The following is a 55913-nucleotide window of genomic DNA, read 5'->3' on the forward strand; positions in this document are numbered from 1 at the left end:
TTGACGGAGAAAGGCCAGAAGTTCTCTTGTTCACTGATGACCGCTTCAGCCCTTGATATTAAAGCACTTACGGAAATGGCGGCATGAAAAACACGCATAAAAAACAAGAAATTGATGGATAGTAGTACAGATCACACAGATAAAACCTGTTCAAGATTAAGAATTGGTAAAATAAAAGGGTGTTGGTAAATATATGGATAGAGATGTAAGAACACATGAAATTATTGGAGCGGCAATGGAGGTTCACAGAATCATAGGACCAGGACGCCTGGAGGCCGTTTATCAGGAATGTTTGGAAATTGAGTTCAAATTAAGAAATGCCCCATTTATTTCTCAACCTCGATTGGAAATATTTTATAAAGAACAAAAGTTGAAAAAATATTATGTTACGGATTTCATTGTTTACAATGAAATTATAGTTGAAAATAAAAGCAGAAAAATCTTTGTCAAAGGTCGATGAAGCACAGTTAATAAATAGCCTTATTACTAGTCGCCATAGCACAGGATTGCTTATAAACTTTGGCGAAGAATCCCTTCATTATAGAAGGTTCAAAAATTGAATTTTATCAAAATGGATGACAGAGGTTTGAATACAAAATAAAATAATCTGAGCAATCAGGTTACTTGTTCTTTTTTTTAATCCGTGCAACCTGTGGTTTCTTATTCCTATGATCAATAAACTTATCGAACTATGTCTTAACAACCGTTTCCTCGTCATATGCTTTTACCTGCTGGTGATATTCGGCGGTCTCTTCGGGGTGAGGCATATCAACATGGACGTTATTCCTGATATCGGGGAAAACCAGTGTATTGTCTTCACCGACTGGCCTGGCCGTAGCCCGCAGGACGTGGAGGATCAGGTTACTTATCCTCTGACCGTTAATCTCCTGGGCGTTCCTGGTGTAAAGGTCATACGCTCACAGTCTGCGTTTGGTTTCTCCATGGTCTATATTATCTTCAAGGAAAATATCGATTTTTACTGGGCACGTTCCAGGGTGCTTGAAAGATTAAACTTTGTACAGGCATTGCTTCCAAAAGATGTTCTCCCAAGACTAGGTCCGGATGCTACCGGACTTGGACAGATTTTTTGGTATACCGTTGAGGGGAAAGGATATGATCTCGGACAATTGCGGTCTATCCAGGATTGGTTTGTCAGATACCAGCTCAATGCCGTTGAAGGCGTCTCGGAGGTTGCTGGTGTGGGCGGTTTTGTCAAACAATATCAGGTGGATGTGGACCCCAATAAATTAATGGCGCACAACCTGACTGTTGGAGATGTGTTTGAGGCTGTTCGAAAAAGCAATATCGATGTGGGTGCCAAGGTGGTGGAAAACAATAATATGGAATTTATTATACGCGGCCTTGGGTTTATTAAAAACGTTACCGATATCGAGAATATTACCGTTGGCAGCAATAACGGCGTGCCTGTCTTTGTAAAAAACGTAGCAACGGTTCAGATTGGAGGCGACTTCAGGCGGGGGGCGCTGGACAAGGAAGGCGCAGAGGTTGCAGGCGGGGTTGTTATTATGCGCCAGGGGGAAAATCCGTTAAAGGTTATAAAGCGAATAAAGGAAAAGATAAAGGAAATCGAACCCGGTTTGCCGCCAGGGGTAAAAATAGTACCTTTCTACGACAGAGAAGGGCTTATATATCGCGTCATTGCCACCCTGAAAGAGGCGCTTATAGAAGAAATAATTATTACCTCTGTCGTTGTAGCCCTCTTTTTATTGCACATTCGAAGTATTATTGTCTGCTGTCTTGGATTCCCTATAGCTATAATCATTTCCTTCCTGGGCATGTATTTTATGGGGATTGATTCAAACATTATGACCATTACCGGTATTGCTATTGCCATTGGCGAGGTGAGTGATATGGCAATTATTGTCACCGAAAATATATACAGGAATCTTATAGAATATGAAGGCAAAAAGAGCAGGTTTCAAATAATACTTGACTCTTCCAAAGAAGTGGGGGCACCAATCCTCTTTGCCGGCCTTACTACTATTTTTATGTTTATGCCTGTGTTTGGGCTTACCGGGCAGGAGGGAAAACTTTTTAAACCCCTCGCATGGACGAAGACGTTTGCAATAGGAGCGTCTGTTGTGTTCGCACTTACTCTGGCGCCGACACTTTGCTTTTTTATGTTAAAAGGCAAACTGAGGCCAATGGAGAGAAATTATACCTCAAGGCTGCTCCTGAGCGGGTATACGCCGATACTTCGTTGGGTATTGGAGCATAAGAGACTATTTCTTACGATTCCCATCGTTGTGATTATTTTATCTGTTTTTGTTGCGAAAAGGATCGGAAGGGAATTTATGCCACCATTGGACGAAGGGTCCATCCTTTTTATGCCGGTTATGCTGCCGAGCGTTGCGCTTACCGATGCGTTCAAGGTGATGCAGAAACAGGATGTTATCATCAAGTCATTTCCGGAGGTGGATATAGTCGTGGGAAAGCTGGGCAGGGCGGAAACCCCTACCGATCCGGCGCCTGCCGAGATGTTTGAGACGATTGTCACCTTAAAACCTGAAGAGGAATGGCGAAAGAAAAAGATAGAGTATGGTTTTCTGCAATATGTGCCTTCCTTCCTGCACCCGGTCTTTCACTTGTTTCTGCCCGATGAGCGGAGGATTACGAAACAGGAGCTTATACAGGAAATGGATGAAGCCATGAGGATACCAGGCGTGGCAAACATATGGACACAACCCATAGTAAACCGCGTTGACATGCTTGCAACCGGTATCCGCACCTCGATTGGCGTTAAGATATTTGGGACAGACCTGAACGTGCTGCAGCAACTGGCACTGGATGTTGAAAAGGCTTTAAGGGATGTTCCGGGGGCGGTTGATCTTTATGCGGAGAGGATTACCGGAAAGCCATATCTTGAATTCATAATAAAGCGGGAGGAGATTGCACGTTATGGCATAAATATTAAGGATGTGCAGGATATTATTGAGACCGCTATAGGGGGAGAAAATATTACAACGACAGTGGAAGGCAGGGAACGCTATCCTGTACGGGTCAGATACGTCCGGGAACTCCGCGATAATTTTGATGCACTGAAAAGGATTTATGTTTCAAGCTCCACAGGCAAACTTATCCCCCTTACACAGGTTGCAGATATCCGTTACGTCATGGGACCTGCCATGATCAGCAGTGAAAACGCCCTTTTAAGGGCGTATGTCCTTATGAACGTACGGGACAGAGACCCCATGAGCTTTGTCGAAGAAGCCTCTAAGGTGGTATCTGAGAAAGTCATGTTGCCGCAGGGTTATTTTATTCAATGGAGCGGACAGTTTGAGAATCAGGTACGGGCAAGAAAGAGATTGCAGATACTTGTCCCGTTGTCTCAGTTTGTTGGCTTTATTATCCTCTTCGTGGCATTCAGATCATTTTCGCAAGTGCTGATTATTTTATTAACCAGTGTACCGACTGCCATTGCAGGCGGCATTCTGCTGCAGTATTTATTCGGATATAATTTTAGCGTGGCCGTTTGGGTAGGTTTTATATCTCTGTTTGGCATCGTCCAGGACGATGGTGTACTTATCACTACATATATAAATGATCTGTTTAAGGATAAAAAAATAAAAAGTATTCAGGAGATAAGGGATACCATTGTTTTGGCAGGGACGAGAAGGATACGCCCGGCCGTAATGACCTCTGCGACAACATTTATTGGCCTGATGCCCATTATATGGTCAACCGGTGCAGGCGCTGAAATTGCAAAACCAATGGCGATCCCTTCCATTGGGGGCATGACAATGGCGATGATTGTGTTTTTTCTGGTGCCATGCCTGAATGCATGGATAAAAGAACGTAAGTTTAAAAAGGAATTGAATAAAGACCCCGGTATTGCAGAAACAGGTATGATTATATAATTTATTAAAGAAGACAACTATCATTTTTTGTTTATGAGAATCCATGTGAAGATTATCGAACTACCAGGTATATGAGGAAATGAGTTATGTCACGAGAATTAACTATTGGTAACGGTTCGCTACAAGTGATGTTTGATGCCGCCTATAAGCTGCGTGACATCTATTTTCCCTATATCGGCAAGGAGAATCATACCGCCGGGCATGTGTTTCGCTTCGGTGTCTTCACTGAGGGGTAATTGAGATGGGTACACGAGCCGGGTTGGGAAAGACTGCTCACCTATGAACCTGACACACTGGTTACTTCCGTGAAACTCATCAATCGGCGGCTTGGGCTTATACTTGACTGCCGCGATGCCGTGGGCTTTCATGAAAACATCTACATGAGGGAGACTACCGTTCATAATCTGGTTAATCGTTCACGGCAGTTTTGCCTGTTTTTCCATCAAGATTTTTACCTTAGATAGAGAAGTGAAGATTCTCAATGACATCGTTCTGGGAGAAACACCGGCCGGGTTGACCGACCGTACTGGAAATTACTGGCATTTGTGGATAACCAAGAGCAAACCAGATTTTGCCAACTTGCCACCTATCAGAGTAAGACGCACTATTTTTGCCCGGTCGTGTGCAAAAATAAGTTCGAACAATCGACGCAAAAGTATACTGATTAAGTAAAACGGCGAGTCACGCTGATGTCGGTAAAATGTGGCGAAAACATTTTGGGTTAATCTTGATAGCTGAAATCGTGTAGAGCAGATTATGGTATTGAATAATAACTTGTTTAAAAAGTACTTATAATGGTATTGGCAGGTGAACAAGGAGAAAGTCTCTATCCGCTAACCAAAGATAGAACAAAACCAGCGGTTGCTTTTGGAGTAGTATTCCTGCCATTTTTAAAGGGGGGATGACAATGATAGCACGGATAGTAACGACTGCTATGTGTGTGACAATCTTGACGGGTTGTGCTAGCCAGACACTTCAAATACCAATATCTACCAACGATCCGGCAAATCCGAACGCACTGGAATCTGCATTTGCTCCACGATCGAATTGGCTCCAGGCCGAGGTACCTGTCACAGCGGAACAACCGCCTACCGAACCAACTTTGCCTACGCATCCACCCACAACCGTACCCACAATGTATACCTGCCCGATGCATGCCGAAGTAGTACAATCAAGCCTGGGCAGATGCCCTAAGTGTGGGATGGGACTGGTCCCGGCAGCACTTTCCAAAACCGAATCGGAGGGAAAACAATGACACAGAGATTGATAGCCATATTTATAACTCTCATGTGTATTGGAGTACTTGCTGGCTGTGCTTCGGTTCCTGAAGAGGCTGGATTTTCTGACGTCCAGAATATCATAGAACAGCGCATTGGTCGCCGGGTACACTGGAGTCAGGGCACATCGGAGGATGCTGCGGTGATCGATGCCGTCCGGTTAATGTTACAACAGGAACTGACCTTAGATGAAGCTGTTCAGATTTCATTACTTAACAACCGGTCATTGCAGGCGACATATGAAGATCTGGGTATTGCTCAGGCCGATCTTGTACAGGCTGGTTTGTTGCGGAACCCTACATTTGGAGCTAGCTTCAGGTTCCCCGATAAGACCGTGGGAGGGCATCGCAGTACCAATACAGAATTTTCAGTGGTTCAGGATTTTCTTGATTTACTTGTGCGTCCTTTACGAAAGAAAGTTGCTGCGGCTCAGTTTGAACAAGCGAAGCTGCGTGTTGGTAATGCCGTTTTGAACCTGGCAGCGGCGGTACGGTCAACTTATTACGCCCTTCAGGCAGATGAGCAAATACTAGAGATGCGCCGAACTGTAGTCCAGGCCACGGAAGCAGCTGTTGACATTGCTACCCGTCAACACGATGCCGGCACTTTAAAGACGTTAGATCTTGCAAATCAACATGGGTTCCATGTTCAGGCGAAATTAGACATGACAAGAACAGATATCCAAATCGTTGTTGACCGTGAGCGTCTGAACCGACTGATGGGGCTTTGGGGAGCAGATACTACGTGGAAACTCCCTGGCAGACTTCCTGAGCTATCAGCAGATGAAATCCCTTTAGAACATCTGGAGTCGCTCGCTGTGTCACAACGCCTGGATTTAGCCGCCGCACGACAGGAGACGCTGGTCATCTCACATGCCTTGTTATTGACGCGGAAATATCGGTATTTTTATGTATTTGACGTTGGTGTAAATACTGAACACGACGTCGCTGACAACGTAAATTTTACAGGACCTAATCTTACGATTGAATTACCGATCTTCGACCAACGTCAGGCTGAGATCGCACGGTTGGAGGCACAATTGAGGCAAAGCCAGCAGCGGCTCTCCTCTCTGGCAATCGATATACGTTCGGAGGTCAGGGATATACGCAATCGGCTTTTGACTGCACGCAACATGGTTGAATACTACCAGGAAGTCATTCTTCCCCTTCGGCAGCGGATCGTGGATGAGTCCCAACTGTATTACAACGGCATGCTTATTGGGGTGTATGAGTTACTCCTGGCGAAGCAAAACCAGATCAACACAGGTCGTGAATACATCGAAACTTTGAGGGACTACTGGATTGCCATGTCTGACCTGGAGCGTGCAGTTGGTGGCCGCTTGTTAGTTACTGAGGAAACTATCCATCCGCCCGCACAACCCGTGGAACAACCAGCTACTCAGCCATCAAAACTCCCTAACCATATTCATCATTAAGGAGATTTATCATGATTACCCGACGGAAAATGATTCTTTCCAGCGCAGCGGCATTGCTAACCGGCGGTATTTCTACGCTGTTAGGTCGCAAGCAGTTGGAAGCTGTAAACACAGTGACCACACCACAACCCACCACTATCATGCCACCCATACATGGCTTGTCCTATACACCGGCTACGACACTCAATGGGAGCACCCTCCCCTGGAAGTGGGACAATGGCGTTAAAGTTTTTCACTTGATCGCTGAACCGGTCAAGCGGGAGTTTGCGCCAGGAATGATCGTCAACTGCTGGGGTTATAACGGTCAGACGCCAGGCCCTACCATCGAAGCGGTGGAAGGTGACCGTGTGCGTATCTTAGTCACCAACAAGCTTGCAGAACATACCACGATCCACTGGCACGGCGTACTCCTGCCCAATGGTATGGATGGCGTCGGGGGATTGAACCAGCCGCAAATCAAACCGGGCGAGACCTATGTCTATGAATTTACGCTCCGTCAGCATGGTACACAGATGTATCACCCGCATGCGGACGAGATGGTGCAGATGGCAATGGGGATGGAAGGTTTTTTCATTATACACCCAAAAGAACCAGAACAGCCCAGGATCGACCGGGACTTCTGTATCTTTCTTCAGGAATGGTTTGTCGAACCCGGCACAAGTACTCCGAATCCAAACATCATGACCGACTTTAACCTCTTCACATTCAACAGTCGTGTGTTCCCTGGCACGGCGCCATTGGTAGTCCGTTTGGGAGACAGGGTGAGAATCAGAGTCGCCAATCTGAGCATGGACTCCCACCCGATCCACCTGCACGGCTATAATTTTAAGATTACCGGTACGGATGGAGGGCGCATTCCAGCCTCGGGTCAATGGCCTGAAACCACGGTTAACGTTCCACCAGGTACTACGCGTGACATACAATTTGTGGCAAATGCTCCTGGGGACTGGGCTTTGCATTGCCACAAGAACCACCACGTTATGAACGCCATGAAGCATGACGTACCAAACATGATCGGTGTAAATCAGAGTGGAGTGGAACGGAAAATACAAAACCTGCTGCCGGATTATATGGCCATGGGTGAGAGCGGCATGTCCGGGATGGCAGTGATGAACATGCCCTTGCCAAAAAATACACTACCCATGATGACAGGAAAAGGGCCGTTTGGACCAGTCGAAATGGGCGGTATGTTTACCGTGTTAAAGGTTCGCGATGACATTACCAGCTACGATGACCCTGGCTGGTATCAACAACAGGAAGGTACTGTAGCCTGGCGGGTAATTGAATAATTACTTACAAATAAGTCCTACTCCAGTAGGTGTGGGTTAGGTTGAATGAAATGAAACCCATAAATAGCAGTATTCACATAGTTTAAATGGTGTAAAATACACTATGTTTGTTTTGAAAACAAAGGCATGTAATTTTGTTGGTAGTTAAGTTTCTTCTTGATATTAATCAACGATTTCCCTAGCATAAGATTCATATATATTAAATATTTAAAATAGAATGAAATATTGAGACGTTAAACGATACAGAAGGTATGAACCTGGAAAATCGTGGCATGGTGTCAGGAAACATTCTATTTTTGGGGTGTATTCCCGATTTTTTGTGATTTCTGCCATGTTTCAATAAAACGTTGCAGTAGTGTCAACCCTGACAGGGTTTCAAACCCTGTCAGGGTTGTTTTGCCCCGACTCCATGAACGCTTACAAACAATCGGGAATGCACCCTATTTTGTAATAGTTCACCGCAGAGGACGCGGAGAAAACAAATACAATGTGTACCTGCATAATTTTCTGTTTTTATCTCCTTAAAACCTCTGCGATCGCAGCGTTCTCTGCGGTAGACTGAACTGTTATCTGTTTTTTTAAATGCTGAATTTTTAACGGAAAGGGGGGGAAGTCTGGAGTAAATACGAAGATTCATTTTTTATTTGTTGCGTTTTATATAAAAACAAAGGAGTAGATAGCAATGAAAAACAAAAAGTTGTCAATACCGGTTTTTTTTAGTGCGGTGATATTTTCCGCAGTTTTATGGGGCAATAATTATGCGTATTCGGAAGAAGAAACATTTAAACATAGTGTAAAACCACTGGCACAGGAACGTCAGATACCGGAGACCATTGAACTACCGATGTGTCCCTCTTGTAAAAAAGGGCATTTATGGCCAATGAAAGGGAAAACAGTTGCTCCGATGGGCATGGTGTGCCCTGATTGCAAAAAAGAAGTATCGGAATTTGACGTTCATCATTGTGATGAATGTGACAAAGATGCGTTGGTTTGTGTAATGTGCAAGGCGGAATCCGCAAAGTTGAAAGCAGAAACGAAAGAGGCAAAATGTCCTAAATGTAAAATAGTAAAGTCCAGACATGTCAAAGCCAAAGCATTTTCCAAGTGGGAGATGAAATGCCCTGATTGCAAGAAAAAGACACAGGAATGGACTCTCCAGCATTGTGATGAATGTGATATAGACTTTTTGACCTGCCCTCTTTGTAAAAATGAACAAAAGAAGACAGAAAAATAGAGTAAGGACAATGACATTGGGTGTTATAAGGGGTTTTTTTTGAGGAAGTCAAAAAACATTTTTACCCAAAATACACGAGAAGATGAAAAATTTACAAATGTGTTATTGTATTGTCCTTTTAATTTTTTGTAACACTTTAGTTTTTTGTAAAAACTCAATAAAATTAAGGATTTCTGGTTTTATAGAGCAAGGGGGCATTTTAGTGTTAAAACACACCCCTAAGTCTCCTCTTTTTAGAAGGGACTTTTTATCTCCACTCTAAAAAGAGGGGGCTGGGATGTGTTATAAGAAAGTAAACTTTTTAAAAGGTGAAGGATGATGAAAGACCCGGTTTGTGGTATGTCAGCAAAAAAAGAGATCGCATATGAATATAAAGATCAGAAATTTTGTTTTTGCTCGGAGTTATGTAGAGACGAGTTCAAGAAATTTCCTGAACAATATTTAAATCAAAGAGACATATTCATTCCTTTAGGCGAAAAGCAGGAAAGAAAGATTGCATACTTTTCCATGGAAGTTGGTATTGAATCTCATATTCCCACCTATAGCGGGGGATTGGGCGTACTGGCAGGGGATACCATAAGGTCTTGTGCTGATCTGAAAGTGCCTATGGTAGTGGTTACCCTATTATACGAGAAAGGGTATTTCTATCAAAAACTAGATACTCTTGGGAATCAGAAAGAAATGCCTGTTCAATGGTATCCCGAAGATTTCATTACTCCTTTGACGAACAGGGTCAGTGTAAGGATAGAAAACAGGACAGTCTTTATTCGTGCCTTGCAATATGAGGTCATTGGCATAACCGGCCACCGTGTGCCGGTCATATTTTTAGATACAAACCTTGAAGAAAATAGTGAATATGACAGGGGACTGAATGATTATCTGTATGGAGGAGATCTGAAGTACCGGTTTGCTCAGGAAATCATTTTGGGAATAGGTGGTTTGCGGATGTTGCATGATTTAGGCCATTCAAAAATAAGGAAATATCATATGAATGAAGGTCATGCAAGCTTATTAACATTGGAATTATTAAGAATGCGGAGAACAGAGGATGAAACAATATGGAAATTCGATGAGGTAAGGAACCTCTGTGTATTTACCACACACACTCCGGTGCCGGCAGGACACGACCAGTTTTCCTATGATTTGGTAAAGGGTGTTTTAGGGGACTATATGCCTTTTGATATTATGAAGATGCTTGGTGGAGAAGAGAGGTTAAATTTGACATTACTTGCCTTGAACTTAAGTAAATATATCAATGGTGTTGCAAAAAAGCATGGCGAAGTATCTAAATCAATGTTCCCGGGATATTCCATCGATTCTATAACGAATGGAGTACATTCGAATACCTGGACATGTGATAGTTTTAAGGAGTTGTATAGTAAATATATATCAGGGTGGAGAAACGATTCTTTCAGTCTGAGATACGCCTTAAGTATTCCAAAAATCGAAATATGGCAGGCACACATGAAGGCAAAGAAGATACTTATTGATTATATAAATAAAGAAGCAAATGCAGGCTTTCATTACGATGTATTTACCATCGGATTTGCCAGACGTGCAACCCTGTATAAGAGAGCGGATATGATCTTTTCTGATGTAAACAGGCTGAAAACTATTTCGCAGGAGGTTGGTAACATACAATTTGTTTTTGCAGGCAAAGCACACCCGCAGGATTTGCCTGGTAAAGAGTTGATTAAGAGGATTTTTTCAAGCATAAGACAATTGAAGGGGCAGGTAAAAATAATATATTTGGAAAATTATGACATAGATATGGGAAAGATGTTAACCTCAGGGGTAGACCTCTGGTTAAATACCCCGCAGAGACCAAATGAGGCATCCGGTACTTCCGGTATGAAGGCAGCACATAACGGCGTCCCCAGTTTCAGTGTATTGGATGGCTGGTGGGTTGAAGGGCATATTGAGGGGAGAACCGGCTGGTCTCTAGGGAAACAAGCTTCGGATATCAATGATGACGTGAAAACCGAAATAGAGGGAATGTATGAAAAACTGGAGACGGTCATTGTCCCGATGTTTTATAATGATAAAGATAAATGGATTGATATAATGAAGCATTCAATAGCGATTAATGCCTCATTTTTTAATACGCACAGGATGGTTCTGCAGTATGTTTTAAATTCATATTTTTGTTAAGCATAGCAATGGGGTCAGGACGAGACAACTCTGTCAGGGTTAACTTACTGTAATGTTTTATTTAAAACTGGCGTGAGTCAGAAAAAATCACGAATGCATCCTTAACTTAATGACATTGGTTTGCAACCTGAACCCGCCGGGAACGATAAGTTAACGTTTGGGAATTTCAATATTTTTGTAGTAGAGACGCATTGTATGCGTCTGGAAACTGCTGAACGTAGTGAAAATGTTTACAAAAGAGAACTTACGTAACACTTTTAGTCTTTTGAAAAACGTATTTCCTATAAACACCATAGGAGCAACCTGTTTGTAGCAAGATAGGGTACAATAGCAGATATTGGCACAAAAGATCTGGAAATTGTCATTTGTAGTGCGACGAACCTCGTCGCACTACATTATTGGAATTTTTCAAAAAAATAAAGTGTTACAATAAGGCTAATTGATAGTTTTTCTATATAGTAGCTTATAAAAACCAATACACCCAAACGGGGGCATTCATAAAGGCCGACCCATATGGGCATATTGACAATTTCTTTTGTTTTGTTATATTATATTCCTGTTATCCATTTGGTATCTTTTCATAAATTTTTTTGAGCAATTTTTCATTAAACAGATATTTAAAACAGCCTGATTAAAGAGGGTTTTCTATAGCTGTTTTGTTTCAGAACAAACTATAGCTGTCGACAGCTGGTTTTTTTGATGTTTTTTTCATAGGAGGTGTAAGTCATGATTAATGTGAAAAAATGTATTGGTTATTCGCTTGTTGTTTTGTTGCCGTTATTAGTAAACAATAAAATAATGGCATCAGAAACCGAAAAGGCCTGCTTTTGATATTTAACACTCAAGCTGGATGCATGAGTTACTTTTAATCTTTACGGGTTGTTTACAAAAAAGCTGGAATGCTTCTTGTTGGAAACATATTTTCCATTGCAATTACCTGCCTGCAGGCAGGTGTCCTCAAATAGGAGTTTTGAGGGCGAGTCATGCAGTATTTACGCTGAATAATTACGCTTGTAGTGAAAAACATAATTGTTTAATTTTGCCGGATAGATACTATTACCGGATAGATGCTATTAATTGTTTTATATTTTATAGGGAAAGGAGAAATATTTATGGGACGGGTAACTACGGTAAAGATGGGTTTAGTAAGCTTCTTTGGAATCGTTGGTATGTTGAATTTTGCAATTTCTAATCATACATTCGGAAGTGAGGGACAAATAATAACTCATGAACAGACAGGAAAGCATGAAGGAGTTAATTTACCTGTTAAGACATTCACCAGGGATTTGGAGCATGCAGTAAATAACATTTTAGAGGGCATACTTAAGGATGATTTTAATTATATCAAGCAGGAAGCTGACCATATTTCAGAAAAAAGCAAAAGTATGTTTATAAGTTTTTTTGAAAACAGTAATAGATTTAGGAAGGTGGAAGAAAATCCGGCAAGGGACATACAGAAAAAAGATTTTGCTAATTATGTGGATGAGATAAATAAGCAAGTTGCGTCCTTGAAAAAAGCTGCCGACTCCCAGGACTCAGATCAATTGTTGTCTGCCTTTACAGGATTATTAAAAAACGCCTGTATAAATTGCCATACGAAATATCGCAAATAATCATTAAGCAAAAATAATTAAGTAGTTTTTTATAATAAAAGGCTGGATCAGGAATGCATCCTATCCAGCCTTTTGTCATTTAGAAAATAATCACATCATTTCCGCACTGAAACGTGAATTGCGGTCATATTTTCTATCTTATCACGGTTAGTATTTACCATGCAAAACCGGAAATTTCTCTCCTTACTACGATCAACTTGATTTTCATACCGCATAATAACTCCTTTGAAACTTTACGGTAGTGGTTAAGCCTATTTTTGCAATTCGCACCCGAAAATATTTTACCTTCATACACCCGCACAAAAATATGAATCACTCGATGATAATGATTAGATGGTCGTCATTCTTAAATACCTTTTGTGCCAATTGCGCTACTTCTTCGGGGGTTACTTTTTTTAACTTTTCTGAAAATAATTCATCATCTTCCGGCGGGTTGCCATCAAGTATCTCCATACTCATATAATACGCCTGATTCACCCTGTCCAGCCTGCGCATGCCATGACGTCCCAATATCGCGTTAATAGCTTTTTGCACTTCATCCTTTTCGTATTTTCTCTTGCGTATATCATTAATTTCCTTTTGTATGCCGCTTATGGCACGGTTTATATTCTCAGGACGGGTACCCATGGTAATCCTGTACCATTGCGCATTATTATGTAAGGGGAAACTGACGCCAATACTATAGGCAAGCCCTTGCGTTTCCCTCAGTTGAAAGGCTAAACTTTCGGAGAATACATATTGTAAAACTGCAAGCACCGGTATTTCGCCTTTTTGTATTTCATACGTACTGCCCACTGAAATATACGATTGTGTCTTTCCTGTTTTTTCACGGACGATCCTTCCCACCGGTTCATTAAAAACGATATGCTGCACCGGCGCATTCCAGCCCGCATTGCCCCATGTCCCTTCAAAACTGCGCTTTATCAGAAGCAACGCCTTATCCACCGGAATATTTCCGGAAACAGCAAGCATCAAATTTGATGGATTATACAATTTATTGTAAAGGGCTTTTGCATCTTCTAAGGATAATTTATCCAGTTGTTCGGGAAAACCAATCTCATTGCCATACCCGATATCCATGGCAAACAAGTTTTTATAAAACACACGTTTTGCCCTAAGCGGTGTATCTGATTCCGCCCTGGCGGCAAGGGGAATCACCTCTTTTTTTGCCTGTTCAAAATGCTCCTGTGTCAGTTGCGGATGGAGTATTGTTTCTGCCAGTAGTTGAATCCCTTTTTCAAAATAAAAATCAACAACTTTTAAACGAATATATGCAAAACGCGGGGAATTATAGTAATCATCAAAATCAATATGAGGGTTATCATACAGTTTGATCTCCGCCCCGATGGATTCGTACTCTTTATACAATGCATCTTCCGGGTAATTAAGCGTCCCGCCCGACAGGAACATCCGCTGCAGTATTTCTGTTAAGCCGTGCTTTCCCTCTCCTTCTGCAATGCAGCGATCCTTTGCCAGCAGATGTATCCCCACAACCCTGCTGTCCTGGTTTTCCTTTATGGCAACAGTCAATCCGTTCGGTAAGATTTCCTGATAGTAACTGCTCTGTGAACGTTTTGTCGTTTCTTCGTTTATAGGAGTGGAAGGCGACATTGCTGTTATAACAGGTATTTGGTCTTTCAGGTATTTCTGGCAGACCTTTTGAATGGATTGCGGGGTAACTTTCATTAGCCCATCCATATATTCACGATAAAATGCATATCCACCCGCAGCAAGATAACCGGATTTCATCATTGCATAATAATGCAATTTTTCCTGCAGATATATTTCATTGATTAATCCGGAGGTTAAGAGGGTGTTCAATTCCTCAGTGGATACCGTATTCACCGCCATATCATTTATTGCCTGTAAAATGAGACCGATAACATGATCCGTATCGGAATCAGGGGGAAGTTCTGCCGATATTTGCAGTGTTGAAAATTCACGGTGAAATTCCATGTTGGCGCTTATCGAATAGAGTAAATCGCTATTCTCTTCCTTACGAAACAATACATCCAGCACAGAATTCTCCTTTCCACCAAGAAATTCAGCCAGCATTTGTAATGACTGAAAGTCTTCACCGGTCGGGGGAGGAAGCACATATCCTATAGAGAGATATTGTCTGTCTGCCGGAAAATTACCAATACCATTTGCCTGAATAATGCGTAATTTATTTGGGGGATTGAATTGAATACCCTTTTTCTCCGGCAATCTTCCGGCAGGATATTTTCCGTATTTTTCCTTCACCAGCTCAATCATTTCCGTTGTTATAAAATCGCCAATGACCATCAATGTCATATTATTGGGAACATACCATGTTTTGTAATACTCGCGCACCGCGTCGTATTTTAGATGTGAAATAGTGGAAACCGTACCGAGTACTGGCCGCTCGTAAGGGGTGTTTGCAAAAAATGTGCGTAAAAAATGATTTTGCGCCTGCTGCGCCGGATTATTTTCCCATTTTCCGATTTCTTCTATAACAATACCCCGTTCTTTTTCAAATTTTTCTTCCGGTAAAATAGAATTAAATAACATGTCTGCCTGAATATCCATGCCTTGAGAAATATATTCTTTCGGCATAAGGATCATAAAATTTGTATAATCGGTGGTTGTGTTTGCATTATTGTATCCTCCGTAAAAAGCCATCTCATCGTAAAGTTGTTTTTGTGTGCGTGATTTTGTCCCGTTAAAAAGAAGATGTTCCAGAAAATGAGCACAGCCGTTGGTTGACGCATCCTCATTACAACTGCCTGTCTTTACAATGGTAAAAGCGGTGATCATGGGGCTGGCATGATTTTCAACCAGTATCACCTCCATACCATTATCAAGGTAAAAGACGAAGGCATTCTGTGTATCATGGAATAATGCGGAAACCCCTTCATTCATACCTTCGGTGTAACCGTTAATACTCCCCATTCCGTAAAACAGTGAGAGAACCGTAATGAGAGAAAGGGCAAATAGCCGTAGCTTTTTAATAAAAAAAACGCAATGCAGATAACGAAAAAATGTATTCCTGTAAACCATAGTATTCTCCTAACATGGACAAGCCAGAAATAAAAACAAGCATGAGATACGAAAGGCGGAACCACAGATTATACAGATTCCACAGATTAAAAAACTAAATATTCGTATTTCACCATTAAATATTTTTACAAAAAGCACGCACTGACGAATGGAAGTGTGCAAAGAAATAACTTTTAAGATATTATCTCACTGTAATCAATCAGCTTAGGTACTGTTTTACAAAAGGCACTTCAGTATCCCTGAAATTATGTAGCACTTTAGTTTTTTGAAAAATTTCAATAATAGCGATGTTTGCCGCATAGTGTAGGGGCGAAGCATTTGCTATAAGTTGTCATAAATACGTTCATACCCAAACGGGCAAATGCTTCGCCCCTGCTTTTTCAGAAAACTAAAATGTTACGAAATTATTGCCATTTTAAGAATTTATTAGAAAATGTATTTGTATTCGTGATATTATAAAAAAGCGATCAATTTCATTCCTGGGCGGGGGTGGATAAATGGTATTTTCGAGTGAAAATTCCTATGCCAATGAAACGATACAAAAAGAGGTTTAAATCCATGTTTCTTCAAACATATGCAAAACGCAAAATGTTCCTGTTTCTCCTCCTTATTTTGGCAATAAATAGTTGCGGGGTGCAAGACCCCGACAATTACAACCGTCAGGGCGTCCTTTTTGACAGCCAGGGAAAACTGGATGAAGCTATGCAGTATTATAAAAAAGCATTGAGTATAGACCCGTACAACAGAGACGCCCACTGCAACATAGCGACTGTTTATCATAAAAAAGGGCAGCTCAATAAAGCCCTCGAAGAGTATAAGATAGTATTGGAGTTATATCCCTACGACCCACAAATTCTTTACAATGTAGGGGCGATACAAGCAAGAAATAATAATCAGGATAATGCTATTGCTTTTTGGGAAAAGGCGGTTGAATTGAAACCGGATTTCACGGAGGCACAGTATGCGCTGGGGATTGCATATGCACAAAAAAACCGTTTTGACGACGCCATCAAATCATATAAGAAGGTGCTCGAAACACAACCAGACGATCCCGTTTTGTATAACAATTTAGGGGCGGCTTATACGGAAACAGGCAAACTGGATGAGGCTATTGCGGCATTAAAAAAATCCATTCAGCTCAATCCGAAAATCCCAATGTCTCACAAAAACCTCGAATTTGCTTACCGTAAGAAAGGGTTGATTGAAGACGCAGAAAAGGAATTAAAACTCTATGAGGTTTTAAGCAACAATACACCGCAAGAAAAATGAATATGGTCTCCATAAAAACAATTACCGCAAAATTATTTTACCGGATCATATCCTGAGCCGCCAAAGGGATTACAGCGCAATATCCTCCACATCCCCAAACAGACGCCACGCAACAACCCCTTCTTTTTTACGGCGTTAATCATGTACTGAGAACAGGTGGGTTCAAACCGGCAGGCATGATGGAAAAGAGGGGAAATGGCATATTGGTATAACTGAAGCAGTTTAATTATGATGAATTTCATTTGCAAAATTTTTGTTGATTTGATGGATTGCCTGTTGAAATCCGGCGCTAATATCAAACAATTTCAAAGAAGAGGTGAACGTGTTTCGTGGGATGATAACAATGTCTACCGGTACCGTTAACCTGTTTTTATTCAGCCGGAATACTTCCCGTAATAATCTTTTCACGCGATTCCGGCGTACGGCATTCCCGATTTTTTTACTCACGACCAGTCCCATGCGTGAACATTTCTGCACACCGGGCGCAACGTACAGAACTAGAAATTTGTTTTTAAATACCTTGCCTTCGTCAAATACTTTATCAAACTCCTTCTTTCGTAACAGACGTTCCGCTTTTGTGAAGGTATAACGGATTGTATCCATTTAGTTAGTTTCCCGAAATTGATAAAAAGTGAAGAGGCTGAAATCGTAATTACCGGTAAAAATGATATTCCAGGCAAAATTACCATTTTGGGGTGAAACAAGAAATCTCCTAGCCAAGGATAGTAATTAAATCATCTTGACATAGATAGCGCAATATAAATATATTTATGCCTGCACCTTACAATCGCAAAGGCCTGATTTAATATCACATAATAATTTAATCCTAACACACACATCTTTGAGGCATGATACATGAACGTTTTTATGCAGGGAATGCGACGCTCCGGGACGACCATTGCATTTGATATTCTATGGGAAGATGGGAACTTTGACTGTTTCTATGAACCTTTATCAACCGCAACTGACGATACCTTTGGGGGTGGCAGCGGAATGAGGTCTGTGGATTTTTATGAAAAGGTAAGGCAATGTCGTGCATCTTTTATGAAAAAATACCTTTATCTGGAAAAGATAAATATGAAAACCACCCTCCGCAAATCTCTTAAAAATATATTATCCGGCAAAATGCCCGCCATAGAAATGGAAAATATGCTAAATTACGGTGCTCCACGAAAACCGAAACTCGAATTTGAAACGGATATGCCTGATTACGCGAAAGAGTACATCAAATTCATGATTTCACAGGCAGAACACACGGTAATAAAGTTTACCAGGATGTTTTCTAAGGTTCTGACGCTATGGGAGATTGATCCTAAAGCAAAATTTATTCATATTGTGCGTGACCCCCGTTCGGTCACAGCATCTTTTTTTTTTGGGAAAAAGCAACATCAGCGTGATAAATTTCCTGACGAGAATGTTTTCTTCGGAAGCGGACCGGAAGCATTGATAGGCGCCAGCCGCACATTGTCAGATGTACTGCTAAACACGCCTGAATATGCGCATCTCAGAAAATGCGAGGCTTACATGCGGGTTATGCTCTTGTGGAAAATTATGTTTCGCAGAACCCACTATGATGGACAAGCACTGTTTGGGAATAACTATTTTCTATTTCGGCATGAAGACCTGCTCCTGGTGCCGGAACAGACCTTGAAAACATTATATGAATTTATGGAGAGGCCTTTGCCGGAGCATGTGCTTGAATGGGTGCAGAAAAATATTAATCGTACCCCCTCTTTTTTTGCGCCTGAAAACCCTCACTGGCGTGAAGCGGTAAAAACAATTAATATGGGAGAGGAACTTAAAACGGCAGGATATGAATATCTCTTTTAACCCTTTTAATGGTAAAAGAATTTCATCTGAACCCGTCAGCCAATAGATAAAAATAATAAGACTTTGAGAAATCCTGAAATTGAAAATACTCCCATTTTCAACGGTCATTTACAAACAATAGCATTCCTGTTCACACAACCCGGATTTACTGCAGAAAAGACAAATAAAGACAATTGAGAGTTTAATGGTGATTGCTTATGGTAAAAAATAGTTTATGGAAACGCATGGTTTTGGGTTATGTTGTTATTACGCTGCTTATGTTGTCGATGAGTTTTTATTTGATTTTTCGCTTAAAACACCTCAATCAGGCGTCAACCTCAATTTTGAGCAAAGACATTCCTTCTATAGAGAGTGAAGAGAAGTTGTTAAAAATCCTATTGGAACAAGTCAGTAGTGAAAAAAAGTATACAATCACAAAAGATCCGGCTTTTTTAGATATCTTTGCCGCAAAGAAAGACGAATTTGTCCATCGGCTTGATTTGGTAAATAAATTAATACAAATAAACAATGAAACAAATAACATTTTTAATAAGTTTAACACCTTGTATGTAAAATATTTAAGGGCTAACTGGTTCTACCCGCCCGGCGCCACAGAAGATGCGAGGAATAGTAAAGAATTAATAACAATTACCGCTCAAATTGAAACGCTTTATAATCTTTACCTGAGAATTACTGCAAAAGAATTTATACTTTTGAAATATAACACAAACGATTCTTCTTATTCTTTCATGGGTGAGGAAAAAGACAAAACTATTGACCAATTAAGGAATGCTATTAATAACCTCATTATTTTGCAGCAAGCAGGTTTATTTAAGAAAATGGGACTATTTCAAGAAACTGTTCAAAAATCTACCAAAATATCGCTGGCAATCATGTTATTTGCAATCACATTTGTAGCGGTTTTTTCATTCTTTTTCATTAGGAGTATATACAGGCCTATAAACGCACTTAAAGCAGCTACCGACCATATTGCCCAAGGTGATTTAGAGCATAGGATCAATATTACATCAAATGATGAAATTGGTTCTTTGGGAAGGTCATTTAATGAAATGAGTAAAAAACTTGAACAGCTTGATACCATGAAATCAGATTTTATTTCAAACATCTCACACAATTTGAAAACACCTTTGACGGCTATTAAAGAAGCAAATGAACTCATGCTGGACAAAATAGCGGGACAAATATCTTTTGAACAGATGAAATTGCTCAATATTATCAAGGGAAATACCCTTAGGCTTATACTGATGATTAATGATCTATTAGATATATCAAGGATAGAGGCAGGATTGATGAGATACAATTTTCAACCTGCACAGATTCGGGATGTTATTTCGGAAAGCATCGAGGATGTTCGTTTTTTGACGGAAAAGAAAGGTATTTTTATTCAATACGAAGACGATTCTCTCGTTCCCCATGTTTTATTAGATCGGGGAAAAATCGCACAGATAATGGATAATTTATTGAGTAATTCGATTAAATTTACACCCGCAGGTGGTGTTATTACTATAAAGGCATTTGTAGTTGATGCATCCATGCTTTCCCCTATTTTCGCGCAACAAGGCAAGCTGAACAATATACAATCATTTCTGCAAATAAGCATCTCAGACACAGGAATTGGAATACCCAAAGAATATCAGAATTCTATTTTTGACAAATTTCAACAGGTTGTTAATAAGAGGGAAAGTGGCATTAAAGGCACAGGATTAGGGCTTTTTATAGCAAAACATATTGTTGAAGACCATGGAGGAAATATATGGCTAGAGAGTAATTGTGGCAGCGGAAGTACGTTCCACTTTACACTGCCATTGCGTGTTGATTTTGTTCTTAACGCTTGAAAAGAGTAAAACAAAAAGATAAATGTCCATTATAAATAGGAGTTGACAATGAAGTTCATTAATAAGAAGAGAGTCTGTTTTTTATCATTACTTTTAGCCCCGGCGTTTTTACTGAGTATTGGTTGCGCAAACACTGCTTATAAAAAAGAATTAACCAAAAAAACCGAAGAAATTACCATCATGAAGGTTGACGTTCAACATAAGGCAAAAGCAATAAATGATCTTTTAGACCGCCTTTCATGGAAAGATCAGGAAATTGGAAGGCTTACGGATGAAATCCGCACTGCTTCAGCAACAATAGAATCACTCAAAAAAGAAATTGAAAAACTTAAGGCAAGTGATCTGTTAGACCGCATTTCTCAAAAAGATCAGGTAATCGGAAAGATTTCTGATGAACTCCGTACCACCAAAGAGGTGGTTGAAACACTAAAGAACAATATCGAAAAACTCCAAAAATCTGAACTTCTTGACCGTCTTGCCACTAAAGACCAGGCAATAGGAAAACTTTCTACCGATCTTCACAGCGCCGCCACTGAGATTAAAACACTTAAAAAAGATATTGGGAAGCTCAGTGAAATCGATTTACAAATAGAAGAAAAAAAGAAGGAAGCTGACGGTCGTAGTATTACCGTAAATCCATTAGATTTACTTCCCAAGGCTACGATAAGCGATACCTCTATAAGAAAACCGGAATAATTCATATGTAATAATTTGTTATTATGTCAAAAGAAAAAATACTTATTATAGATGATGATGCGAGCATTTTAGAAGTCCTGCAGATGCGTTTAAAAGCATTAGGCTATTCTGTATCAATAGCAAAGGACGGAGATGAAGCGAAAACGGTATTATTTCAGAACAAGATTAACCTTGTTCTTGTTGACCTCCGGTTGTCTGAAGAAAATGGTATAGAATTAATGAGAGATATAATAAAGAATTATCCCAAGCTCCCCATTATTATAATAACGGCGCATGGAAGTATAGAAAGCGCCGTAGAAGCCATGAGAAGGGGCGCCTATAGTTATATCGCCAAACCCTTCAGGAATGATGATTTGGCAATGCAGATCAAAAATGCCCTTGAGAAACAAAGGCTTACACAAGAAATAGAATACCTAAGGAATCAGCTTGATGAACGGAACAATTTTAATCCGATTATCGGGAAAAATAAACAGATGCTGGAAATCCTTGAACTGGTGTCAAGGGTGTCAAAAACTGATTGCAATGTTATCATTTATGGAGAAAGCGGTACCGGAAAGGAATTGATAGCCAGGGCAATTCACCAAAATAGTAACCGTGCCAATGGGCCGTTTATTGCCACAAACTGCGGTGCTATCCCGGAGGGATTATTGGAAAATGAACTGTTCGGACATATACGAGGGGCTTATACGGACGCACATGAATCAAAAGAGGGACTTTTTGCGCAAGCCGATAAAGGGTCAATCTTTCTTGACGAAATCAGCAATACTTCAATGATATTCCAAATAAAACTTTTGAGAGTTTTGCAAGAAAGGGAAATTAAACCAGTCGGAAGTACAAAGAACAGAAAGATCAACGTCAGGATTATTGCCGCCTCGAACACCGATTTGCAAAAGGCAGTGAGCGAAGGGACTTTTCGTGATGATTTGTTTTACAGAATACATGTTATGCCTGTCTATCTTCCTCCCTTAAGGCAAAGAAAAGATGATATCCCGCTATTGGCAACGTATTTTATAACGGAATTTTGCAAGGCTTTAAAGAAAGACCCGCTTGGATTTTCTCCCGCGGCCTTACAAAGGATGCTTTTGTATGACTGGCCGGGAAATATTCGTGAATTAAGAAACAAAATAGAGCATGCGGCCATCGTGGCAAATAAAAATAATATTGAACCGGAAGATATTTTTCCGGAAAGAAATACCACCACAAATGTTTTTCATTCTTACAAGGACGCGAAAGAAAGATTCGAAAGGGAATACATCGAAAATCTACTGAAGGCAAACAATGGCAACATTACAAATGCATCAAAAATGGCAAGCCGTTACAGGGCTGATATCTATAAGCTGATAAAAAAATACAATATTAATCCTGAAGATTATAAAGCACATGTTAGTAAATTGTAAAAGTAACATGTTATTACGTAATAATCCCCGGCGTGTTCAGTAGAAACCGGCTTTTTAAAATCTCAAAAATACCGATTTATTCTTTTGTACGTAGACGGCGCACAAGAAGTTTTATCACAACAAAACCACGGACCCTGACCCTTAAATTACAGGAAGGAAGCTGTGAAAGACGCTAACGCTCAATCCCCTGTCAAGCTAATAGATATAGATGCCTATACGCCATATAAAATCGCAACAACAATTTATGATGTAACGATACATAAGGCAGCGCTAAACCGTTCCAAATCCTTTTCTCTTGGCGTTTTGGCCGGGATTTATCTTGGTTTTGGCGCACAGTTTTCTACATTGGTAACAAGTGATTCAACCTTGCACTACGGAATTACCTCACTTATCGAAGGGATTGTATATTCTCTTGGATTTATACTGGCAGTTATTGGAGGCGCAGAAGTTTTTACCGGCAACTGTCTCGGTATTATTGGATTTGCAGGCAAAAAGATTACTTTATATGAACTGCTCACAAATTGGGGCGTCATATACATTGGTAATTTAGTGGGCAGTCTCACAATGGTGTGGTGGATGTATGAAACACATCAATGGGAATTTTTTAACCATATGGTTGGTGCGAAAGCCCTGCTTATAGCACATAATAAGGTTAATCTTTCTTTTAACGCAGCTTTTACCCGTGGAGTCCTTTGCAATGCGTTGATATGTCTTGCCATTTGGATATGCTTTAGTGGAAAGAGTACAGCGGACAAGATTTTTTCAATTATATTCCCTATCGGGGGTTTCGTTGCCAGTGGATTTGAACAGTGTGTATCAAACATGTATTTTATCCCGATGGGTATAATGTTGCGGAAAAATCACTTTGTTGTTGACGCTGCTGAAAAAATGGCAGGAAGGACGCTGAACCTGTCCCAGCTTACGTGGAAAGGTTTTTTTATCAATAATCTTTTGCCGGTTACTTTTGGGAATATCGTAGGAGGGGTTATGTTAATCGGTATCATGTTCTGGTTTATTTATCTTCGGCCGCGTACGAAAAAAACACACATGGGCTGTCCCGTTGATTACAATAAATGAACATACACGACCTAACGTGGACAAGCCGGAACCAAATGAGCACGAAATACTAAAGATGCGCTCATTTAGAAATTCGAATCCGTGTTTATCCGGCTGCATCTGTGGTTAATTTTTTGATTATGGAGGTTTGTGATTATGAATACAGCATTATCAATTCATCGTTTTAACGTTAAAGAATATCATCGGTTGATAGAAAGTAACATACTGCATGAAGATGACAGAGTGGAACTTGTTGAGGGGAGGATCATTGATATGACGCCCATTGGGAGTCGGCATGCTGCATGTGTTAGCCGGTTAAATGAACTCTTTAGCGAAAAATTACAGAAAAGGGCAATTGTTAATATTCAAAATCCTTTAAGCCTGACTGAATACTCTGAACCGGAACCAGATATAACAATAATAAAAAGACGTCCCGATTTTTATGCTGAACAACTCCCCCAACCGGAAGATGTTCTCTTAATTATAGAAGTTGCAGACAGCTCTTTAGCGTATGACTGTGAAACTAAAATCCCGTTGTATGCAAAGGCAAATATTAAAGAGGTATGGCTGGTGAATTTAATAGAAAATATTGTGCAGATATATAATGAACCAACCCCTGAAGGTTATAATATAATGATGAAACGGCGTTATAATCAAAAGATATCACCAGAAAATTTTCCTGATATTACCTTAACAGTATCCGGGATATTAGGATTATCTATTTAAAAAAATGAAAAGGTAACACATTCGATTTCACGTCTTTAACATTCAATCTCCGCGAAGATAATATTTTGAGGTCGGTTTTAACCCTTCGTCAAGTTCGTATACAAGGGGTATGCCTGTCGGGATGCTTAACTCAGCGATTTTATCGTCTGGTATATCATCAAGATACTTGACCAAAGCCCTCAAACTATTTCCGTGAGCTACAACGATAACCCTTTTTTTCTCACGTATTGCAGGCGCTATGGCATCATCCCAGTACGGCAAAAATCGAAAAATGGTATCTCTCAGGCTCTCGGTGAAAGGAATTTCTTCTTTACTAAGACTCCGGTATCTGACGTCGTTGCCGGGATAGCGGTTGTCTGTTAACGTAAGAGGGGGCGGAGGCGTATCATAACTTCTTCTCCAGAGAAAGACCTGTTCTTCCCCGTATTTTTTAGCCACCTCTGCTTTGTTTAAACCTTGCAATGCACCATAGTGCCTTTCATTCAATCTCCATGTTTTTTGTACGGGTATCCACGTTAAATCCATTTCATCTAAAATATACCACAAGGTTTTAATTGCTCTTTTAAGGACAGAAGTGAAGGCAATATCAAAAACATATCCCTCTTTTTTTAAAATGCTCCCTGCCTGTTTTGCCTCTGTAATTCCATGAGCCGATAAATCAACGTCCGTCCACCCGGTGAATATATTTTCGTAATTCCATATACTCTCGCCATGTCTTATCAGTACCAGCTTTATCATTGGTCAAAAAATCTTTCCCGTTTTGCAACAGTTTAGGTTGTTGAAATTTCTCAATAAATTCATGGACAAACATATAATTTCGTATCAGAAAGAACCTGAAATGAGGCGTTCGATTAACTCGTGGCCCTTGCTGATATGTAGTTTTGACGCCGCAGCATTTGCTTCCGTAAGCGGCTTCCCATCATCTTTTTGAATGCCGGAGCCGCATACTACAAAGGGCACGGGCTCCGCGGTGTGAGTTCTTTTTTCAATTGGTGTGTAATGATCCGGCAGCACCAGAATACGAAGTTCCTGAAATGAGTTCCCGGCATCTGTAATTGGCCCTATAATCTTACTGTCAATTTGCTCAATAGCAGTTACCTTTTCTTTTATATTGCCTTCGTGTCCTGCTTCATCGGGCGATTCAATGTGCACCAGTACCATATCATGGTTTTCCAGTGCTTCGATGGCATATTTCCCCTTGTTGCTGTAATCAGTGTCGTAGTATCCTGTAGCGCCGGGAACGTTTATAATGTCCCATCCCAGATAGAGAGAAATACCCTTGATCAGGTCCACTGCCGTAATCACAGCGCCTTTTAAGTTGAATCGTTCCTGGAACGAAGGCATTTTGGGGCGATATCCGTGACCCCATAGCCAGATCATATTGGCAGGGTTTTCCTGAAGGTCAATACGCACCTTGTTTATGTCATGATTGTATAGTAGTCCCCGCGAGCGTTCCATGATATCAATGAGGATTTCACTTCCTTTCCCCTTTGGAAGATGTTCTTTAATCGATTTTCCCATAATGTCATGAGGGGGAAAACATGTGGTGTTTATCTTCTGCGTACCTTTATATACCATAATGTGGCGGTAGCTTTTCCCTGTATAAAATTGGATAGCATCATTCCCGAATCGTTCATTGAGCAGTTTTATAAGGATATCCGCCTCTTCCGTTTTAATGTGTCCTGCACAAAAATCTACCAGGGTGTCTTCGTTGGCAGTAATGAAATTGCACCGGAATGCGCAGTCTTCTTCTTCCAGTTGAATGCCAATACTTACCGCTTCCAGAGGGGCCCTGCCTGTGTAATAATCACTTGGGTTGTATCCCACTATCGTAAGATTGGCAACGTCGCTTCCCGGTGGGAATCCTCGCGGAATCGTCTGAACGGTGCCTATCCGGCCGTTTTCAGATAAGAGGTCAAGATATGGCGTACGGGCGGTCTCAAGGGGCGTCCTTCCACCCAGTTTTTCTATTGGATAATCTGCCATGCCGTCAGGAATGATAATGCAGTATTTCAAGAATATCTCCTATTCTTCAACACGCAGGAATCGTGTTTGGTCTTTTACGACGTCTAATTGTTTGATTTCAGAAAGCGCATTCAGCAAATTGCCTTCTTCCGCAATATGGGTCATCAGGATGAGGGGGACATGTCCCTTTTCTTTTGCCTGCCGTTGAATTACCGAGGCAATGCTTATTTCATGATTTCCCAGTATCCCGGAAATTTTTGCCAGTACACCGGGTCTGTCTATTACGGAGAACCGTAAGTAATATCGTGTTTTTATCTCTTTCATATCGGCGATGGAAACACGTTCGCATTGCCCGGAAAAGATTTTCATTGTATTGAAGGTAATATTTGCCCTACCGAGCGCCACGTCAACAATATCAGCGACTACTGCGCTTGCCGTGGGCATTTCTCCGGCGCCTCTTCCGTATATCATTGAATCTCCGACAGCGCTTCCTTTGATACAGATGGCGTTAAATACCCCGTTTACCGAAGAAAGAGGGTGTTCGTGTGGCAGGAGTGTAGGATGTACCCGCAATTCAAGACCGCTCTCTCTTTTTTTTGCTATTGCAAGAAGTTTTAAGGTATATCCCAATTCATGGGCGTACCATATATCAGAGAGTTCGACTTTACTGATACCCTCACAATAAATATTTTCGCAATTAACATCCACTCCAAAGCCAATCCTGGCAAGGATTGCAAGCTTGTGCGCCGAATCAATGCCTTCAACGTCCATCGTTGGGTCTTTTTCAGCATAACCAAGTGTTTGTGCTTCCTTAAGGGTTGCGCCGTATTCGACGTTTTCTTTGGTCATCCGGGTTAATATATAGTTAGTTGTGCCGTTAACTATTCCCAAAATACATTCAATCTTGTTTGCGATAAGGCCGTCTCTAAGTTCTGCGATGATCGGAATGCCCCCTCCAACGCTTGCTTCGAAAGAGATGCTTTTCCCGTGCTGGCGGGCTTTCCTGAATAATTCAGAGCCATGGAGGGCAAGGAGCATCTTGTTCGCAGTAACGACATCCTTTCCGTTTTCAAGCGCCTTGATGACAATTTCCTTTGCAATGGTCGCCCCGCCTACAAGTTCGACGATGATGTGGATATTTGGGTCATGTAATAAGGTATTTGCGTCAGTGGTAAATGTCACAGCAGGAGGCAAAGCTATTTTATTCTTAGCATCAGGATTACAATCGGCTATACCCATTAATACAGGGACAGTGTCTAGCTTTTCCCTGAGGGGAGAATTGGCTTCCAGAAGAATTTTTGCGACTCCCGTCCCAATAGTGCCCATACCGATAATACCTACGTGTATTCTTTTCATAGTTAATCCCGAGAGTTTTTCAAAATGTACGATAGAACGTAAAAAATAAGGACAATTCTTTTGCCGGAAAGAATTAAAAATGCACTATACCGAAACAATTTATTTATTGTCAATGAAATTTGCTTTCTGAAAAATGGTTTTATATTCTGTGGCAATTAATACTTGTAATGTTAGTTCCTACCTGAAAGCTACCCTGAAAACCTTATCGCTGTAGCCTTACAAGGCAATTCGTTACTGGTGTTATTAAAGCAAAGTCGTACCTCAGTCGTACCTTATTTATTGTGCTATAGCAAATACGGTCTTTGGTGTTGTATTTAACACATGCTCGGTCAAGGCGTTGATAGCTACCTTCTTTGAGTCCATGCCGGCATGAGAGTATTTCTGCAGCATTCCTAAGCTTGAATGTCCGGTCATGCCTTGCACTACTATTGCGCCAATGCCTAATTGACCTTGCAGGAGACTGGCAAAGGTATGTCGCAAATTGTGAAATGTGAAGTTTTGAATGCCTAAGCCTTTGAATAAACTGCTAAAGTGACAGCTATGATTAATTCTCGCCCGGTTTGTTACCTTGTCCTTTACGAATAGCCTGTCGCCTGGATTATCTTCCCTGTACCTTAGCAACTCCCCGGCAAGGTAATCGGATATAGGGATTGATACCATCTTGCCGGTCTTGTGGTTAGAAGTGATTAAACCATTTTCAAAGTCTATATCAGCCCATGAAAGCCCTAAAACACCGCCTAAACGTAACCCGGTAAAGAGTCCTACCAATACCATCAGCCGGTCTTTCCCTTGCAGTTTATCAAGTAATAAAGCTATTTCCGCTCCTGATAATATCCGGTCTTTCGTTTGTGCTGTTTTGAGTCTCTTTACGTTCTGGCATGGAGTTTTATCAATTACCCCTTCTTTTATTGCCGTATTGTATAAATGGGTTAATATTGCAATATCCTGATTTATAACCGAAGCTTTCACCTTGTCCTTTTCCATGCGTTCAATTCTGAATTTCTCAATGATAAACGTAGTTATCTTATCCAGCCGGCAATCCCCAAGATACTGCACCAATACATTAATAGCCCTTTTCTTTGATAGTAAGGTATTCTCCTTGTCGCCTTTAGAAAACTCTAAATACTTTTTGGTGTATTCTTTCAGTGAAGGTGTCTTTCGTGTTTGCGGCAACCCTATCATACCCCTTCTGATATTGCTCCGGATATCCTCTAAACGCTCTCTGGCTTCCGTCCGTGATATGCCGGGAAAGACCTTTGACACCCATCTGCCGTCCGTTTCCCTGTAATCAATCGCCCATGTCCCACAAGGCAAAGATACCCCTGGAGGACAATGCTGGCCACGCTTCCCTTTGCAGTCGATCCCCTTTGTAATAACCTTGCCGCACCTGTCGCCCTCAGCCCGCTTGCCCTTGCATTCTTTGTGGTATTTTCTAAACCTAACTCCCATAATCACCCCCTTTATATTAAGCCTCTTCGATTTTATCACTAAAGTATTTCTCTAGCGCTTCCGTTCCGTCATGTTCTTCCAGCCATTGCATTGCTTGATTCTCTGAAACTACTTCAATTCCTATCCCGCCGCATGTGCTATTACTCCCGCATGATCTGGCGTATTTAGACAGAGCGCCGCCTTCCCCGGCTATGAAATAAGCTCCTTTTTTTGTCCGGTACAATGATTCCTCTAAATATCCAAAATCCGATGTATACTTGCCATTGCTCCATGCGTGTAATAACTCATTTCTCGTTGTGTATGTCGGGGAGGCCAAGCGCTTCCAATACGGACTGCCCTGGACTGATAGGGATTGATAAGGGCTCTTCCAATCTCGAAATTTTTCGGCTTGGAGTTGAAAAAATCGTAAAGCCGATACTCCCTAATATGAATGTTATCGCCAATACCACAACGCTAATGGCAATCAGTGCTGGGATTGCGGCGATGGCGACTTGTATCATAAATCGTACCATCGACCAAAATGGCATATCTATATTTGTAATGGTTACGTCCAGGGGACGGCCAGTCTCCCCTTTTCCAAAATAAATTTCATTTTCCGCTGTCTCTGTGTTGTAAATCTTCCCTTCAAGTACTTTTTTCATCCTTCACCCTCCTGTAATAAAAAAGGCAACAAACACCCTTGAATGACGGTTCAAGAATGCCGTTGCCCCTGATTGCCTGTTTTATCAGGCATATTCTCTATGGCGTCCGTCAACACCAGTAAAACCATACGTACTTACCGTACTTTCAAATTATTGTCAATGTTATTTTTTGTGTGTTCTTATCTGCTTTATTTTACATTGACGTAATTTGTTCTAATTGTTAGTATAAACCCATGAATGATAAGCAAAGGGAAGATGTTATTAAGTTTTTGTATGACATAGCAAAGCTAACCTATACGGGACTTATAATCGGTGGAATAATTTCACCCAAAGGTCTTTTGTGGATTCATATAGTATTTGGTGTATGTATATCACTGGTTCTTTTTGCTATCGCCTATTTACTCAGAAAGGAATAAAATGGACTCGTTAACATTACTATTTCTGGTTGTGCTTACCCTCGCCATTGTAGGCTTTGGAATTGTTTATTTTCAGGAACGTAAAAAGAAACACAGCCACTAAAAACAACCGCCATTAGCTTCATACCGTTCAGGGTGTGTTATGCCCGCTTCTTTCAGAAAGAATTCTCTGCAGCGAATGGATGTTCTGCATAGTGACAGCATCCATCGCAATGGTTTTTATTCTCTGTGGACGGAAAGCCCGGTATGTCGTCTAATTCAGCCGCATCCTTTTGTTCTGTGTCCAGGCTTTCAGCTTGCCCTTTGTGTGTTTCCCGTAGCCACTGCAAATCCTTCCTCGCCCAAGTTTCTTTGTAACTTTCAGGCGCATTCATTCCCCTAAAGTAATCCAGGGTATCGTTGGAAGTATACCCGTCGTCTATGTCGGAGATAAACCCACGGCTTGCGCTTTTACGCATTTCCCGTATTAAGTCGCCCTGCATGTCGGATAGTTTTTGCAGCCATGGAACTACTTCCGGTGAACCTAAGCCATTACATACGTCCCGGAGTCCACGGATAGCCTCCCGTATAATTATAGCCTTGGCACACATCCAGTCCATATTGTTTTCGTTCTGCTGAATCTTTACACGATCAGCCGTGGGTTCCCCTTTAATTCTATCGGCTGCGTCAGCTTTTTTAACCCACCCCTGCAAAGTATAAATCTTTGCTGTTTCATACGGTAAATCAATTACGTTACCCACCGCATGTTCAATAATCACGCCATTTTCTTCATGCCTAAATTGTTGCAAAACTTTGTACATTTTTCATACTCCTATTAAAAAGGTTAATTGTTTTTTTGCTAGTACCACCAGTGGTACTAGCACTTTCATGTTGATTTTTAGCTTTCGGCATTGCCTTGAACAACTGACCTATTCGTACCTCCGCATCAAGCAACGCTCCGGCTATTTTAGCAAGTTCCTGCCTTGTATCGACCGCCTTTGCAGAAATCTGCAAAGGCCGCGGCTTAACACCTCCCGTAGAGGTTTTCAAATTTCCCTTAGCCTTTTCCCGAAACAATCCCTCAAGCATCAACCGCCCAACGCCCAACACGTAGCCCGCACAGCAAAAAAGGTAATACACCACAACACAAAATCATGTAAGTATCTGCCGTTAGCCAGGCGTTAGATTGCGCCTGGCTAACTGATTGCTATCCATCCAATCTTTAGCGGCCTCAATATCAATAAACTCTTTTTCTACTATGGCAAAGTTAATCCCGTGTTTTTTGCATATTTCATAACGATTATGGCCGTCTATTATAATATTATTCCAAATAATAATAGCGTCCCGGCAACCCTCCGTTAATATACTTTTCTCAAGGCGGGTGACACCTTGTACTCACCAGCAAGCTTTTCGGCTGTCGGTTTCAAAGTGCAAATATTGCCCTTTGATTTTCTATCCCCGCCATGTAACAATTTTTCCCTAAGATACCGTCTCCCAACCAGTAATGCCGCATCAAACAAGCTCCTTGTCTGTAAAGGTTTAAAATTCGTGTAAAGAATTTCTGTCGTAACAGGCTTTGATTCCCCGGCTGACTTGTAACTACCCTTGAAAGACTGGTATTCGTACCGCCCCCAGCCTTTGTATAAATCATCATACAGGCTGTTCTGATAATGCGACAACATAACCTTACCTTTGACACCGTGAAGTAATTCTGCCAGCTTTAAATGGCTGTCTTGTGCGAAATTGTCGCCGTAATAACCTTCTGCATTCACATAAGGCGGATCAACGTAAAAGAAACTATCCGGTGAATCATAACGCCTTACACAATCGGTATATTCTAAACATTCAACCGTAACACCCTTTAATCTGCTGGCAACATGTTCAAGTCCACCTATTGCGCTTTGATAGCTTGCCGCCGGATTACGACCTGTTATTGAAGGCATTGCAAAGCCACCTGTCGCCATGTCACCGCCATAGGTAGAACGGTTCAGGTAAAACCACCATGCCGCCTTTTCAACCTCATCCTGTGGTAAATCGCCAGCTTTCCATCTGCACCGTATATCCTGCCATAACGTTCTTGCATACGGCATATATTCAAGTGTTTCTATAAGCCTTTGTCTCTTTTCAGCATCTTTTACCACACGAAAGAATGCAATTAAATTGCAGTCAATGTCGTTGATAACCTCAACCGGTGAAGGCTGCTTGCTGAAAAGCAAATGACCGGCTCCGGAAAAGGGTTCAACGTATGTTACGTGCTGTGGCATATACTGTGACAGCCAGCCGGTTAACATTGCCTTGCCGCCGATCCTACAAACAGGCGATTTCAGAGCGTTACTCATTGCATATTTTGCGTAATGAAATTAATCAAATCAGCTTTACGGTAACGGTTAAGCTTGCCCATTTTACAAACAGGCAACGTTTTCCTCATTGTCCACTGATAAACTGTCGAAATAGGTATTTTGAGAAAATCCGCTGTTTCTTTTACTGTTAAAATTTCACAATTATTCATTACTTTCATTCTGTTTTTATCCTCTAAACTGTTATTCATTTTATTTTTATCCCCTTTCGTTATTATTACTATTTCACCTAAATTTTCTAAAAGCTTGTCAGAATTTTCCAGGTCTTCGTCTGTTAATTGCATAGCTTTCAATAAATCCATTTCCGTCCCAAAATCGGCCTCGGTTAGTTCCTCAAAATCGGCCTCGGTTAGTTCCCCAAAATCACACCAGCATTTCTTTTTTGCCATATATCGCCCTTTATAAACTGTAATGATTATTAATTAGAAATGACTACACCCCATTCTCTTAATTTTGCGGCTGTATACACAGAGCTTAGCTACGCTGAACGGCCTTAAAGCCCCAGAGATTTACCCCCCCTTATGCCTTAACCTTCTGCAGCATCAAGACCAAGTCCTTGACCTTTGCAGGATTCAACGTTATGCCCTTTTTTGTAAATTGCCACATCCCGGTATCTGTTTTGAAGTGAATCCGCACATCTACATACTTATGTCCCTGATATTCTTTCAGCGACACCACAACCTTTTCCTTATCGCCTTTCGATATTTCCCCCAGTGTTATGTCTTTTACTTCTGCTGTTGTCATTTCTTTTGCCTCTTTCTGTTGTTTTATAATGCTATCAAATGCTTGTGCCTGTTCTTTTTCAAATTCAATCCATTCTGCTTCGGTCGTGCTGTGGTGAGTAAACAATGAGTAGTCTATATGTTGAGTTATCAATTCCTTACTCTATCCATTCCCCCCAACCCCGGGTGTCTGTATTTATCTAAAAGGTCGCACCTGCCTAATTCTTTTAAGGTATCACATGGAGACTGGCCGCCCTTCTTCCAATATTGATACCTTAAGGGTGAATTAAACGGGATAACCAGAGAATCAAAACTTGTGACATACGGTAACACCTCATCCGGACTGGTATTTTCTCCTTGAATTGCCATCCTCTCGCTAACATCATCCACCGGCTCAAATACCTTTTCAATTTTGCCCTGTTCGATAAACATCGTTGCTGCCGCTTCCGGTAAATCAATCACGTTGCCAACTACCATTGACACAACCACGCCTTTAACTTTGACCTTAAATTCACATTTCACTTTGTACATTATTTCACCTCCAAAAATTCAATTTCAGGGATTTCTTCCGCATCACCGCCGGATGGATTTATGGGTTTTGGGACGCTTGGGACGCTTGTTTCTGACTCCTTAGTACTTATATATTTTTCTATATTTTTTTCTATATTTTCTGTTTCTTTTTTCCCGTAGCGCGAGGTATAGAAATTAGGCGTCCCAAGCGTCCCAAACTGTAATGATTTCAAATTAACACCCCGAAAACCTTTGGCGCTTTTGCCGTTTCTTATAATACTGTGAGACTTTGACACCCCGAAAAGTTCCAGCATTAAACTTTCAACCTCACGGTGAATTATTGTAATAGGTTTTGGATTCCAGCCATGCGAAGCGCAATATTCTGCATAATTTTCGACAACCTCATTGTTAGACAAGTCTAATTCGGCATCTAACATTACACAGTCTTTCAAAAAATGTTTTAGGCTGTCAGATTCAGCCATGAGAGTATCAATAATTTGATTTTGACTGTCGCCTAAGTATATATCGCCATATTGCCGAATATCATCGAACAACATTCTAAGCCCTTCCAACGCCCAATTTAGTATCCCGCTTCCTTCTTCCCGAATGAGGATATTTGCAAAATCTGGAATCTTTATTTTTGGCGGTGGTAATTCATATCTCACTATTAAAAGCCTGCGTTTCCACGCTGCAAGGTCTCCATCGAATCTAACCTGTAAACGAGAGTTTGAAGTTATAATTATGTTAAAATTGCCATGTAGCAAAAAACCGTCATTGCCGCCCTTTTTCTCCGTTGTTAATAAATCGCCGCCGACAAGTCCTTTTAGGACATACGCCCCTCTTTCAGAAAGAAAATTTCCCGGCACATCCACGCCCACCAATAAAGTTTTGCCTAAAAAACGATATAGTTCGAATCTTTCATCCAGGTGTTTTGTCCTTAATTGTGTAAAATTTTCCAGCCCAACAATTTTTTGCGTTATAGCGCTACTTGTTGTTTTGCCACCGCCAGCCGTCCCATCTTGGATAAGGATTCTTTGCGTTATATTATGCCCAAGCAGGCACTGCCCGTAATATTTTTGCATGAGTGATATATCACCCTCTTTCAAGGCAGGTTTTATTAATTCGTTAAGAAATCTCGGACACTTTGCGTTTTCATCGAAAGGAATTGGACTTTGGTTTCTGGAATAAAAGTTTGGTGAGAACGGCTCCCGTTTCATATTGCCGCTGCCGTCAAATACTAAGACTGTGTTTTTAAGGTGAACATAACGCCTGTTTGTTTTGTCGAAAGGATTTGTTTTTTCTACAATGCCACGTAATTGATTAACAACCGCATTAAGGTTTTTGTCCGACCTGCATTTCTCTAGTCCCGGCACATCTTTTGACTGCTCCAATATATATTCGCTGATTTCCTGTTTTATACGGTCTGGCGTGACAGGACTGTATAACCCCGCTGTAGGGTCGTAATGAAAAAATTTCTTTTCATAAGGCTCGTAAAATTCCTCATGCCTGGAACAATGATAACCTGCCCAATAACCCTCATTAATGCTTTCCGCCTTGCCATGTTTGTTGTAATAATAAGGATTTCCATATTTTTTTATGAGTTCGCTATCTTTATTGCCTAAGTCCGTATTTGCGTATTTTTGTTTTTTGTCATCTTGTTTGTCTTGTTTAACCGTGTTAACATCATCCGCCGTAATTTCTTTAAACACGCTTTTAGCAATATTCATTTTCCCTTTTCTCGTTGGTGTATAACCGGCCTGTTTTGCTAAAAAAACTATCGATGCAAAGTTCACCGTGCCTTTGTTGTTCCTGTGAATGCCAGTGAAATACTTGTCTGTCGTTTCTCTGTCATAGTCAGCACATTTAGATAAAATAGAGTGTGTGTACATTCGTCCAAGAGACTCGCCGAAAGCGGTTGACAGACCGTGCGCTATCTTCACCCTAGCTCCGTGCTGGTGGTCGTCTACAAGGGTAACCCCGCTGGCGATGATATCATCCATTCTCTCTCTATCTGACATATTGCCATTGCTGGCCTGGTCGGGTCTTGCTGTAGGCGCCGTATCCTTTACAGCCTGAACATCCGGAATAACTATTTCAGCTTTTTCATTGATAAACAACTCAGGGTCATAAGAAACAAAACGCAAACGGCAAACGTCTTTACACCCTTTGTCAACCACCAGTCCGAAATTCTCCCGGTAGTAACGCTCAAGAAAAAGAAAGTTTTCCAAATGCTTCACCCCGTCAATCCGCACCCCCAATGCAATGCCATTACCCCGGCATGATGTGAATAGAAAATAGGTGTATCGATCTGTAAATAGGTTGTTTCGTATTTCGTTGAATTTTTCCCCCAGGCTTGGGTTATCCTTTTTGTCAAAGTCTAAAACCAAAACGCTGCTGTGTGATTTCAGGCTTTCGGCATTTCGCTCGCTGAAAAGCCCTGATGGTGTGTAGCATGGCAAAGTGTTTTTGAATGTCTTTTGCGCTTTTTCGTCCTGTATTGCTCTAAGCTTTTCAATTTGTGGTTTCCATTTCCCGGATTGTATCGCATTCAGGATTTTCTGCATTTCGCAAGGTATACCGATTTTGTCAAATACATTTCCGTAAAAACTTACCGTTGATTTATCATTCATTTTTTGTTATATTACCTCCATCTGTTGTTAATTCTGAAAAGCCTGCGTTCTCCCCGGTTCGCAGGCTTTTTGCCATTTCTAAGCGCCTGCATTGTTTTTGACTTTCTCATTACTCTCTTTCAACATTAGCTCTGCTCCATCCCGAATCAACCGCCCAACGGAAACTTCCTGATCCCTTGCCATTGTTTTTAATTGTTCATAAACCGCAAATGGCAAAATTACGCTAAACATTTTAATTGCTTCACCCACTGCCGTATCCTCCAAAAAAAACCCATAAAAAAACCCTCAAAAACCAGCTTTTTACTGATTCAGCTTTTTGCTGAACACAGCTCTTTGCTAATTATGAGGGTTATTATATAGCTAAAATTTAGTTTAAGAATCCCGATGACGGCTTTTCTTTATTCTTGAATTTAGATAAGCCGTAATTGGTATCCGCAAAGCCTTGTATTTACTGGTTTTTTATCCCATGTTTTTCCCCGTATGTTCGTTTAAATTCTTTCAAACTTGCTACTGTTTTTGGTGAAGTTCTCTCTCTGTCATTATAAATTTCTTCTGCTTTATGTTTGCTAAGTCCCGCATCACGTAGCCATTTTATAATACCCACTGCTGCTGTTTTTCTTTTTTGCTCTCTATTGTTTTTCTTTGTTGTGCTGTCCTTCTCGCATGAAACAAGGTTAAAGGCTGCCTTGCATTCCCTGCCACAATAAACCGGCCGCCGACCTTTTTGCATTTCTCTGAGCAAAAAGAACGCTCCACAGCATAAACATTGCCTTAACCGTGAATGTAAAGACCTATGGTTATTCCAAAAATCCCATACACTATCATTAACCCGTTTTAACAGTTCATGGCCTGGCTTGTTTTTCTTTGCATAATCAAAAGCCTTTTCGCAAAAAGGGTGAACGTCTTCCCTGTTATTTTCCTGTATTACACGATTGAAAAACGATTGTGCTATATGCCAGTAAGTCATGGCCATACTGTAATTACATTTTTTATGCAATGAAACATGATTGCAGTTTTTTTCAAGCAATATTCCTCTTTTAGAACAGAAATCCACAATTAGCGGAAACAACTCAATGTTTTTGCCGTGAGGAACAGGCTCGCCGGTTTTTGATATTGATATTTCGTACCCATCATCAAGCCTTATATTATTTGTGAATCCCCTTTCCTTCCATATCCTTATTAGTGCGTGCAAAGGCATTGAATGAGAAATTGTTTCCCCCGGCTTCATGTTTTCAATTTCTTCTTTAAACCGTTTCTTTTGTTCATCAGCAGGCAGTTTATAAAAAGTATCCTTTTCTTTCGCTGGTGGTAATAGCTCAATAGGTGGACGTTTTAATTTTGGAATGTGTTCGTTGGTGGTATATTCCCGGAAAGTATAAGTATAGTAACTTTTAAACCTTTGAGGGTTTGGTTCTCCCGAAATACAACCTATATTTGCAAAGTCTAAAAGCCACTGTACAGGCTCCGGCAGGTTTTTCGCTGGTGTCATGTGTGTCATCTCCTGAAATGACTCCTGAAAAGTAGAATTAAGGGAAAGATACTCAGGACGGTATCCTTGTCGGCTGGCCTGCCTATCCCTTAATCATTATCACTACTTGCATTCCAAATACCCCTTACGGTTGCCTTGTTCATCAAAAACATTATAATACTGTTGCTCCGTTTGTGATACTGTTGAATTGCATCCGGCAATAAGAAACACAAGAATTAAGAACAAAAGCTTTTTCATAAAGTCGTACCTCAGTCGTACCCTGAATAAAAAAGGAACAAAAGAAAACAAACTACACAATAACGCTCATGCTTTCTAACCCCTGATTTTATTGGCTACACAATAGCATATAAGAAGAAACAAGAAAAGATAAAAAACCCGCTAAACTGTGGTAGAAATTAATACTTGTAATGTTGAAATTGGTCTGATAATATCTTTTCAAATATTAAACAGTGCCACTCCTCTATCAATCGCAGGAACACATGATCAGTTTCAAACAAAGAGATATTATTTCTATCCTCCATTTCAATAAAGAAGAGATTTTATACATTCTTGACGTCACGAAAAGAATGGAACAAACCGATTATTCCCAAATCCTGAAGGGGAAGGTACTGTCAGTGCTGTTTTTTGAGCCTTCCACAAGGACCAGGTTAAGTTTTGAAGCCGCAATGAAACGACTCGGCGGTATGGTAATCGGGTTTGCGGAGTCTGGCGCCACGTCCATTGCTAAGGGCGAATCCTTCAGCGATTCGTTAAAGACAATTGAGGGATATTGTGACGTTGTTGTTCTTCGCCACTATCTTGAAGGAGCTGCACAGCTTGCCGCAGATATTGTTAATGTGCCGGTGATTAATGCCGGTGACGGTTCCAACCAGCACCCAACCCAAACGTTTCTCGATCTTTACACCATTCTAAAAACAAAAGGCATTCTTGAGGGGCTAAAAATTGGCTTTTTAGGAGACCTTAAATATGGCAGAACGGTACACTCTCTCGCCTATGCCCTTGCCTATTTCGGAGCAGAAATGTACTTTATCTCTCCACCTAATTTAAGAATGCCGAATGATTGTATGGAAGAACTGAAGAAAAGGCGCGTAACATGCCATGAGGCAGAATCCCTGCAAGGTATCGGGAAACAACTTGATGTGATTTATTGCACGCGGATCCAGGAAGAGCGTTTTGCCGACCCAATAGAGTTTGAAAAGGTACGTGGGATTTACAGGTTGAGCAAACCCATGATTGAGGGATTGGGGGTAAAGGACGATTTAAAGATAATGCATCCTTTACCGCGTGTGGATGAGATGGACGAAAGTCTTGATGGGACAAATTATGCGGTATATTTTGACCAGGTGCGCAATGGCGTGCCGGTGCGAAAGGCTATTTTGGCAGCAGTATTGGGCGCAACAGAATGAAACAGTTAGACGTTTCCGCTATCAAAGACGGTTCGGTAATCGATCATATCGACAGCAAGAGCACGTTAAAAGTCGCTGATATCTTAAACATAAAGGCCGAAGAGGACGTGGTCCTTGTTGGCATGAACTTATCAAGCAAATGCCTGGGTAAAAAAGGTATTATAAAGATCGGGGGAAAGATACTTGACCAGAAAGAGGTGAACAAAATTGCCCTTATTGCCCCGAATGCCACGGTAAATATTATCAAAGATTATGAAGTGGTGAAGAAGTTTGAAGTCATAGTGCCTGAGATGATTGAGGGTATCGTAAAGTGTTTTAACCCAAATTGTATAAGTAACTATGGCAACATTAAGACACGACAACACCTCCTCCGTAAAAATCCCATAAAACTGCGATGCTACTATTGTGAACGTGTTATGAGTGCAAATGATATTGTGCTTATTTAAACCTGGCGGGTTTTCAATCGGTTATAGTCAAATAACTCTATTTTTCGAAAAGCATTACTGTGTAGGGGCGAAGCATTTGCCTGTGTACAGTATAACTCGTTCAATAGAGCAGAATTGGTGCGTATACATCATTTTATGTCTTTGTCTTCTATGCAGGCAAATGCTTCGCCCCTGCTTTATTAAAAGAGTCTTTCTGTGAAAAAGGAATGTTTGTGATAAGTATGTTGCTGTTTCTTATTGGCGGTTTTGTGATTTTAATGATTGGCGCCGAAGCCCTTGTCAGGGGAGGTTCGTCGCTGGCATTGCGTTTGGGTATTACGCCACTGGTAATTGGGTTAACCATTGTAGCATTTGGAACAAGTAGTCCGGAACTTGCAGTAAGCATTCAATCTGCCCTCAATGGTAACGACTCTATTGCTCTGGGGAATGTGATTGGTTCTAATGTTGCGAATATTGGCCTAATCCTTGGCGTAGCTGCCATTATTCATCCAATATCGGTGCAGGCACAAGTAGTTCGAAGAGAGATTCCCATTATGATTGCTGTCTCCATAGTAATGTGGGCACTTCTTATGGATGGGCAATTGCAATATTGGGACGGCATATTGCTGACAATAGGAATTATTGTGTATATTTACTATTGTTACTATCAGGCACGCAAAGAGAAGGAGCCTTCTGTTCAACTTGAGTACGCTGAGGGAATCCCAATAATTAAAGGAAGGATATGGATTCCTGTGGGGTTGATTGTAATAGGCCTTGGTATGCTTATTGGTGGTGGGACATTATTTGTTAAAGGCGCTGTGGAATTAGCAAGATATTTTGGAGTACGTGAGGCGATTATTGGGCTGACAATTGTTGCGGTAGGAACCAGCATGCCTGAATTAGCAACTTCGGTGGTTGCCGCTATTAAAAAAGAGGGAGATATTGCAATTGGTAATGTAGTGGGTTCTAATATATTCAATATTCTTGGAATATTAGGCATTGCCTCTCTGGCACATCCAATAACAAGGAAGAATTTCAATATTGTTGATTTTGGCGTCATGGGATTGTACGCCCTTGTGTTGCTCCCCTTTGCATGGTCGAGGTTTTCACTGGACAGGTGGGAAGGCGCTTTGTTATTAGCTGGTTACGGTGGTTATATTTATTACCTTCTCCACAACATTCCTCCTGTATAACCTAAGCTGGACAAACCAGAACCAAACAAACATGATATACTAAAGAGGAACCACAGATTAAAAAATTCTTATATTTTTATATGACATGGAAACAAACTATTATGGGACAACATCGCAGATAGTTTTTTCTCAATGAAGAATATTTATTAAACTATGCAATATGCCTAAAAAGAAACATTTTTCCAAAAGATATCATCCAAGAGGATTGGCAATACTTTATGAAGACGAAGACATACTGGTGATAGATAAACCGGCAGGTCTTTTAACCATGGGTACGGATACAAATAAGACAAAAACCGCTTATTACATGCTCAATGATTATGTGCGTAAGGGATGCGTTAAATCCAGAAAACACGTTTTTATTATTCACCGCCTTGATCGTGATGCTTCAGGACTGCTTCTTTTTGCAAAGAATATAAGGTCAAAGCTTAATTTGCAGAGCCAATGGCAGAATACGGAGAAGAAATATCTGACGGTAGTTCATGGCAGACTTGCAAAGAAAGCAGGAACTATCAGCACATACCTGGCGGAGAATAAAGCTCAGGTTGTGTATTCCACGTCTGACACAAAAAAAGGGAAATTGTCCCATACTGTGTATAGGGTTCTTAAAGAAACCAAATACTTCAGTTTGTTGGAAATTAAACTTTTGACCGGCAGAAAGAATCAGATACGGGTACATCTTACCGAACTGGGACACCCGATTGTGGGCGATAAAAAGTATGGAAAAGAAAAAGGGGCTTACAAACGGTTAGCGCTCCATGCGTATTCGATATCTTTCAAACACCCGTTCAGCGGAAAGCCGATTACTTTTGAAACAAAGGCGCCAGGATATTTTAATAAACTGGTGGGTGGTATAGATGGTGAGGATAAACCTTTACAAACCAGTGAAGAATAAAAGGATACAGGCAGTTATTTTTCGAGACGTGTAGTCAGGCCTTTTTTGTAAAATATCACATAATCAACTTTATACACCTTTATTTAAATAAATGCTATGCAAGTAGCAATTCTTGGAGCGACAGGTTGTGTTGGGCATAGCCTCATAAAAAAACTTATTACCGCCAATGATCATGATATAATTGCCGCATGCAGATCCGAAAACAAGACCGTCAACGGTTTGGTTTCTGAGAGATTGACGTGGAGGACGGTGAATCTGGAATATCCTGAAAGTATTAGGGATTTTCTTCAAGGCGCTGAAGTTCTGGTATATTTGGTACATTCTCTAAAATCTTCCGGATTTGAGTCTCTTGATAAAATGTATGCTCAAAAAACGGGGGAAGCGGCGTCTAAAACAGAGATAAAAAAGATTATATATTTAAGCGGTATTATTCCAAAGCATGAAAAACTTTCGCACCATTTGAAGAGCAGGAGGGAAACAGGGGAAGCGCTTGCAGCACACGGGATAAGTGTGGGTGAAGTCCGTGCAAGCGTCCTGCTGGGTACCTGCAGCGCCTCGTACAGGATGGTATATTACCTTGCGAAGCGTCTCCCCATAATGATAACGCCAAAGTGGCTGAATTCACTGTGCGCCCCCATTGCGCTTGAAGATGCCGTTGAAGTGCTTGAGAAGTCGATTAAAAGGGATATAAAAGGACATGAAATCTTTGAAATAGGATCGGATATAATGCATTATCGTGACTTGTTGTCCCTTTGCGGAAAATCGATACATGGTTATGCAAATGTCATTTTACCCGTGCCATTTTTTGCTATTTCGTTATCGTCTCTCTGGGTAGAGTTTGTAACAGGCGTCCCAAATTCTATTGCGAGGGCGTTAGCAGAAAGTCTTATAAATGATTCAGTCTATTCAAACAATCGATTTAAAGAAATTACCGGACATGCTCCCAAGCCGGTAGAAGATGCACTGAAGGAATGTGCGGAACAGATGAAGAAAGAGCGGGAAGAACGTATTGCATCGTTTGGCTTGAAAAAAGGTGGGTAATGCAATAACCCCTGTACACTGTTTTTATGTCGTATCAGCTTCATACCCAATCACAAAAACACACCGACGCAGACAAAGAAACACTATAACAAGTTTAGATAGCAAACAGGTGAAAACACTGGTGAAACAACACTAAACAACATTACGCAATATTACTCACAACTATATCAAAAGTGCATAAAAACGGCATTAGAATTTCATTGACTAATTACTAATATGTGCTAAACTTCCCAAATATTTACTTGCAAGTATAGTGTGCTATGGTTTGTGGAATAGTTCTCTGCCAAATTAATTTTATGGAGAAAGAAATGAAGGATGAATACGCACCTTACAGGAAGCTGCTCCTTTCGCTAAGGGAAAAATTGGTTGGAAAGGTTGATTACATGCAGGAAGAGACATTGAAAAAATCAAGACAAGATGCATCGGGGGATTTATCAAACGTTCCTATCCATATGGCAGATGTTGGTACAGACAACTATGAGCGGGAGCTGATGATTGAGCTTATGCAGAGCGGAGAAGATAGCGTGCGAAGCATAGATGATGCATTGGAAAGGATAGAAGAAGGCACCTTTGGCATATGTGAAGCATGCGAGAAGAAAATTAACAGGGAACGATTGAAAGCGGTCCCTTATGCAAGTCTTTGCGTAAATTGTCAAAGGGAAGAAGAACTTGGCAACATCTAATCAGCTATGAAGAAAAAAATTTCGTTTGTCATTACTATTGTAAGTGGCATTTTTGCTGATATTGTTTCAAAATGGTATGTTTTTTCTCAGCCAGACCGGTTTAAAAAAATAACGATCATTCCCGGGTTTCTAAATATAATACAAAGCGAAAACAAAGGGATAGTCTTTGGGATGTTTCCCGGGAAAGCCAATATATTTATCTTACTTTCTCTTCTGGCTATTGCGGCAATTTTATTTATTTATATTAAATCAGATAAAAATATCTTTAGTTCGAACGTTGCTTTAGGGCTTATTCTGGCGGGTGCTATTGGAAATTTGTGGGATAGGATATGGTTTAAATGCGTGAGGGATTTTATTGATTTGCACTTGGGCGAAAAATATCATTGGCCCACCTTCAACGTAGCGGATGGCTTGATTTGTGTAGGTATTTCGCTAATGGTCTTCGCCTCATTTTCTCCTTCAAAGCATAAAAAATCAGGGCAATAGGTTATTTTGTCGTTAGCAGGCGATAACGTGCCAATAGGTCGAGAGTGATTTTTCCAGGTTTGCCCGTGCCTATCGTTCGCCCGTCGATTTTTACTACCGGTATAATTTCCGCGGCAGTTCCTGTTAAAAAACATTCATCTGCAAAGTACAAATCATATCGCGTCATTAATTCCTCTCTTACGGTAATTCCCATATCTTTTGCGAGTTTCATGACGCAGTTTCTTGTAATGCCAATTAATATGCTGGCACTTTCCGGAGGAGTGAGAAGCGTGTCATTTTTAAAAATGAAAATATTATCCCCGGAACATTCTGCCACATAACCATCTTTGTTGAGCATCAATGCCTCGCCTGCGTTTGACCGTATCGATTCAATTTTCGCCAGGATATTATTCAGATAATTAAGAGACTTGATTTTTGGGTCCAGGGAAGAGTAATGGTTCCTTATGGTAGTTACCGTAACTATTTCCAGTCCGTTTTCATAAAGGGCTTTAGGGTATAATTCTATCATATCTGTAATGATAATAATTTCCGGAGTGGAACACTTATTGGGATCAAGGCCAAGTTTTCCGGTACCGCGGGTAACAACAATTCTTATGTAAGCATCAGTTTGTTTATTTGCTTCTAAAGTATCTTTTATTGCTTTTACCATTTCCGGTTTTGTTATGGGTATGGTAAGGTCAATGGCTCTGGCAGAATTGTAAAGTCTGTCAATATGTTCATCCAGCGCAAATATATTTTGATTGTAAACACGTATGCCTTCAAAAACACCATCGCCATAAAGAAGTCCATGGTCAAATACGGATATTTTGGCGTCTTCTTTTGGAAATAATTTACCGCTTATATAAACCTTTAATCCCATTGTAGTTTTGTTTACTCCTTTCACATGCTGTTTAATAGATAATGCGGCCGTCTGTTATTTTAATAACCCGGTCTGCCTGGTCTGCCATGCCTTGATCGTGCGTAACAATGACAACTGTTTGATGCATGGTTTTGTTCAATCCCCATATCATGTCTCTGATTCCATCGCCCGTTTGTGTGTCAAGATTTCCCGTAGGTTCATCGCATAATAACAATTCAGGTTGATTGATAAGTGCCCGTACAATTGCTACCCGTTGTTTTTCTCCTCCGGACAATTTATGCGGCTTGTGTGTTAATCGACCACCAAGCCCTACCCTTTCCAAGAGAGAAACTGCCCGATTATGAAAATTCTCCTTTGACGGCGCATTTTTTGAAAATTGTTTTCCTATAAAACAGGGTAGCAAAACATTTTCCAATGCAGTAAAATCAGGCAGAAGATGATAAAACTGGAAAACGAAACCAAAAACGCGGTTGCGCAATTCAGCTTGTTTTGACGGACTTAACCGGGATACATCATTCCCTTTGTAAAGTAAAGAGCCGGAAGTCGGTGTATCCAAAGCCCCTAGGATATGTAATAATGTGCTTTTCCCGGCGCCTGAAGCACCTACGATTACAACAATTTCACCCTTTTCAACCGACAGGGATATTTCTCGCAAGACGGGTAATATTTGTTCACCGCTTTTGTATTCTTTGTATATATTTATAGCTTGTAATAGCGTATGGTTGTTATCGTTAACAGTTGGATTTGACATGTTTGTGCTAAAAGGTGAACTTTTCGAGGTAACTATATCACACAGGTAACTATTATTCAATTATTAATTTAACGCACTTTATGATGCGGAGTCAATCGCTCTGTTGGCAATGGTATCTGCAAGAGAATTTTCTTCTCTGGGAACATGAGATATTTCCCACAATGGCAGCGTTTTAAAAAGAGTCATGAGTTTTTTATGGAGAGATATCAGCGTAGGATTTTTTACCCGATAGATGCCCTTTACCTGCCGTACCAGCAGTTCGCTGTCAGTTTTGAAAACTACTTTGCCGGGATAGTAAGAGACGGCTTTTTGGGCGGCAAGAATCATGGCTTCATATTCCGCTACATTGTTGGTGGCTTCTCCTAAAAATTTACCGATTTCTTCAACAAGATGATAATTGCCATCAAAAATTGCAATGCCAGCTCCCGCCTTTCCCGGATTTCCACGCGAAGCGCCGTCTGTATGAATAACTAATGTATGAAATTTCTTATTTGGTGATAAAGAATGAGGGGATGAGGCAATGGATGTTCCCGCTTCACTGTCCCCTGAGCCCTTTTGAAAAAAAATATCAATCATTTCATTTGTGATATGTGGATTTTCCCGGATGAGCCTTTTTCTGTCTACGTATCGGGATATGAGAGCTGATAACGCCTGCAACTTTATTTTTTCCATGTTGGCTTAAGCTGAATGTATGCGGATATTTTACAAGCCTCATTCTAAAATCCAGAGGCATGAATGGCAATTATTATTTAAAGTATTTTGCTGTTTGCCTATTATATGTGTTTATTATAATGAGGCGGGTTTGGTTATTGATGGTCCATTGTGTAAAAGTCTGTTTTAAGAATCATACATGAAGAAAGGAGAGAAAATGATTTCAACCACATCGTTCGAAAACGAGATTCAGTCAATAAACAGGATAGTACAATATTTAAAAGAAGCACCAAATGTAATTAATTCCACTGATTGGACATTGCGGCGTAATGCAGAAAGGCACGCTTTGTTTACACAATTTGGAAATATTGCAGTCCATTCTACCGTAAAGAATCGCAGCGCTAAATTAACCGTGTGCATAGGAAGTCCTGAAGTATGTCAAACGTCTCTTCATCCCCTACAAACAGAAATAGTGAATAATCTCGCAAAAACATTGGATTCTGTTGAATTATATATAAGAAAAGCGCCATTTGTCAGGATTAACCGGAATATGGGTGACAATCGTGAATTCTCGCCGAATTGTACTATTTTTGTCTCCATACAACGTCCGGAAATGATCCGCCTGGCATACATGGCATGGGCCGCTCTCTTCCCGCCAAAGCAGGAAACAGAGCCGAAACAATATATAATATATATCCCAGAGTGGCAGGAGAGTGCCAGGCAAATAGTAGTCTTTCCTGAAATAAGCACTACGGTTGTCCTGGGGACGGATTATTACGGCGAATCCAAAAAAGGGTTCCTGAGAATGGCTATGTGGAATGCTAAACAAAGGGGGATGCTTGGTCTCCATGCCGGCGCTAAGATTATAAAAGCAAGGGGAATTGATGGCGGCATAAAAAAATACGGGATGCTTATTTTGGGGTTGAGCGGTACGGGCAAAACAACCCATACATGCCATACACATGATTTGAGCGATGAGGGAGAGGGTATTGAAATATTACAGGATGATGTGGTATTTCTCAAAAAAGACGGCTCTGCTTATGGCTCAGAACGCGGGTTTTATTTAAAGACGGAAGGATTAGACGCTGTCTCTCAACCAATTATCTACAAGGCCTCAATATCACGGAATGCCATCTTTGAAAATGTCATGGTTGATTATGAAGGAAATGTTTTTTTCGATGACTATACACTAACGAGTAACGGTCGTGGGATTATGCTCCGGAGTGATTTACATCCGTATATTTCAGAGAGTATTGATTTACCGGCTATTGACGAAATGGATGGATTAATTGTTGCATTCATTACACGCCGCCATACGGTTGTTCCTTTAGCGGCGAAACTTACTCCGGAACAGGCAGGAGCAGTATTCATGCTTGGAGAATCGATTGAAACGTCCGCTGGCGACCCGAAACGAGCGGGGGAGTCTGTCCGTTCCGTTGGAACAAATCCATTTATCATAGGAGATAAATCCTATGATGGAAACTGGTTTTATGATTTTGTAAAGCGAAATGAAGGTAAGGTGCAATGTTACCAGTTAAATACAGGTGGAGTAGGGGAGATTATTGAAAAACTGCCGGATGGAAAGAAGGTAACAAAGCGCAAGGTGAAGCGTGTAGAGATTGTAGAAATGTCAGCGATAATCCGGGGCATTGTTCGCGGAACAATTAAATGGGAAAATGACAGGCATTGGAATTTCGCGTCGCCTGCATACGTTGAAGGTATGGACATTTCCAATTATAGGGTTGAGAAATTTTACAATGAGACAAGTATTGCGCAACAGGTGTCTGATTTGAAGCGTGAGCGGATTGAATACATTAAAGGGTTTGACAAATTAAATAAAGAAATTGTTAAAGCGGTAGAGACAATATAGAGAAAGCAATTGGTGTTATACTATTTCTCAGGATAAAAAAACCACTAAACCGCTGAACTGAGAAGATGGAGATGGTGTGGTTTTCAATTAGAAAATGGAATGAACACACAAATAAATGTTATAAATATTCGTTTGAAAAAATGTATTTATAAATCATACCCGCAGGTATTTCCCGCAAAAGAAGGGCTATGAAAGAAGTTGTGAAGAGGGAATCATGGCGGCTCTATACGCTAAATAAAGGTGTTTCTATCGTGGTACATACTTTTGGGTACACTAGAACGGGTGTACCCATTTTAGGGTATTGGTAAATATAAATTAATAGTGTAGCATGCGGGAAAGAGATATTTTCTGGTAGATAAAAAAAGAAAAATAATAACCGTCCTAAAGCCAAATTGTTTTTTGTATCTGTAAATATGGTGATTGAAAGTGATTTCCAAAGGAGGGACGTATGAAAACTATTCTAGTCGTAGAAGATGATAAAAATCAACGCTTATGGTACAAACAGGAATTGGAAAGGGAAGGGTATAATGTTGTAACCGCAGGGGATGGAACAGATTGCATAAAAATGGTAGATGATTATTTACCGGATATAATAGTAATGGATATTGTTATGCCTAAGATGGATGGACTTGAGTCTATGGGGAAAATTTTAAGCGAGCATAGAAAAATACCAGTCATTATCAACACGGCATATAGTTGTTATAAGGCAAGTTTTTTGTCATGGCCGGCTGATGCATACCTAACAAAATCATCTGATCTTAAAGAATTAAAAAATACGATAAGAGGAATCCTGGGGGAAAATGGGGGGCGTATTTAATAAGGTTAATTATTAAATGTTTTTTGCAAAAGAGAGAAAAGTACAAATGAAAAAAAATGTGATGAACTTTTTTGTCTTGTTTTTCATTGTATTTACGCTTAATGCAGTGCCGTTGGTATACGCAGAGGAGGGAGAGACTTTAAGCGCTGAAGAAGCGGCAGCGCTACAGAAGAAACTTAGCGCCGCACAATTGGAGTTAAAAAAAGCGGTTAAAAATGTTCCGGAAATCGAGAATGCGGGAACCATTAAAGGGGTTGTTACCTGTGCGAGATCAAGGACAAATGCCGATGCTATTGTGTTTATTGAAAAAGTTGGAGATAACGTATTTGATCCGCCAAAAGAACATGCGGTAGTAGACCAATTGAATTTAACCTATGTTCCGCATGTAATAGCAATACAAAAAGGCACCGTTGTTGACTTTCCGAATAGTGATGCTGTACGACACAATGTTTTCTCTCCCCCAACTGCTGCAATGCAATTTAACCTTGGCACCTATCCCGCCGGCGTTGTGAAAGAAGTCTTATTCGATGTTGTGGGAGAAACCCCGCTGCTTTGCAATGTACATGCAGAAATGTCCGGATTTGTCGTTTCATTTGAGAATCCGTATTTTGCAGTTACCGACGATGCAGGAAATTATAGTATTGAAGGTGTTCCACCTGGTAAATATGTGCTAAAAACCTGGCACGAAAGGCTTATGTCTTTGTCCAAAGAGGTTGTGGTGGAAGAGGGAAAGACGGTAAACGTTAATTTTGAACTTAAAAGGAGGAGGTAGGGTATGGTTATTGAAAGGAAATACGGCATAAGACTTTTGACTATTACTATATTATTTTGTGCAGGATTGAAGTTTTCCCATGCACAGGAAGGCGCGATTTCTGACAAGCCAATTATAAAACAGGAAAGTAGGGAATCTAGCTATTCTTCAGTCATAGAAGAACCGATTGATAAGGCTATTGAACATGATAAAGCAAAGAAGGACGGCATTATGAAACGCCATATGGATTTGCTTAATGAACGCTATGATCTCTCCATGAAAGTAACGAACGACGTCACCATGTCACGTGGAAAACCTTTGCCGGTAGGGCCCACTGCGCGGTTGAAAGATGGAATGTCATGGGAAAAACTGTCAACTATGACGCCGGAAGATATAAAAGAAAAAAATGTATTTCCGTATCTTCCTCTGCCCCATCCAAACCATGCCACCGGCGGGATGTTGTTTTCTCAAATACAGGTGGAAAAATTCCCACGGCTGAAGCGCTTTGATCTGGATTTTGACATACCGGAGTATTTTTTGCCAGAATTTCCGCCTGCCATTTTTCTTACTACTCATAAGGATAAAGGAGATGTGTCTCAGGGGAAAGTGGTGACTTTGGAAAACTATTATGAATTGTTTAATGGTCTTTTAAATCCTAAACAACTTGAGGGCCTGCGGCTTTTGGTAACACAGTTTCCTCAGCAGCAGTTTAATGCAACTGCTGACAGGAAGAGTGAAAAGCCCAGTCAGGGAGTAACCTGTTTTGATTGTCACCTGAATGGCCACACATCGGCAGCCACGCATCTGGTGGGAGATATCCGTCCGCAATCTCATAGAAATCGCCTCGATACCCCAACGTTACGTGGGGTTAATATTCAGCGGCTTTTCGGGTCGCAACGCGCATTAAAATCCATAGAGGATTTCACTGAGTTTGAGCAGCGAGCCGCATATTTTGACGGAGATATTCTGACGGCAATAAAGAAAGGTACAAATATTCTTGAACGCGGCAGCCAGGTACATTTCATGGCAGAGTTTCAGTCGCTTCTGGATTTTCCTCCAGCGCCAAAACTTGATATTTTTGGCCGCCTAGATACAAAAAAGGCTACCGATTCTGAAATAAGGGGACAGGCAATATTTTTCAGCAAAGGAAAATGCTTTAAATGTCACCCTGCACCATATTACACCGATAACCTTATGCACGATCTTCAGGTTGAGAGATTCTACAAGCCGCAGGTGATCAATGGTCAGTATATCCGCGCAGAAGGGCCTATCAAGACATTCCCTCTCAGGGGAATTAAAGATTCGCCCCCTTATCTGCACGACGGGAGATTGTTGACGCTGGAAGATACTGTGGAATTTTTTAACCTTGTGTTAGAAACAAACCTGAATGTGGAAGAGAAAAATGACCTCGTTGCCTTCCTGAGACAATTATGATGGTATTTGTTCCAGCTTGAAAACAACAGCTATCGTATAAAAATTAAATGTTTTTCCTGATTACAGCGTGTCGCAAGTGCGACATAGCGGTTGCTGTTCAGAGATAATAAAGAAAGGAGAGAATGCGAAATGAAGAAGATAAGTGTGATTGTAGCAGTAGTGGTAATAGTTACTACCAGTATGTTAACAGAATCCTTTTCCCAGCCCAAGGGGGGTATGAAGTGGAAAGGAAGTTGTGGCTGGAGTACAAGCGGACAATACGGGAGGTTATTTGATCCGGCTACTGTAGAGACCTTACATGGAGAGGTGACGAATGTAGATATCTTTATCCCTCAGAAGGGCATGTCCGGCGGTGTACACCTTACGCTAAAAACGGATAAGGGAGAAATTCCGGTTCATCTGGGTCCGGCCTGGTATATTGAGAACCAGGAAATTGCTATCGAACAGAATGATATGATTGAGGTCAAAGGTTCGAGGATTAATTTCGAAGGAAAACCGGCAATCATTGCCGCAAATGTCAGGAAGGGCGATGCTGTATTAACGCTTCGCGATGAAAAAGGAACTCCTGTATGGAGCGGATGGCGAAGAAAGTAACGTTGCTGTTTTTCATACAAATAATAAATAATGTAATAGTTCCGCCCCTCTCAGGAGACGAACCTTATAGGCAATTTCTTTGCACACTTCCATTCGTCAGTGCGTGCTTTTTGACAAAGTATTTAATGGTGAAATACGAAATGCTAAATACGAATCCACCCCCTGCACCCCCGCCAGCGGGGGACATTATCCCCCTTTAGAGGAGGCAAGGGGGAGGATTTTGGAATTTGTTTCGGATTTCGGATTTCGTGCTTCGTATTTTTTATTTATAGGTGGGTGAACTATTGCCAAATGCTCAAATACCCGGCAAGGAGAATTAACATGTATTTCAAACAAATTGAAACTCCTGGGATCGGTTGCCTTTCTTATGTGATTGGTTGCCCCGCTGCAAAAGTTGCGGCAGTTATTGACCCTAAAAGAGAGATACAGGAATACCTTGATATAACGAGAAATCAGGGAATGAAGATAACACACGTTATCGAAACACATATCCATGCCGATCATATAAGCGGCAATTTGGAAATCACCGCCCGTACAGGCGCTGATATCTATTTTTACGAGAAAGCGCCCGTTGCCTTTAAACACAAGACTTTAAAAGAAGGAGACACTATTGAATTAGGTACGGCAATACTTGAGGTGCTACATACTCCCGGACACACGCCGCATTCCATCTCGCTTTTAGTAAAAGACACAAGCAGGTCGGAGGAGGAACCATGGTTTATGCTAACCGGTGATCTTCTGTTTGTCGGGGATGTAGGAAGGCCTGACCTGGCAGGTAAAGAACTTTTAGAAAAACAGGTAAAAAATCTTTATGAAAGTATTTATAAAAAATTAGGTAAACTACCCGATCGTTTAGGGGTTTATCCGGCACATGGACAAGGCTCTCTTTGCGGAAAAGGCATTAGTTCTAAAACCAGCACAACGCTGGGATATGAACGCCACGCGAACCCTCTTCTACGTCTTGATTCTTTGGATGAATTTAAAAAATCTTTAATGCGGGAATACCCTGATCGCCCAAAGAGTTTTTCTCACATTATATCAATGAACATGAAAGGTGCACCATGGCTGGATAAATTCAACGATGACAGACCTCTGACACCCTTGCAATTTAGGGAAGCACTGAAAAGAGGAGCGAAGATCATTGATACAAGGGATGCATCTGCCTATGGCGGCGTACATATTCCGGGAAGTATTAATATCGGCTTTGGGAGTCAAATGGCGAACTGGATCGGTATGGCGGTGGAGCCTGAGTCTAACATCCTCCTGGTCTTTACCGAAGACACAAAGTATAGAGATATGCGCTCCATCCTTTACAGGATTGGTTACGACAATATTATTGGATATTTGCAAAGCGGCATTTCGGCCTGGCAGGAGCAGGGGTTTCCTATACAAAGACTTCCTCAGATCTCGGCGCAGGAATTGCGCGATGAAATTAAGAGTAGTACGTATCAGTATATAATAGACGTCAGGTCGGAATCTGAATGGAACAAAGGGCATATAGAAGAAGCGGAGCTTTTGCCGCTATCGGACATGCTTCTTAAAGAAGTGGATTTGCCCAAAGAAGAAAAAATTATAGTTACCTGTCGCGTGGGATATCGCGGGAGTATAGGGGCAAGTTACTTACAACTACATGGCTATACAAACGTACACAATCTTGCCGGTGGGATGCAGGCATGGTCCAATGCCGGGCTACCATTAAAGGTATGAAAGTATATACGAAAAATGAGCGCCGATGCTATTGGTTGTGAAACTCCAAGCAGGTGAAAAATAACAAAGATAGTGCGGATGAAATCGGAAAGTTAAAAACATTAACGAAGGAGGTTTAACATGCGTACAAAATATTATATTCTTTTATTGATACTGTTTTTTGTTGGTATTCCTCTGTTCTTTGTCTCAAATGTTACTGCGGAGGAAACATATCATATTGAAGGTGTTTTTGTAGAAGGGTGCAGTTGTGATATTCCCTGCCCTTGCGAATTGATTTCTTTCAACATGGGGTGCCAGACGGTGGCCGCTCTGTCTTTGGAAGAAAGTATATTTAAGGGTACAGACCTGACAGGGGTAAAAATTGCATACGCAACGAAACCGGGAGAATGGGTGCGTATTTATGTTGATGCAAAAAATGAAGAACAAAAACAAGCAGCTATAGCATTTGCAAAAATCATTTGCGCCGCATATGGTAAGATAGAAAGCGCTGGTAGTGCGAAAATAGCATTCTCTGGCAAGGGTGGTAATTTCGCTGTGACAGTCGATGGTGGTAAGATTATGGTATTAACAACGGAACCTGTGCTTGGAGGTGACAACGCAACCCCTGTAATGCATACAAACACCAAAAGCAAACTTAATCGGGTATTTATGCAGGGAAGAGTTGTTTCTGCCAGTTTTCATGATGGAGAACGAAAATTTGAACTTAAAGGAAGTAACGCATACTTTAATACAAACATGAAATGTGAGGGCTACTTGGCGGTGCAAAAAGAGGTGAGATGCCCTTTGTGTCATATGCCGCTGGAAGGGAATGAAAATACTGATTACCAGATTACCTATACCAATGGTGAAACAGTATCATATATATGTCCACACTGTGGGTTATGGGAACATGCAGGAAATAAAGACAAAATAGCATCCGTTAGGGCAAGGGATTTTATTAGCGGCGAATGGATGGATGTTTCAAAGATGTACATGCTCCATCATAGCGATGCCGTTCCTGCTTGTTCTGATAACTGGATCGCCTTTGGCAAAAAGGATGATGCAGTAAAATTCCAAAAAGGATTTGGTGGAAAAATCTACACATTTGAAGAAGCCCTTGAAAAAAGAGGCAAACAACCATCAGGGCATTAGTATTTTTCATAATAAGCCTGACTGTACTTGAGAATTAAATACTTAGGGATTTTAAACCGATTATGTAGCGGTAAGGCGAGACTTGCTACGACATTAAATGTTTATGGATTTCAATATTTTCAGTTAAGCAATGAACAAACCCACCCCTCAAACCCCTCCTATAGAGACGCATGGCCCTGCGTCTCTATATCAAATTCCCCTATTTGGAGGGGTAAGGGGTGGGTAAAAATGAATGCCGGTTGGTTTTTTATTTAAAAACCCAACCTAATTTAAAAATATGTATTAAAGGCCTGGCACGAAAAAAACTCAAGGAGATATCACATAAGTTGCAGTAGAGGTGGGTAAGGCGGCTATCTAAAATTTTGAGTTAAAAAGAAGAAGAAGATAATCGTTGGCCAAAACAGTCTTTAGTAGGGTGGATAAAGGCGCAGTCTTGGTATTAACAATATTCCACCGAAAGTTTGCACCTATTCATGTGTTTATTGCCAGTTGGGGTACACGATGCGAAGGCTTGTTAAGCGACGTGAATTTTATAAACCTGATGTTATTCTGAAAGAAGCGGATGAGAAAATAGAGAAGCTAAGGGAATCTGGAGAATCCATAGATTACCTTACTTTTGTGCCTGACGGTGAACCTCCCTGGATGTCAATCTTGGTCTGGAGATTGAAGCGCTGAAATCGTATGGGATAAAGATTGCGGCGATTACCATGTATCCCTCATCTGGCGTGCAGATGTCCGGCGCAAAATCAACAGGCCTTACAAAATTTGTAACTATTCAGCGAAAATAATTTAGAATTTACTTGACAGCAGAAATGTTACAAACAAGCAATTTACCTGGTAGTGTATGTATATGTTTGTAAATGCGTTAAAAACAGGCAGCAAGATGCCGTGCATAGAGACGTGTGTGGGGTCTGTTCAGTTATAGAATTTCGAGCCCTTGTGGTGTGTTATAGAGCGAAAGAAAAGGGTGAAAAAACCTGCAGTATAATAGATGCAGT

At 40.9% G+C, this 55913-nt stretch carries 54 protein-coding genes; 33 read left to right on the top strand and 21 right to left on the bottom strand.

Annotated features, from left to right (window positions below):
- Positions 1–193: 193 nt before the first annotated feature.
- The 10 genes from QZT26_RS02835 to QZT26_RS02880 all read left to right on the top strand — a co-directional run bounded on the left by QZT26_RS02835 (position 194) and on the right by QZT26_RS02880 (position 12877).
- Positions 194–460, top strand: coding sequence for a GxxExxY protein (locus QZT26_RS02835; RefSeq protein ID WP_230405669.1), 267 nt, complete (start codon positions 194–196; stop codon positions 458–460).
- Positions 461–668: 208 nt separating this feature from the next.
- Positions 669–3878 (top strand): efflux RND transporter permease subunit, encoded by a 3210-nt coding sequence (locus QZT26_RS02840; RefSeq protein WP_099323748.1) that lies wholly within the window; start codon positions 669–671, stop codon positions 3876–3878.
- 86 nt (positions 3879–3964) lie between these two features.
- A complete protein-coding gene (locus QZT26_RS02845) occupies positions 3965–4114 on the top strand; it encodes a hypothetical protein (RefSeq protein WP_157775677.1) in 150 nt (49 codons plus the stop codon).
- Complete coding sequence (locus QZT26_RS02850) at positions 4115–4342, top strand: hypothetical protein (protein ID WP_157775674.1); 228 nt, start codon at positions 4115–4117, stop codon at positions 4340–4342.
- 443 nt (positions 4343–4785) lie between these two features.
- On the top strand, positions 4786–5133 hold the full coding sequence (locus QZT26_RS02855) for a heavy metal-binding domain-containing protein (RefSeq protein ID WP_099323746.1): 348 nt from the start codon (positions 4786–4788) through the stop codon (positions 5131–5133).
- Complete coding sequence (locus QZT26_RS02860) at positions 5130–6590, top strand: TolC family protein (RefSeq protein WP_099323745.1); 1461 nt, start codon at positions 5130–5132, stop codon at positions 6588–6590. Before QZT26_RS02855 ends, QZT26_RS02860 begins: the two co-directional genes overlap by 4 nt.
- Before the next feature lie 11 nt (positions 6591–6601).
- Positions 6602–7879, top strand: coding sequence for a copper oxidase (locus tag QZT26_RS02865; protein WP_099323744.1), 1278 nt, complete (start codon positions 6602–6604; stop codon positions 7877–7879).
- A 682-nt stretch (positions 7880–8561) separates the two neighbouring features.
- Positions 8562–9113 carry a hypothetical protein gene (locus QZT26_RS02870; protein WP_295100460.1) on the top strand — a complete coding sequence of 184 codons (552 nt, stop codon included), beginning with the start codon at positions 8562–8564 and terminating at the stop codon, positions 9111–9113.
- A 315-nt stretch (positions 9114–9428) separates the two neighbouring features.
- Positions 9429–11264 carry an alpha-glucan family phosphorylase gene (glgP, locus tag QZT26_RS02875; RefSeq protein WP_164995120.1) on the top strand — a complete coding sequence of 612 codons (1836 nt, stop codon included), beginning with the start codon at positions 9429–9431 and terminating at the stop codon, positions 11262–11264.
- Between the two features lie 1112 nt (positions 11265–12376).
- Positions 12377–12877, top strand: coding sequence for a cytochrome c (locus tag QZT26_RS02880; protein WP_157775666.1), 501 nt, complete (start codon positions 12377–12379; stop codon positions 12875–12877).
- A gap of 312 nt (positions 12878–13189) precedes the next feature.
- On the opposite strand, the gene QZT26_RS02885 is transcribed toward QZT26_RS02880, so the two are convergent.
- Positions 13190–15898 carry a pitrilysin family protein gene (locus QZT26_RS02885; RefSeq protein ID WP_295100464.1) on the bottom strand — a complete coding sequence of 903 codons (2709 nt, stop codon included), beginning with the start codon at positions 15896–15898 and terminating at the stop codon, positions 13190–13192.
- A gap of 558 nt (positions 15899–16456) precedes the next feature.
- Here QZT26_RS02885 and QZT26_RS02890 point away from each other — a divergent pair.
- The gene (locus QZT26_RS02890) at positions 16457–17167 is read left to right on the top strand and encodes a tetratricopeptide repeat protein (protein WP_295100467.1); all 711 of its coding nucleotides are present in this window, start codon (positions 16457–16459) and stop codon (positions 17165–17167) included.
- 32 nt (positions 17168–17199) lie between these two features.
- On the opposite strand, the gene yidD is transcribed toward QZT26_RS02890, so the two are convergent.
- Together yidD and rnpA are read right to left on the bottom strand one after the other, a co-directional pair.
- On the bottom strand, positions 17200–17409 hold the full coding sequence (gene yidD, locus QZT26_RS02895) for a membrane protein insertion efficiency factor YidD (protein ID WP_099323737.1): 210 nt from the start codon (positions 17407–17409) through the stop codon (positions 17200–17202).
- Positions 17390–17770, bottom strand: coding sequence for a ribonuclease P protein component (rnpA, locus tag QZT26_RS02900; RefSeq protein ID WP_295100470.1), 381 nt, complete (start codon positions 17768–17770; stop codon positions 17390–17392). Before rnpA ends, yidD begins: the two co-directional genes overlap by 20 nt.
- Before the next feature lie 252 nt (positions 17771–18022).
- Here rnpA and QZT26_RS02905 point away from each other — a divergent pair, with 252 nt between their 5' ends.
- The 6 genes from QZT26_RS02905 (at position 18023) to QZT26_RS02930 (ending at position 24707) form a co-directional block, all read left to right on the top strand.
- Positions 18023–18997: a sulfotransferase gene (locus QZT26_RS02905; protein ID WP_295100472.1), complete on the top strand. Its 975-nt coding sequence runs from the start codon at positions 18023–18025 to the stop codon at positions 18995–18997.
- 197 nt (positions 18998–19194) lie between these two features.
- Positions 19195–20832, top strand: coding sequence for a HAMP domain-containing sensor histidine kinase (locus QZT26_RS02910; RefSeq protein WP_295100475.1), 1638 nt, complete (start codon positions 19195–19197; stop codon positions 20830–20832).
- A gap of 48 nt (positions 20833–20880) precedes the next feature.
- On the top strand, positions 20881–21528 hold the full coding sequence (locus QZT26_RS02915; protein ID WP_295100476.1) for a hypothetical protein: 648 nt from the start codon (positions 20881–20883) through the stop codon (positions 21526–21528).
- A 23-nt stretch (positions 21529–21551) separates the two neighbouring features.
- A complete protein-coding gene (locus QZT26_RS02920) occupies positions 21552–22925 on the top strand; it encodes a sigma-54 dependent transcriptional regulator (protein WP_099323732.1) in 1374 nt (457 codons plus the stop codon).
- Positions 22926–23087: 162 nt separating this feature from the next.
- Entirely contained in the window at positions 23088–24002 is a 915-nt protein-coding gene (locus tag QZT26_RS02925) for a formate/nitrite transporter family protein (protein ID WP_099323731.1), read from the top strand.
- Between the two features lie 135 nt (positions 24003–24137).
- On the top strand, positions 24138–24707 hold the full coding sequence (locus QZT26_RS02930) for a Uma2 family endonuclease (RefSeq protein ID WP_099323730.1): 570 nt from the start codon (positions 24138–24140) through the stop codon (positions 24705–24707).
- 42 nt (positions 24708–24749) lie between these two features.
- Here QZT26_RS02930 and gpmA read toward each other — a convergent pair whose 3' ends face one another.
- From gpmA to QZT26_RS02960, 6 genes are all read right to left on the bottom strand, one after another.
- Positions 24750–25445: a 2,3-diphosphoglycerate-dependent phosphoglycerate mutase gene (gene gpmA / locus QZT26_RS02935; RefSeq protein ID WP_099323729.1), complete on the bottom strand. Its 696-nt coding sequence runs from the start codon at positions 25443–25445 to the stop codon at positions 24750–24752.
- Between the two features lie 84 nt (positions 25446–25529).
- The gene (locus QZT26_RS02940; protein ID WP_164995117.1) at positions 25530–26723 is read right to left on the bottom strand and encodes a cofactor-independent phosphoglycerate mutase; all 1194 of its coding nucleotides are present in this window, start codon (positions 26721–26723) and stop codon (positions 25530–25532) included.
- A 9-nt stretch (positions 26724–26732) separates the two neighbouring features.
- The gene (locus QZT26_RS02945; RefSeq protein WP_099323727.1) at positions 26733–28028 is read right to left on the bottom strand and encodes a homoserine dehydrogenase; all 1296 of its coding nucleotides are present in this window, start codon (positions 28026–28028) and stop codon (positions 26733–26735) included.
- 276 nt (positions 28029–28304) lie between these two features.
- Positions 28305–29477, bottom strand: coding sequence for a site-specific integrase (locus QZT26_RS02950; RefSeq protein WP_295100481.1), 1173 nt, complete (start codon positions 29475–29477; stop codon positions 28305–28307).
- A 16-nt stretch (positions 29478–29493) separates the two neighbouring features.
- Positions 29494–29793, bottom strand: coding sequence for a hypothetical protein (locus QZT26_RS02955; protein ID WP_295100483.1), 300 nt, complete (start codon positions 29791–29793; stop codon positions 29494–29496).
- The gene (locus QZT26_RS02960) at positions 29762–30118 is read right to left on the bottom strand and encodes a hypothetical protein (protein WP_295100485.1); all 357 of its coding nucleotides are present in this window, start codon (positions 30116–30118) and stop codon (positions 29762–29764) included. The genes QZT26_RS02955 and QZT26_RS02960 overlap by 32 nt, the downstream gene beginning before the upstream one ends.
- 233 nt (positions 30119–30351) lie before the next feature.
- On the opposite strand from QZT26_RS02960, the gene QZT26_RS02965 reads away from it, so the two are divergent.
- Positions 30352–30534 (top strand): DUF6722 family protein, encoded by a 183-nt coding sequence (locus tag QZT26_RS02965; RefSeq protein WP_295100487.1) that lies wholly within the window; start codon positions 30352–30354, stop codon positions 30532–30534.
- A gap of 155 nt (positions 30535–30689) precedes the next feature.
- On the opposite strand, the gene QZT26_RS02970 is transcribed toward QZT26_RS02965, so the two are convergent.
- The 9 genes from QZT26_RS02970 to QZT26_RS03010 form a co-directional block, all read right to left on the bottom strand.
- Positions 30690–31334 (bottom strand): hypothetical protein, encoded by a 645-nt coding sequence (locus tag QZT26_RS02970; protein ID WP_295100490.1) that lies wholly within the window; start codon positions 31332–31334, stop codon positions 30690–30692.
- Complete coding sequence (locus tag QZT26_RS02975) at positions 31309–31656, bottom strand: hypothetical protein (RefSeq protein WP_295100492.1); 348 nt, start codon at positions 31654–31656, stop codon at positions 31309–31311. The genes QZT26_RS02970 and QZT26_RS02975 overlap by 26 nt, the downstream gene beginning before the upstream one ends.
- A gap of 215 nt (positions 31657–31871) precedes the next feature.
- Positions 31872–32852, bottom strand: coding sequence for a DNA adenine methylase (locus QZT26_RS02980; protein ID WP_295100495.1), 981 nt, complete (start codon positions 32850–32852; stop codon positions 31872–31874).
- Positions 32849–33259, bottom strand: coding sequence for a helix-turn-helix domain-containing protein (locus QZT26_RS02985; RefSeq protein ID WP_295100496.1), 411 nt, complete (start codon positions 33257–33259; stop codon positions 32849–32851). The genes QZT26_RS02980 and QZT26_RS02985 overlap by 4 nt, the downstream gene beginning before the upstream one ends.
- A 130-nt stretch (positions 33260–33389) precedes the next feature.
- Positions 33390–33746, bottom strand: coding sequence for a transcriptional coactivator p15/PC4 family protein (locus QZT26_RS02990; protein WP_295100498.1), 357 nt, complete (start codon positions 33744–33746; stop codon positions 33390–33392).
- Positions 33743–34123: a hypothetical protein gene (locus QZT26_RS02995; protein ID WP_295100500.1), complete on the bottom strand. Its 381-nt coding sequence runs from the start codon at positions 34121–34123 to the stop codon at positions 33743–33745. Before QZT26_RS02995 ends, QZT26_RS02990 begins: the two co-directional genes overlap by 4 nt.
- Entirely contained in the window at positions 34123–36732 is a 2610-nt protein-coding gene (locus QZT26_RS03000) for a BT4734/BF3469 family protein (RefSeq protein ID WP_295100503.1), read from the bottom strand. Before QZT26_RS03000 ends, QZT26_RS02995 begins: the two co-directional genes overlap by 1 nt.
- Positions 36733–36810: 78 nt before the next feature.
- The gene (locus QZT26_RS03005) at positions 36811–36981 is read right to left on the bottom strand and encodes a hypothetical protein (RefSeq protein WP_295100504.1); all 171 of its coding nucleotides are present in this window, start codon (positions 36979–36981) and stop codon (positions 36811–36813) included.
- A 199-nt stretch (positions 36982–37180) separates the two neighbouring features.
- A complete protein-coding gene (locus QZT26_RS03010) occupies positions 37181–38221 on the bottom strand; it encodes a hypothetical protein (protein ID WP_295100506.1) in 1041 nt (346 codons plus the stop codon).
- Positions 38222–38700: 479 nt separating this feature from the next.
- Between QZT26_RS03010 and pyrB the strand changes: the two genes are divergently transcribed.
- The 7 genes from pyrB (at position 38701) to lspA (ending at position 44350) form a co-directional block, all read left to right on the top strand.
- Complete coding sequence (gene pyrB / locus QZT26_RS03015; RefSeq protein WP_197705303.1) at positions 38701–39627, top strand: aspartate carbamoyltransferase; 927 nt, start codon at positions 38701–38703, stop codon at positions 39625–39627.
- The gene (gene pyrI, locus QZT26_RS03020; RefSeq protein ID WP_099323714.1) at positions 39624–40073 is read left to right on the top strand and encodes an aspartate carbamoyltransferase regulatory subunit; all 450 of its coding nucleotides are present in this window, start codon (positions 39624–39626) and stop codon (positions 40071–40073) included. The genes pyrB and pyrI overlap by 4 nt, the downstream gene beginning before the upstream one ends.
- Positions 40074–40294: 221 nt before the next feature.
- Positions 40295–41245 carry a calcium/sodium antiporter gene (locus tag QZT26_RS03025; RefSeq protein ID WP_205713307.1) on the top strand — a complete coding sequence of 317 codons (951 nt, stop codon included), beginning with the start codon at positions 40295–40297 and terminating at the stop codon, positions 41243–41245.
- A 160-nt stretch (positions 41246–41405) separates the two neighbouring features.
- Positions 41406–42140, top strand: a complete 735-nt coding sequence (locus QZT26_RS03030) for an RluA family pseudouridine synthase (protein ID WP_164995116.1) — start codon at positions 41406–41408, stop codon at positions 42138–42140.
- 96 nt (positions 42141–42236) lie between these two features.
- Positions 42237–43181, top strand: coding sequence for an NAD(P)H-binding protein (locus tag QZT26_RS03035; RefSeq protein ID WP_164995115.1), 945 nt, complete (start codon positions 42237–42239; stop codon positions 43179–43181).
- Between the two features lie 308 nt (positions 43182–43489).
- Positions 43490–43864 (top strand): TraR/DksA C4-type zinc finger protein, encoded by a 375-nt coding sequence (locus QZT26_RS03040; RefSeq protein WP_157775653.1) that lies wholly within the window; start codon positions 43490–43492, stop codon positions 43862–43864.
- A gap of 6 nt (positions 43865–43870) precedes the next feature.
- A complete protein-coding gene (gene lspA / locus QZT26_RS03045; protein WP_099323710.1) occupies positions 43871–44350 on the top strand; it encodes a signal peptidase II in 480 nt (159 codons plus the stop codon).
- 1 nt (position 44351) lies between these two features.
- On the opposite strand, the gene ilvE is transcribed toward lspA, so the two are convergent.
- From ilvE to QZT26_RS03060, 3 genes are all read right to left on the bottom strand, one after another.
- Positions 44352–45209 (bottom strand): branched-chain-amino-acid transaminase, encoded by an 858-nt coding sequence (gene ilvE, locus QZT26_RS03050; RefSeq protein WP_099323709.1) that lies wholly within the window; start codon positions 45207–45209, stop codon positions 44352–44354.
- A 31-nt stretch (positions 45210–45240) separates the two neighbouring features.
- Complete coding sequence (locus QZT26_RS03055) at positions 45241–45960, bottom strand: ABC transporter ATP-binding protein (RefSeq protein ID WP_099323708.1); 720 nt, start codon at positions 45958–45960, stop codon at positions 45241–45243.
- A 78-nt stretch (positions 45961–46038) separates the two neighbouring features.
- The gene (locus QZT26_RS03060) at positions 46039–46632 is read right to left on the bottom strand and encodes a ribonuclease HI family protein (protein ID WP_099323707.1); all 594 of its coding nucleotides are present in this window, start codon (positions 46630–46632) and stop codon (positions 46039–46041) included.
- Positions 46633–46828: 196 nt separating this feature from the next.
- Between QZT26_RS03060 and QZT26_RS03065 the strand changes: the two genes are divergently transcribed.
- From QZT26_RS03065 to QZT26_RS03100, 8 genes are all read left to right on the top strand, one after another.
- Entirely contained in the window at positions 46829–48481 is a 1653-nt protein-coding gene (locus QZT26_RS03065; RefSeq protein ID WP_295100520.1) for a phosphoenolpyruvate carboxykinase domain-containing protein, read from the top strand.
- Between the two features lie 448 nt (positions 48482–48929).
- On the top strand, positions 48930–49298 hold the full coding sequence (locus QZT26_RS03070; protein ID WP_099323705.1) for a response regulator: 369 nt from the start codon (positions 48930–48932) through the stop codon (positions 49296–49298).
- Positions 49299–49344: 46 nt separating this feature from the next.
- Positions 49345–50070 (top strand): carboxypeptidase regulatory-like domain-containing protein, encoded by a 726-nt coding sequence (locus QZT26_RS03075; RefSeq protein ID WP_157775648.1) that lies wholly within the window; start codon positions 49345–49347, stop codon positions 50068–50070.
- 3 nt (positions 50071–50073) lie between these two features.
- Positions 50074–51483, top strand: coding sequence for a cytochrome B6 (locus QZT26_RS03080; protein WP_197705300.1), 1410 nt, complete (start codon positions 50074–50076; stop codon positions 51481–51483).
- Between the two features lie 129 nt (positions 51484–51612).
- Positions 51613–52077 (top strand): DNA-binding protein, encoded by a 465-nt coding sequence (locus tag QZT26_RS03085; protein WP_099323703.1) that lies wholly within the window; start codon positions 51613–51615, stop codon positions 52075–52077.
- A 321-nt stretch (positions 52078–52398) separates the two neighbouring features.
- Complete coding sequence (locus QZT26_RS03090) at positions 52399–53784, top strand: MBL fold metallo-hydrolase (protein WP_099323702.1); 1386 nt, start codon at positions 52399–52401, stop codon at positions 53782–53784.
- A 120-nt stretch (positions 53785–53904) separates the two neighbouring features.
- Complete coding sequence (locus QZT26_RS03095) at positions 53905–54915, top strand: DUF1326 domain-containing protein (RefSeq protein ID WP_164995113.1); 1011 nt, start codon at positions 53905–53907, stop codon at positions 54913–54915.
- A 501-nt stretch (positions 54916–55416) separates the two neighbouring features.
- Positions 55417–55590, top strand: a complete 174-nt coding sequence (locus tag QZT26_RS03100; protein ID WP_164995112.1) for a hypothetical protein — start codon at positions 55417–55419, stop codon at positions 55588–55590.
- Positions 55591–55913 lie beyond the last annotated feature (323 nt).

The organism is uncultured Candidatus Kuenenia sp. (assembly GCF_900696675.1).
GTDB lineage: Bacteria > Planctomycetota > Brocadiia > Brocadiales > Brocadiaceae > Kuenenia > Kuenenia stuttgartiensis_A.

What these genes read in the sequence shown, in the direction of transcription:
- QZT26_RS03055 (WP_099323708.1), bottom strand. Translation starts at nt 45,960, where the DNA reads ATGTCAAATCCAACTGTTAACGATAACAACCATACGCTATTACAAGCT.
- rnpA (WP_295100470.1), bottom strand. Translation starts at nt 17,770, where the DNA reads ATGGATACAATCCGTTATACCTTCACAAAAGCGGAACGTCTGTTACGA.
- QZT26_RS02995 (WP_295100500.1), bottom strand. Translation starts at nt 34,123, where the DNA reads ATGTACAAAGTGAAATGTGAATTTAAGGTCAAAGTTAAAGGCGTGGTT.
- QZT26_RS02855 (WP_099323746.1), top strand. Translation starts at nt 4,786, where the DNA reads ATGATAGCACGGATAGTAACGACTGCTATGTGTGTGACAATCTTGACG.
- QZT26_RS02890 (WP_295100467.1), top strand. Translation starts at nt 16,457, where the DNA reads ATGTTTCTTCAAACATATGCAAAACGCAAAATGTTCCTGTTTCTCCTC.
- QZT26_RS03010 (WP_295100506.1), bottom strand. Translation starts at nt 38,221, where the DNA reads ATGACACCAGCGAAAAACCTGCCGGAGCCTGTACAGTGGCTTTTAGAC.
- QZT26_RS02910 (WP_295100475.1), top strand. Translation starts at nt 19,195, where the DNA reads ATGGTAAAAAATAGTTTATGGAAACGCATGGTTTTGGGTTATGTTGTT.
- QZT26_RS03090 (WP_099323702.1), top strand. Translation starts at nt 52,399, where the DNA reads ATGTATTTCAAACAAATTGAAACTCCTGGGATCGGTTGCCTTTCTTAT.
- QZT26_RS02860 (WP_099323745.1), top strand. Translation starts at nt 5,130, where the DNA reads ATGACACAGAGATTGATAGCCATATTTATAACTCTCATGTGTATTGGA.
- QZT26_RS02880 (WP_157775666.1), top strand. Translation starts at nt 12,377, where the DNA reads ATGGGACGGGTAACTACGGTAAAGATGGGTTTAGTAAGCTTCTTTGGA.
- QZT26_RS03025 (WP_205713307.1), top strand. Translation starts at nt 40,295, where the DNA reads ATGTTGCTGTTTCTTATTGGCGGTTTTGTGATTTTAATGATTGGCGCC.
- gpmA (WP_099323729.1), bottom strand. Translation starts at nt 25,445, where the DNA reads ATGATAAAGCTGGTACTGATAAGACATGGCGAGAGTATATGGAATTAC.
- yidD (WP_099323737.1), bottom strand. Translation starts at nt 17,409, where the DNA reads ATGAAATTCATCATAATTAAACTGCTTCAGTTATACCAATATGCCATT.
- QZT26_RS02970 (WP_295100490.1), bottom strand. Translation starts at nt 31,334, where the DNA reads ATGTACAAAGTTTTGCAACAATTTAGGCATGAAGAAAATGGCGTGATT.
- lspA (WP_099323710.1), top strand. Translation starts at nt 43,871, where the DNA reads ATGAAGAAAAAAATTTCGTTTGTCATTACTATTGTAAGTGGCATTTTT.
- QZT26_RS02920 (WP_099323732.1), top strand. Translation starts at nt 21,552, where the DNA reads ATGTCAAAAGAAAAAATACTTATTATAGATGATGATGCGAGCATTTTA.
- QZT26_RS03030 (WP_164995116.1), top strand. Translation starts at nt 41,406, where the DNA reads ATGCCTAAAAAGAAACATTTTTCCAAAAGATATCATCCAAGAGGATTG.
- QZT26_RS03040 (WP_157775653.1), top strand. Translation starts at nt 43,490, where the DNA reads ATGAAGGATGAATACGCACCTTACAGGAAGCTGCTCCTTTCGCTAAGG.
- QZT26_RS02845 (WP_157775677.1), top strand. Translation starts at nt 3,965, where the DNA reads ATGTCACGAGAATTAACTATTGGTAACGGTTCGCTACAAGTGATGTTT.
- QZT26_RS02965 (WP_295100487.1), top strand. Translation starts at nt 30,352, where the DNA reads ATGAATGATAAGCAAAGGGAAGATGTTATTAAGTTTTTGTATGACATA.
- QZT26_RS02980 (WP_295100495.1), bottom strand. Translation starts at nt 32,852, where the DNA reads ATGAGTAACGCTCTGAAATCGCCTGTTTGTAGGATCGGCGGCAAGGCA.
- glgP (WP_164995120.1), top strand. Translation starts at nt 9,429, where the DNA reads ATGATGAAAGACCCGGTTTGTGGTATGTCAGCAAAAAAAGAGATCGCA.
- ilvE (WP_099323709.1), bottom strand. Translation starts at nt 45,209, where the DNA reads ATGGGATTAAAGGTTTATATAAGCGGTAAATTATTTCCAAAAGAAGAC.
- QZT26_RS02865 (WP_099323744.1), top strand. Translation starts at nt 6,602, where the DNA reads ATGATTACCCGACGGAAAATGATTCTTTCCAGCGCAGCGGCATTGCTA.
- QZT26_RS03070 (WP_099323705.1), top strand. Translation starts at nt 48,930, where the DNA reads ATGAAAACTATTCTAGTCGTAGAAGATGATAAAAATCAACGCTTATGG.
- QZT26_RS02915 (WP_295100476.1), top strand. Translation starts at nt 20,881, where the DNA reads ATGAAGTTCATTAATAAGAAGAGAGTCTGTTTTTTATCATTACTTTTA.
- QZT26_RS03075 (WP_157775648.1), top strand. Translation starts at nt 49,345, where the DNA reads ATGAAAAAAAATGTGATGAACTTTTTTGTCTTGTTTTTCATTGTATTT.
- QZT26_RS02870 (WP_295100460.1), top strand. Translation starts at nt 8,562, where the DNA reads ATGAAAAACAAAAAGTTGTCAATACCGGTTTTTTTTAGTGCGGTGATA.
- QZT26_RS02950 (WP_295100481.1), bottom strand. Translation starts at nt 29,477, where the DNA reads ATGGGAGTTAGGTTTAGAAAATACCACAAAGAATGCAAGGGCAAGCGG.
- QZT26_RS03085 (WP_099323703.1), top strand. Translation starts at nt 51,613, where the DNA reads ATGAAGAAGATAAGTGTGATTGTAGCAGTAGTGGTAATAGTTACTACC.
- QZT26_RS03080 (WP_197705300.1), top strand. Translation starts at nt 50,074, where the DNA reads ATGGTTATTGAAAGGAAATACGGCATAAGACTTTTGACTATTACTATA.
- QZT26_RS03065 (WP_295100520.1), top strand. Translation starts at nt 46,829, where the DNA reads ATGATTTCAACCACATCGTTCGAAAACGAGATTCAGTCAATAAACAGG.
- QZT26_RS03060 (WP_099323707.1), bottom strand. Translation starts at nt 46,632, where the DNA reads ATGGAAAAAATAAAGTTGCAGGCGTTATCAGCTCTCATATCCCGATAC.
- pyrB (WP_197705303.1), top strand. Translation starts at nt 38,701, where the DNA reads ATGATCAGTTTCAAACAAAGAGATATTATTTCTATCCTCCATTTCAAT.
- pyrI (WP_099323714.1), top strand. Translation starts at nt 39,624, where the DNA reads ATGAAACAGTTAGACGTTTCCGCTATCAAAGACGGTTCGGTAATCGAT.
- QZT26_RS02930 (WP_099323730.1), top strand. Translation starts at nt 24,138, where the DNA reads ATGAATACAGCATTATCAATTCATCGTTTTAACGTTAAAGAATATCAT.
- QZT26_RS02905 (WP_295100472.1), top strand. Translation starts at nt 18,023, where the DNA reads ATGAACGTTTTTATGCAGGGAATGCGACGCTCCGGGACGACCATTGCA.
- QZT26_RS02835 (WP_230405669.1), top strand. Translation starts at nt 194, where the DNA reads ATGGATAGAGATGTAAGAACACATGAAATTATTGGAGCGGCAATGGAG.
- QZT26_RS02840 (WP_099323748.1), top strand. Translation starts at nt 669, where the DNA reads ATGATCAATAAACTTATCGAACTATGTCTTAACAACCGTTTCCTCGTC.
- QZT26_RS03035 (WP_164995115.1), top strand. Translation starts at nt 42,237, where the DNA reads ATGCAAGTAGCAATTCTTGGAGCGACAGGTTGTGTTGGGCATAGCCTC.
- QZT26_RS03100 (WP_164995112.1), top strand. Translation starts at nt 55,417, where the DNA reads ATGCGAAGGCTTGTTAAGCGACGTGAATTTTATAAACCTGATGTTATT.
- QZT26_RS02985 (WP_295100496.1), bottom strand. Translation starts at nt 33,259, where the DNA reads ATGGCAAAAAAGAAATGCTGGTGTGATTTTGGGGAACTAACCGAGGCC.
- QZT26_RS03000 (WP_295100503.1), bottom strand. Translation starts at nt 36,732, where the DNA reads ATGAATGATAAATCAACGGTAAGTTTTTACGGAAATGTATTTGACAAA.
- QZT26_RS02945 (WP_099323727.1), bottom strand. Translation starts at nt 28,028, where the DNA reads ATGAAAAGAATACACGTAGGTATTATCGGTATGGGCACTATTGGGACG.
- QZT26_RS03095 (WP_164995113.1), top strand. Translation starts at nt 53,905, where the DNA reads ATGCGTACAAAATATTATATTCTTTTATTGATACTGTTTTTTGTTGGT.
- QZT26_RS02960 (WP_295100485.1), bottom strand. Translation starts at nt 30,118, where the DNA reads ATGAAAAAAGTACTTGAAGGGAAGATTTACAACACAGAGACAGCGGAA.
- QZT26_RS02885 (WP_295100464.1), bottom strand. Translation starts at nt 15,898, where the DNA reads ATGGTTTACAGGAATACATTTTTTCGTTATCTGCATTGCGTTTTTTTT.